Origin of the sequence: Streptomyces sp. NPDC048211 (genome assembly GCF_043202315.1) — a bacterium.
In the GTDB taxonomy this organism is placed as follows: domain Bacteria; phylum Actinomycetota; class Actinomycetes; order Streptomycetales; family Streptomycetaceae; genus Streptomyces.
Window position 1 is genome coordinate 511,833 of sequence record NZ_JBIDAD010000004.1, and the last position, 56,966, is coordinate 568,798.

General features: G+C 71.4%; 50 protein-coding genes (2 of these 50 cut by a window edge). 30 read left to right on the plus strand and 20 right to left on the minus strand.

The annotated features are described in order from the left end of the window. The 3 genes from ACGFZA_RS18605 to ACGFZA_RS18615 form a co-directional block, all read left to right on the plus strand. Positions 1-76 carry the end of an HtaA domain-containing protein gene (locus ACGFZA_RS18605; RefSeq protein WP_393680272.1) on the plus strand. It extends 1,334 nt beyond the left edge of the window, so 76 of the gene's 1,410 nt are visible here — the last part of the coding sequence; its start codon lies off the left edge, out of view; the stop codon is at positions 74-76. Positions 77-137: 61 nt separating this feature from the next. Next, the gene (locus ACGFZA_RS18610; RefSeq protein ID WP_393680274.1) at positions 138-1,706 is read left to right on the plus strand and encodes an HtaA domain-containing protein; all 1,569 of its coding nucleotides are present in this window, start codon (positions 138-140) and stop codon (positions 1,704-1,706) included. Between the two features lie 70 nt (positions 1,707-1,776). Then, positions 1,777-2,460 carry a PhzF family phenazine biosynthesis protein gene (locus ACGFZA_RS18615; protein ID WP_393680276.1) on the plus strand — a complete coding sequence of 228 codons (684 nt, stop codon included), beginning with the start codon at positions 1,777-1,779 and terminating at the stop codon, positions 2,458-2,460. Between the two features lie 68 nt (positions 2,461-2,528). Here the strand turns inward: ACGFZA_RS18615 and ACGFZA_RS18620 are convergent, their stop codons facing one another. Together ACGFZA_RS18620 and map are read right to left on the minus strand one after the other, a co-directional pair. After that, positions 2,529-3,194, minus strand: a complete 666-nt coding sequence (locus ACGFZA_RS18620; protein WP_385280511.1) for a heme oxygenase (biliverdin-producing) — start codon at positions 3,192-3,194, stop codon at positions 2,529-2,531. A gap of 227 nt (positions 3,195-3,421) precedes the next feature. Beyond that, complete coding sequence (gene map / locus ACGFZA_RS18625; protein WP_385280508.1) at positions 3,422-4,279, minus strand: type I methionyl aminopeptidase; 858 nt, start codon at positions 4,277-4,279, stop codon at positions 3,422-3,424. 57 nt (positions 4,280-4,336) lie between these two features. On the opposite strand from map, the gene ACGFZA_RS18630 reads away from it, so the two are divergent. Then, positions 4,337-4,570: a hypothetical protein gene (locus ACGFZA_RS18630; protein WP_385280506.1), complete on the plus strand. Its 234-nt coding sequence runs from the start codon at positions 4,337-4,339 to the stop codon at positions 4,568-4,570. 45 nt (positions 4,571-4,615) lie between these two features. Here ACGFZA_RS18630 and ACGFZA_RS18635 read toward each other — a convergent pair whose 3' ends face one another. Together ACGFZA_RS18635 and ACGFZA_RS18640 are read right to left on the minus strand one after the other, a co-directional pair. Continuing rightward, complete coding sequence (locus ACGFZA_RS18635) at positions 4,616-5,929, minus strand: MFS transporter (protein WP_393680279.1); 1,314 nt, start codon at positions 5,927-5,929, stop codon at positions 4,616-4,618. 79 nt (positions 5,930-6,008) lie between these two features. After that, positions 6,009-6,611, minus strand: coding sequence for a hypothetical protein (locus ACGFZA_RS18640; RefSeq protein ID WP_393680281.1), 603 nt, complete (start codon positions 6,609-6,611; stop codon positions 6,009-6,011). A gap of 140 nt (positions 6,612-6,751) precedes the next feature. Between ACGFZA_RS18640 and npdG the strand changes: the two genes are divergently transcribed. Both npdG and ACGFZA_RS18650 read left to right on the plus strand, forming a co-directional pair. After that, entirely contained in the window at positions 6,752-7,462 is a 711-nt protein-coding gene (gene npdG, locus ACGFZA_RS18645; protein ID WP_385280497.1) for an NADPH-dependent F420 reductase, read from the plus strand. Between the two features lie 87 nt (positions 7,463-7,549). Next, positions 7,550-7,735 (plus strand): hypothetical protein, encoded by a 186-nt coding sequence (locus ACGFZA_RS18650; protein ID WP_385280494.1) that lies wholly within the window; start codon positions 7,550-7,552, stop codon positions 7,733-7,735. Here the strand turns inward: ACGFZA_RS18650 and ACGFZA_RS18655 are convergent. Next, positions 7,732-8,529 carry a site-2 protease family protein gene (locus ACGFZA_RS18655; protein WP_393680284.1) on the minus strand — a complete coding sequence of 266 codons (798 nt, stop codon included), beginning with the start codon at positions 8,527-8,529 and terminating at the stop codon, positions 7,732-7,734. The genes ACGFZA_RS18650 and ACGFZA_RS18655 overlap by 4 nt on opposite strands. A gap of 178 nt (positions 8,530-8,707) precedes the next feature. Here ACGFZA_RS18655 and ACGFZA_RS18660 point away from each other — a divergent pair, with 178 nt between their 5' ends. Next, a complete protein-coding gene (locus ACGFZA_RS18660; RefSeq protein ID WP_393680520.1) occupies positions 8,708-12,028 on the plus strand; it encodes an ATP-binding protein in 3,321 nt (1,106 codons plus the stop codon). Positions 12,029-12,047: 19 nt separating this feature from the next. Here ACGFZA_RS18660 and ACGFZA_RS18665 read toward each other — a convergent pair whose 3' ends face one another. The 3 genes from ACGFZA_RS18665 to panB form a co-directional block, all read right to left on the minus strand. Beyond that, on the minus strand, positions 12,048-12,905 hold the full coding sequence (locus tag ACGFZA_RS18665) for an ABC transporter permease (RefSeq protein WP_385280487.1): 858 nt from the start codon (positions 12,903-12,905) through the stop codon (positions 12,048-12,050). Beyond that, positions 12,902-13,921 (minus strand): ATP-binding cassette domain-containing protein, encoded by a 1,020-nt coding sequence (locus ACGFZA_RS18670; RefSeq protein WP_393680522.1) that lies wholly within the window; start codon positions 13,919-13,921, stop codon positions 12,902-12,904. The genes ACGFZA_RS18665 and ACGFZA_RS18670 overlap by 4 nt, the downstream gene beginning before the upstream one ends. A gap of 173 nt (positions 13,922-14,094) precedes the next feature. Beyond that, positions 14,095-14,982: a 3-methyl-2-oxobutanoate hydroxymethyltransferase gene (gene panB / locus ACGFZA_RS18675; protein ID WP_385280484.1), complete on the minus strand. Its 888-nt coding sequence runs from the start codon at positions 14,980-14,982 to the stop codon at positions 14,095-14,097. A 185-nt stretch (positions 14,983-15,167) separates the two neighbouring features. On the opposite strand from panB, the gene ACGFZA_RS18680 reads away from it, so the two are divergent. The 4 genes from ACGFZA_RS18680 to ACGFZA_RS18695 all read left to right on the plus strand — a co-directional run bounded on the left by ACGFZA_RS18680 (position 15,168) and on the right by ACGFZA_RS18695 (position 20,305). After that, positions 15,168-16,772: an MFS transporter gene (locus ACGFZA_RS18680; protein WP_393680287.1), complete on the plus strand. Its 1,605-nt coding sequence runs from the start codon at positions 15,168-15,170 to the stop codon at positions 16,770-16,772. An 83-nt stretch (positions 16,773-16,855) separates the two neighbouring features. Then, a complete protein-coding gene (locus ACGFZA_RS18685) occupies positions 16,856-17,653 on the plus strand; it encodes a TetR/AcrR family transcriptional regulator (protein WP_393680289.1) in 798 nt (265 codons plus the stop codon). A gap of 193 nt (positions 17,654-17,846) precedes the next feature. After that, positions 17,847-18,869, plus strand: coding sequence for an endonuclease/exonuclease/phosphatase family protein (locus ACGFZA_RS18690; RefSeq protein WP_393680291.1), 1,023 nt, complete (start codon positions 17,847-17,849; stop codon positions 18,867-18,869). Positions 18,870-19,093: 224 nt separating this feature from the next. Continuing rightward, on the plus strand, positions 19,094-20,305 hold the full coding sequence (locus ACGFZA_RS18695) for an MFS transporter (RefSeq protein ID WP_393680293.1): 1,212 nt from the start codon (positions 19,094-19,096) through the stop codon (positions 20,303-20,305). A gap of 210 nt (positions 20,306-20,515) precedes the next feature. Here the strand turns inward: ACGFZA_RS18695 and ACGFZA_RS18700 are convergent, their stop codons facing one another. From ACGFZA_RS18700 to ACGFZA_RS18720, 5 genes are all read right to left on the minus strand, one after another. Further along, positions 20,516-22,270: an NAD+ synthase gene (locus ACGFZA_RS18700; protein ID WP_385280470.1), complete on the minus strand. Its 1,755-nt coding sequence runs from the start codon at positions 22,268-22,270 to the stop codon at positions 20,516-20,518. 79 nt (positions 22,271-22,349) lie between these two features. After that, on the minus strand, positions 22,350-23,906 hold the full coding sequence (locus ACGFZA_RS18705) for a multicopper oxidase family protein (RefSeq protein ID WP_393680296.1): 1,557 nt from the start codon (positions 23,904-23,906) through the stop codon (positions 22,350-22,352). A 145-nt stretch (positions 23,907-24,051) separates the two neighbouring features. Continuing rightward, positions 24,052-24,477 carry a CBS domain-containing protein gene (locus ACGFZA_RS18710; protein WP_385280464.1) on the minus strand — a complete coding sequence of 142 codons (426 nt, stop codon included), beginning with the start codon at positions 24,475-24,477 and terminating at the stop codon, positions 24,052-24,054. A 160-nt stretch (positions 24,478-24,637) separates the two neighbouring features. After that, complete coding sequence (locus ACGFZA_RS18715) at positions 24,638-25,393, minus strand: DUF305 domain-containing protein (protein WP_393680524.1); 756 nt, start codon at positions 25,391-25,393, stop codon at positions 24,638-24,640. Between the two features lie 47 nt (positions 25,394-25,440). Beyond that, positions 25,441-26,118, minus strand: a complete 678-nt coding sequence (locus ACGFZA_RS18720) for a DUF3105 domain-containing protein (RefSeq protein WP_393680298.1) — start codon at positions 26,116-26,118, stop codon at positions 25,441-25,443. A gap of 243 nt (positions 26,119-26,361) precedes the next feature. Here ACGFZA_RS18720 and glnA point away from each other — a divergent pair, with 243 nt between their 5' ends. After that, positions 26,362-27,723 carry a type I glutamate--ammonia ligase gene (gene glnA, locus ACGFZA_RS18725; RefSeq protein WP_136324925.1) on the plus strand — a complete coding sequence of 454 codons (1,362 nt, stop codon included), beginning with the start codon at positions 26,362-26,364 and terminating at the stop codon, positions 27,721-27,723. Between the two features lie 315 nt (positions 27,724-28,038). After that, positions 28,039-28,749 carry a hypothetical protein gene (locus tag ACGFZA_RS18730; RefSeq protein ID WP_393680301.1) on the plus strand — a complete coding sequence of 237 codons (711 nt, stop codon included), beginning with the start codon at positions 28,039-28,041 and terminating at the stop codon, positions 28,747-28,749. 110 nt (positions 28,750-28,859) lie between these two features. On the opposite strand, the gene ACGFZA_RS18735 is transcribed toward ACGFZA_RS18730, so the two are convergent. The 3 genes from ACGFZA_RS18735 to ACGFZA_RS18745 are packed head-to-tail and all read right to left on the minus strand — an operon-like array spanning position 28,860 to position 31,753. Then, on the minus strand, positions 28,860-29,624 hold the full coding sequence (locus tag ACGFZA_RS18735; RefSeq protein WP_393680303.1) for a DUF4097 family beta strand repeat-containing protein: 765 nt from the start codon (positions 29,622-29,624) through the stop codon (positions 28,860-28,862). Positions 29,625-29,684: 60 nt separating this feature from the next. Beyond that, positions 29,685-31,028, minus strand: a complete 1,344-nt coding sequence (locus ACGFZA_RS18740; RefSeq protein WP_393680305.1) for an FtsX-like permease family protein — start codon at positions 31,026-31,028, stop codon at positions 29,685-29,687. After that, positions 31,028-31,753: an ABC transporter ATP-binding protein gene (locus ACGFZA_RS18745; protein WP_393680307.1), complete on the minus strand. Its 726-nt coding sequence runs from the start codon at positions 31,751-31,753 to the stop codon at positions 31,028-31,030. The genes ACGFZA_RS18740 and ACGFZA_RS18745 overlap by 1 nt, the downstream gene beginning before the upstream one ends. A 161-nt stretch (positions 31,754-31,914) precedes the next feature. Between ACGFZA_RS18745 and ACGFZA_RS18750 the strand changes: the two genes are divergently transcribed. The 6 genes from ACGFZA_RS18750 to ACGFZA_RS18775 all read left to right on the plus strand — a co-directional run bounded on the left by ACGFZA_RS18750 (position 31,915) and on the right by ACGFZA_RS18775 (position 38,613). Next, positions 31,915-33,093 (plus strand): sensor histidine kinase, encoded by a 1,179-nt coding sequence (locus ACGFZA_RS18750; RefSeq protein WP_393680309.1) that lies wholly within the window; start codon positions 31,915-31,917, stop codon positions 33,091-33,093. A gap of 35 nt (positions 33,094-33,128) precedes the next feature. Further along, positions 33,129-33,794: a LuxR C-terminal-related transcriptional regulator gene (locus tag ACGFZA_RS18755; protein ID WP_385280445.1), complete on the plus strand. Its 666-nt coding sequence runs from the start codon at positions 33,129-33,131 to the stop codon at positions 33,792-33,794. Between the two features lie 188 nt (positions 33,795-33,982). After that, positions 33,983-35,206 (plus strand): NADH:flavin oxidoreductase, encoded by a 1,224-nt coding sequence (locus ACGFZA_RS18760; RefSeq protein ID WP_393680312.1) that lies wholly within the window; start codon positions 33,983-33,985, stop codon positions 35,204-35,206. 143 nt (positions 35,207-35,349) lie between these two features. Beyond that, complete coding sequence (locus tag ACGFZA_RS18765) at positions 35,350-36,570, plus strand: saccharopine dehydrogenase family protein (RefSeq protein ID WP_393680314.1); 1,221 nt, start codon at positions 35,350-35,352, stop codon at positions 36,568-36,570. Between the two features lie 125 nt (positions 36,571-36,695). Beyond that, on the plus strand, positions 36,696-38,189 hold the full coding sequence (locus ACGFZA_RS18770) for an APC family permease (RefSeq protein WP_385280436.1): 1,494 nt from the start codon (positions 36,696-36,698) through the stop codon (positions 38,187-38,189). 1 nt (position 38,190) lies between these two features. Further along, complete coding sequence (locus ACGFZA_RS18775) at positions 38,191-38,613, plus strand: universal stress protein (protein ID WP_393680316.1); 423 nt, start codon at positions 38,191-38,193, stop codon at positions 38,611-38,613. Between the two features lie 18 nt (positions 38,614-38,631). Here the strand turns inward: ACGFZA_RS18775 and ACGFZA_RS18780 are convergent, their stop codons facing one another. After that, positions 38,632-39,210 (minus strand): TetR family transcriptional regulator, encoded by a 579-nt coding sequence (locus ACGFZA_RS18780; protein WP_385280431.1) that lies wholly within the window; start codon positions 39,208-39,210, stop codon positions 38,632-38,634. Between the two features lie 142 nt (positions 39,211-39,352). Here ACGFZA_RS18780 and ACGFZA_RS18785 point away from each other — a divergent pair, with 142 nt between their 5' ends. Continuing rightward, complete coding sequence (locus ACGFZA_RS18785) at positions 39,353-39,580, plus strand: hypothetical protein (RefSeq protein WP_385280429.1); 228 nt, start codon at positions 39,353-39,355, stop codon at positions 39,578-39,580. 188 nt (positions 39,581-39,768) lie between these two features. Next, positions 39,769-40,560, plus strand: coding sequence for a putative protein N(5)-glutamine methyltransferase (locus ACGFZA_RS18790; protein ID WP_385280427.1), 792 nt, complete (start codon positions 39,769-39,771; stop codon positions 40,558-40,560). Positions 40,561-40,606: 46 nt separating this feature from the next. Here the strand turns inward: ACGFZA_RS18790 and ACGFZA_RS18795 are convergent, their stop codons facing one another. Next, complete coding sequence (locus tag ACGFZA_RS18795) at positions 40,607-41,122, minus strand: pyridoxamine 5'-phosphate oxidase family protein (RefSeq protein WP_393680319.1); 516 nt, start codon at positions 41,120-41,122, stop codon at positions 40,607-40,609. A 163-nt stretch (positions 41,123-41,285) separates the two neighbouring features. Here ACGFZA_RS18795 and ACGFZA_RS18800 point away from each other — a divergent pair, with 163 nt between their 5' ends. Further along, a complete protein-coding gene (locus ACGFZA_RS18800; RefSeq protein WP_393680321.1) occupies positions 41,286-44,285 on the plus strand; it encodes a bifunctional [glutamine synthetase] adenylyltransferase/[glutamine synthetase]-adenylyl-L-tyrosine phosphorylase in 3,000 nt (999 codons plus the stop codon). A gap of 91 nt (positions 44,286-44,376) precedes the next feature. Here the strand turns inward: ACGFZA_RS18800 and ACGFZA_RS18805 are convergent, their stop codons facing one another. Both ACGFZA_RS18805 and ACGFZA_RS18810 read right to left on the minus strand, forming a co-directional pair. Further along, on the minus strand, positions 44,377-45,297 hold the full coding sequence (locus tag ACGFZA_RS18805) for a phosphatase PAP2 family protein (RefSeq protein WP_393680526.1): 921 nt from the start codon (positions 45,295-45,297) through the stop codon (positions 44,377-44,379). Positions 45,298-45,432: 135 nt separating this feature from the next. Continuing rightward, the gene (locus tag ACGFZA_RS18810; protein ID WP_385280418.1) at positions 45,433-46,500 is read right to left on the minus strand and encodes a LacI family DNA-binding transcriptional regulator; all 1,068 of its coding nucleotides are present in this window, start codon (positions 46,498-46,500) and stop codon (positions 45,433-45,435) included. Positions 46,501-46,882: 382 nt separating this feature from the next. On the opposite strand from ACGFZA_RS18810, the gene ACGFZA_RS18815 reads away from it, so the two are divergent. From ACGFZA_RS18815 to ACGFZA_RS18850, 8 genes are all read left to right on the plus strand, one after another. After that, positions 46,883-48,160 (plus strand): extracellular solute-binding protein, encoded by a 1,278-nt coding sequence (locus ACGFZA_RS18815; RefSeq protein WP_393680324.1) that lies wholly within the window; start codon positions 46,883-46,885, stop codon positions 48,158-48,160. A gap of 21 nt (positions 48,161-48,181) precedes the next feature. Beyond that, entirely contained in the window at positions 48,182-49,198 is a 1,017-nt protein-coding gene (locus tag ACGFZA_RS18820) for a carbohydrate ABC transporter permease (protein WP_393680326.1), read from the plus strand. Beyond that, positions 49,195-50,076 carry a sugar ABC transporter permease gene (locus tag ACGFZA_RS18825; RefSeq protein WP_385280412.1) on the plus strand — a complete coding sequence of 294 codons (882 nt, stop codon included), beginning with the start codon at positions 49,195-49,197 and terminating at the stop codon, positions 50,074-50,076. Before ACGFZA_RS18820 ends, ACGFZA_RS18825 begins: the two co-directional genes overlap by 4 nt. Before the next feature lie 103 nt (positions 50,077-50,179). After that, positions 50,180-51,904, plus strand: coding sequence for a glycoside hydrolase family 13 protein (locus ACGFZA_RS18830; protein WP_385280409.1), 1,725 nt, complete (start codon positions 50,180-50,182; stop codon positions 51,902-51,904). Then, the gene (locus ACGFZA_RS18835) at positions 51,889-52,956 is read left to right on the plus strand and encodes a LacI family DNA-binding transcriptional regulator (protein WP_385280406.1); all 1,068 of its coding nucleotides are present in this window, start codon (positions 51,889-51,891) and stop codon (positions 52,954-52,956) included. Before ACGFZA_RS18830 ends, ACGFZA_RS18835 begins: the two co-directional genes overlap by 16 nt. Positions 52,957-53,162: 206 nt before the next feature. Next, entirely contained in the window at positions 53,163-53,678 is a 516-nt protein-coding gene (grpE, locus tag ACGFZA_RS18840; protein WP_385280403.1) for a nucleotide exchange factor GrpE, read from the plus strand. A gap of 50 nt (positions 53,679-53,728) precedes the next feature. Continuing rightward, the gene (locus ACGFZA_RS18845) at positions 53,729-55,303 is read left to right on the plus strand and encodes an Hsp70 family protein (RefSeq protein ID WP_393680330.1); all 1,575 of its coding nucleotides are present in this window, start codon (positions 53,729-53,731) and stop codon (positions 55,301-55,303) included. A gap of 23 nt (positions 55,304-55,326) precedes the next feature. Then, on the plus strand, positions 55,327-56,966 hold the 5' portion of the coding sequence (locus ACGFZA_RS18850; RefSeq protein WP_393680332.1) for a hypothetical protein. The gene runs 1,042 nt beyond the window's last position; the window shows 1,640 of its 2,682 coding nt (coding positions 1-1,640); its start codon is at positions 55,327-55,329; the stop codon falls past the right edge of the window.

The window sequence follows — 56,966 nt, forward strand, 5'->3', positions numbered from 1 at the left end:
CGTACTCGCCGCGGCCGCGGTCGGCGCACTCGTTCTCGTACGCCGCAAGCGCTCCACGACGGACGCCTCTTCCTGACCCCCCGCACCACCCCGCACCCCCCGCAGATCACTGAACATCCCTGAGGAGACCCCCGACCATGGCAGCCACCCGCCGTCCCATAGCCCTTGCCGCAGCCGTCGCCACCGCTGCCGCCCTCGGCGCCGCCTTCGCCCTTCCGGCGCTCGCGGCCGAACAGTCCGAGCAGAACGCCACCGCGGCCGCCCCGGCCATGGAGCTCAAGGACGGCACGCTGGACTGGGGCTTCAAGGAGTCCTTCCGCAAGTACATCGGCGCCGCCGGAAAGATCACCGTCAAGGACGGTGCCACCCAGGCCGAGGGCAACGGTGTGTTCACCTTTGTCAACGGCAAGGGCTCGTACGACATGACCACGCACGGCACCGACACCGCCTTCGAGGGCGGCGTCAACTTCTCGGCGCACGGCGGCGTCCTGGACATCACGCTCTCGGACGTCAAGCTCTCCACGGCCGGCGCGGGCGGCGCGATCACCGCCGACGTGGCGACCCCGGCCGGTACGGCGAACGACGTGGCGGTCGCCGACCTCGACCTGTCGGCCGTCCGGCCGGGGCAGGGCGCGGGCGGGGCGATGGTCTTCAAGGACATCCCCGCCAAGCTGACGAAGGCCGGCTCGGAGGCCTTCAACGGCCAGTACAAGGAAGGCGAGGTGCTCGACCCCGCCACTCTCACGGTGAAGGCGGTCACGGCCCCGACGGACCCGGCCGAGCCGACCAAGAAGCCGACCGACCCCGCCGAGCCGACCAAGAAGCCGACGGACCCGGCCGAGCCGACCGGGAAGCCCACGGCGAAGCCCACCACGCAGCCGACGGGGTCCACCCCCGAGCCCTCCCCGACCACCACGGTCACCGACAAGCCGGCCGCCGACCCGGGCGCCATCGTCGACGGCACCCTGGACTGGGGCGTCAAGGCCTCCTTCCGTTCGTACGTCACGGGCCCCATCGCCCACGGCAAGGTCGAGACGACCGCCGGTGCGACCGCGACGGGCGACGGCTACCGCTTCCCCGACGCCACCGGCCGCTTCGACGCCGACAAGCAGACCCTGAGTGCCGCGTTCGACGGCAAGGTCCGCTTCCTGGGCCACGAGGAGAACGGCGCCTACACGCTCGACCTGTCGCTGACCAACCTGGAGATCCAGGCGGACGGGACCCGGGGCAAGCTCATCGCCGACGTGTCCACCAAGGACCGTGAGACGAAGAAGACCGCCACCTACACGGGTCTGGCCGTCGCCGACCTCGAACTGCCCGTCGGCGGACTCACCGCCAAGAACGGCGTGGTGACCCTCTCGGCCGTACCGGCCGCCCTCACCGCCGACGGCACCAAGGCCTTCGGCGGGATGTACAGGGCGGGCGACCGGCTCGACGCGCTGACCCTCTCGGTCGCCCTCGACAAGGACGCCGAACTCCCCTCCACCGGCGGCTCGACGGCCGGCTCGTCCACGGGCGGCTCGTCCACCACCGGCGGTACGTCCACCGGCGGCACCGTGGGCGGCGCCGGCACGGTCGGCGGCTCGGGCGCCCTCGCCTCCACCGGCTCCGACCTCCCGGCGGGCACCCTGTTCGCCGCCTCGGGCGTCATCGTGGCAGCCGGCGCCGGAGCGGTCGTCGTGGCCAGGCGTCGCCGTACGGTCTGATCATCGGCGCACACCGCCCGGGTAACGGCCTCTCGCGGGGCGGGTACCCGGGCGGTGCTTGAATGCGCATGTGAATGACTACGACGTACCGGCCGGCATCGACGTCCTGCGCGTGTTCTGCGGCCCCGACGGCCGGCACGGCAACGCGCTCGGGGTCGTACGCGACGGAAGCGACCACCCCGACGAGGCCTCCCGGCAGGCGCTCGCCGGGAAACTCGGCTTCAGCGAGACCGTGTTCGTGGACGACCCCGAGCGCGGCCGTCTGGACATCTACACACCCGGCCTCCGGCTGCCGTTCGCCGGACACCCGTTGGTCGGCGCCGCCTGGCTGCTCGACCTGGAGTTCCTGGAGCTGGAGGTGGGGGAGGTCTTCGCCCGCCAGGACGGGGAGTTCAGCTGGATCACCGCCCGCCCCGAGTGGGCGCCGCCGCGCACGCTGCAGCAGTACGGCTCCGTCGCCGAGGTCGACGCGCTGCCCGCCCCGCCGCCGGGCGAGGGCTGGCTCTACGCCTGGGCGTGGGAGGACGAGGCCGCCGGCCGGGTGCGGGCGCGGGCGTTTCCCCGGCGGGACGACGGGATCGCGGAGGACGAGGCGACGGGGGCGGCGGCGCTGCTGCTCAGCGACCGGCTGGGCCGCGCCCTGAACATCAGGCAGGGCCGCGGCTCCCAGATCCTCACCGCACCCGCGCCGGACGGCTCGGTGGAGATCGGCGGCCGGGTCGTGCTGGTGCAGCAGAGCCCGGCCGGCGGCTGAGGACGGACACGGCGAAGCGGCGGGGCGATCCGGACCACCCGGACCACCCCGCCGCCTGCCGCCAGGGCCTACGCGCTGAGCGGGAACACCTCGCCCAGCTCCCGGAACACCGCGGTGTTCAGCGCGAACGCGCGCTTGCACTCGTCCACGATGCGCTGCTTCTCCAGATCGTCCGCGTTCACCGCGTCCAGCAGCTCCCGGTAACCCCGCTTGAAGGAGGCGGGGTTGGATATCTCCTCGAAGACGTAGAACCGCACGCCGTCACCCTTGTGCGCGAGGCCCCACGTCTTCTCCGCCTTGTCGCGGATGATCTGGCCGCCCGAGAGGTCGCCCAGGTAGCGCGTGTAGTGGTGCGCGATGTAACCGGCGGGCCAGGTGCGGGCGCATTCGGTGACCCGGTCGGCGTACGCGGCCGTGGCCGGGAGCGGCTCCAGGCCCTCGCGCCAGTCCGTACCGCGCAGATGTGCCAGATCCCGCTCCAGCTGGGCGGTGCGCATCAGTTCGGGCTGGATGAACGGCCCGGCGACCGGGTCCGCGGCCAGTGCCAGGGCCCCGTCCTCCAGCGCCCGGTACACGAACCACAGCTGCTCGGTGTAGCGCGTGTACGCGTCCACCCCGAGGCGACCGCCGAGCAGATCGCTCATGAAGGTCGAGGTCTCGGCCTCGGTGTGCTGCTCGTGCGACGCGGTGCGGATCAGCGTCGAGAAGGGCGTGGCGGTGACGGTTGCGTCCAAGGCGGGCCTCCGGGGACCGAGGGGGACGGGAAGTCCAGAAAGAGACGGAAATATCAGCCCGTCGAGGCTGCTCGCCCCGGCGGACGCCGATGCGTCGATCTTCCTACTTAGGCATACCTAAGTCAACTGTTTCCCGACGTCCTGTCGGTAAAAGTGGACGAGGGGACGGGAACGGGAAACGGCCGCCCACGAGGGGCGGCCGTTCGGAGGGGGAGGCGGTCGCGGGGCTACGGGAGCGTCAGGATCTCGGCGCCCGTCTCCGTCACCACCAGCGTGTGCTCGAACTGCGCGGTGCGCTTGCGGTCCTTCGTGACCACGGTCCAGCCGTCGTCCCACATGTCGTAGTCGTGGGACCCGAGCGTCAGCATCGGCTCGATGGTGAACGTCATGCCGGGCTGCATCACGGTGGTGGCGTGCGGGCTGTCGTAGTGCGGGATGATCAGCCCGGAGTGGAACGAGGAATTGATCCCGTGCCCCGTGAAGTCCCGTACCACCCCGTACCCGAAGCGCTTCGCGTACGACTCGATGACCCGGCCGATCACGTTGACCTGGCGGCCCGGCCGCACCGCCTTGATCGCCCGCCTCAGCGACTCCTCGGTGCGCTCCACGAGCAGCCGCGACTCCTCGTCCACGTCGCCGCAGAGGTAGGTGGCGTTGTTGTCGCCGTGCACCCCGTTGATGTACGCCGTCACGTCGAGGTTCACGATGTCGCCGTCACGCAGCACCGTCGAGTCCGGGATGCCGTGGCAGATCACCTCGTTGAGCGAGGTGCAGAGCGACTTGGGGAAGCCCCGGTAGCCCAGCGTCGACGGATACGCGCCGTGGTCGCACATGAACTCGTGCGCGACCCGGTCGAGTTCGTCCGTGGTGACGCCCGGGGCGATGTGCTTCGCGGCCTCGGCCATGGCCCGGGCGGCGATGCGGCCCGCGACGCGCATGCGCTCGACGGTATCGGCGTCCTGGACCTCCGGGCCGCTGTACGGCGTCGGGGCGGGCTTGCCCACATACTCGGGACGCCGGATGTTTCCGGGCACGGAACGGACGGGAGTGAGCTCCCCTGGTACAAGCAGCGACTGGCCAGACATGCCAGCGAGTCTAGAGCCTGTGTCTGGGGCAGCATGGCACCGAGGAAAGGAGCCGTGATGGCCCTGTTCAAGAAGCGCACGGTCGGCAAGCCGGGCGAGTGGTTCTACTGCCTGGAGCACAAGAAGGTCGAGGAGGGCCCCGAGTGCCCGGCCAAGGACCGCTTCGGCCCGTACACCTCCCGTCAGGAGGCGCAGCACGCGATGGAGACCGCGAAGGAGCGCAACCTGGAGTGGGAGACCGACCCCAAGTGGCACGACCGCCCGGACCCGGACGAGAACGCGGGCGGCTGAGGGCGCGACCCGCCGGGGCGGGGGCCTCGGGCCCCCGCCCCGGGCTCAGCCGGCCGGCGCCGCCGCCCGCAGGGCCTCCTCGCTCCGTGCGCGCCGGCGCAGCGCGTCCTCGTCCGTCTCCGCGTCGTAGGTGAGGAGCTTCGGCAGGGCCGCGGCCAGCAGCGCCACCGAGGCCACACAGGCCACGCCCCCGGACCAGACCGCGGTCCTGGTCCCCGTCCATCCGGCCATACCGCCGGCCCGGACCTGGCCCAGCTGCGGGCCGACGCTGTACGAGAGCACCTCGATGCCCGCGAGCCTGCCCCGCAGCTCCTCCGGGATCGTCTGGTTCCAGATGGTCGAACGGCCCAGGCCGCTGAGCATGTCGCCCGCGCCGGCGACCGTCAGGCAGGCCAGCACCAGCCAGACGTCGCCGAACAGGCCGGCCGCCGCGATGGCCAGCCCCCAGACGGCCGCACCGGCCACCACGAACAGTCCGTGCCGCCGCACCCGTGAGGTCCAGCCGCTGGTCAGGCCCAGCACGAGCGAGCCGACCGAGCCCGCCGCGTACATCATTCCCAGCGACCAGTCCGCGTCCAGCTCGTCGGCGAGGAACGGGAAGATCGTGTTCGGGAAGGCGAAGAACATCGCCGCCATGTCGATCGCGTACGTGCCGAGCAGCACCGGCCGGCTCCAGGCGTAGCGCGCACCCTCCGCGATGCCGCGCAGCGACGGCTTCGCCCCCTGCTCCGCGGGCGGCGCGGGCGCGAGCCCGCGGCACAGCACCACAGACACGGCGAACGTGACCACGGTGATCGCGTACGCCGTGGCGTGCCCGGCATAGGCCACCACCAGGCCCGCCAGCGCCGGGCCCAGGATCGCGCCGGCCTGCCAGCGCAGCGAGTTCAGCGCGGCGGCGGCGCCCAGCTGGTCGTGCGGCACGATGCGGGCCATCAGCGAGTCCAGCGCCGGCCGCTGGAGCCCGGCCAGTGCGGAGACACCGCCGGCCACCACGTAGAGCGGCCACAGCATCGGGTCGGGCAGCGCCGCGGTCACCAGCAGGATCAGCGCGAGCAGCCCCAGACCCGCCTCGGTGGCCAGGATGACCTTGCGGCGGTCGGCCGCGTCGGCCAGCGCACCGCCGTAGAGCCCGAACACGACCAGGGGAACCAGCTCGACCGCGCCCATCGCGGCGACCGCGAGCGGGGACCCGGTGAGGTCCTTGATCTGGAGCGGCAGCGCGATCAGGGCCATGAAGCTGCCGAAGTAGGTGACGATCCCCTGCACCCACAGCAGGCGGAAGTCCGCCGAGGAACGCCAGGGGGAGAGGTCGGGAAGCAGTGCTGCCAGCCTGGCGGCGAGGGAGGTGCGAGAGGTCACGAGGAGACATGGTCCGTCCCGGTGCGTGCCCGGTGCAAACAGATATCGGGCAGGGGACGCGTGCGGTGGGTATGCCGGATCACCACCGCGCCGGCGGCGGCGCGGTCAGCTGGTCGGCGAGCCGGGACAGCCGGTCCCGGAACCGCCGCCGGCCGCGCTGCACGGGCGCCCCGTTCTCCCCGGCCGCCGCGCTGACCAGGTGCTGGACCGTGTCCAGGTCCACATCGTCGCCGCCCGTCACGGAGAGCGCCTCGTGGGCGAGCCCCCGCACCTCCGGATCACCGTTGTCCAGCGACAGGACCGTCGCCCCGGCCCGGCGGGCATCGTGCACCCGCTCCAGCAGCCCCTCACCCGGCCGCTCCGGCACCACCACGAGCAGGGTCTCGCCCCGCCCCGCCGCCTCGATCCGGCCGAGCCCCACCGCCAGGTGGGCGGGGTCGCCCGGTTCCACCCGGTGGCGTACCAGGGTGGGCACCAGCTCGGGCAGCCCCGACCAGGTGGACTCATCGACCAGATGGGCCGCCAGGTGCCACGGCTCGTACTCCTCGGTCCCCACCAGCAGCAGCCCGCCGCCGTGCGGCACGACGGACGAACGGAGCGTCCCGGCGAACCGCCGGGACGCCGCCGGCCACTGTGTCTTCGCCAGCACCTCGCGCAGCAGCGCCACCCGTACGGCATCCATGGCCGGGCATCATGCACGAGACCGGGGCTCCGCACCGGAGAACGGCGGCCGAACCATCCGTACGAGTCCGGCGCGACGGTCCGTCCCGCTGGCCGGGGACACCGGGTCCGGCCCCCGTACCTGGCAGTAGTGTCGGGGCCATGACTACGAATGACAGCGGCAGCGCCCCCAAGCCCCCCGCCAAGGACCCCTGGGACCTCCCCGATGTGTCGGGCCTGACCATCGGCGTCCTCGGCGGCACCGGGCCGCAGGGCCGCGGACTCGCGTACCGGTTCGCCCGCGCCGGACACGGCGTGATCATCGGCTCCCGTGCGGCGGACCGCGCGCAGGCCGCAGCCGATGAGCTGGGCCACGGCGTGCGGGGCGCCGACAACGCCGCCTGCGCGCGCGACAGCGACGTCGTGATCGTCGCCGTGCCGTGGGACGGCCACGCCAAGACCCTGGAGTCCCTGCGCGACGAGCTCGTCGGCAAGCTCGTCATCGACTGCGTCAACCCGCTCGGCTTCGACAAGAAGGGCGCCTACGCCCTGAAGCCCGAGGAGGGCAGCGCAGCCGAGCAGGCGGCCGCCCTGCTCCCGGAGTCCCGCGTCACCGCCGCCTTCCACCACCTCTCGGCGGTCCTGCTCCAGGACGAGGCGATCGAGGAGATCGACACCGACGTGCTGGTGCTGGGCGAGGCCCGCGCCGACACCGACACCGTCCAGGCCCTGGCCGGCCGGATCCCGGGCATGCGCGGCATCTTCGCGGGCCGGCTCCGCAACGCCCACCAGGTCGAATCGCTCGTCGCCAACCTGATCTCCGTCAACCGCCGCTACAAGGCACACGCCGGGCTGCGCGCCACCGACGTCTGAGCCGGCGCCGCACCCTGCTCCCGGCGCCCCGGGGCATGGGGGACACTGGAGGGGACCGCGCACCATCCCCCGACAGGAGCCACCCCCATGCCCCGCCTCGCTCTCTACGCCATGGCCGTCTGCGTCCTCGCGGTCGCGGCCGCCGTGATCTCCTTCGTGCAGGGCAGCTGGCTCCTCGGGATCGTCTGGGTGCTGCTGGTCGGGCTCTCGTCCAACATGGCCTGGTACTACGTGCGCCGGCAGCGCGTCGCCCCGCCTGCGCAGGGTGCCTAGCCGTTGATCGCGCACACCGGGTTCGCCGTCTGCCAGAAGCGGTAGGCGTCGAGGCCGCAGTACGTCTCGAACTCGCTGACGCCCAGCGACCGCAGCAGCGCGTCGATCATGTCGAAGAACGCCCCGTTCACCTCGGGGACCCACAGCAGGGCGAACACCGCGATCAGCCCGAACGGCGCGATCGGTTCCACCGCGCGCCGGACCGAGTGCGAGAGCCACGGTTCGATCACCCCGTAGCCGTCCAGCCCCGGCACCGGCACGGAGTTCAGGATCGCCGCCGTCACCTGGAGCAGCGCCAGAAAGGCCAGCGCGTTCCGGAAGGGGCCCGGGACCCCGTCCAGCGCGTCCAGCCAGAACGGCGCGGTGCACACCAGCGCGAACAGGACGTTCGTCAGCGGACCCGCCGCCGAGATCAGGCTGTGCTTCCAGCGGCCCCGGATCCGGCCCCGCTCGATGAAGACCGCGCCACCCGGCAGCCCGATCCCGCCCATGATCACGAACAGCACGGGCAGCACGATGCTCAGCAGCGCGTGCGTGTACTTCAAGGGGTTGAGGGTCAGATAGCCCTTGGCGCCGATGGAGATGTCGCCGCTGTGCAGTGCCGTCCTGGCATGGGCGTACTCGTGCAGACAGAGTGAGACGACCCAGGCCGCGGTCACGAACAGGAACGTGGCGAAGCCCGGCTGCTCGGCGAAGTCCGTCCACACCGCCCAGCCCGAGACGGCCATGACGGCGACGATCCCGAGGAAGACCGGACTGATCCGCCGGTCGCTGCGAGCTGGTGCGGTGGTCATCGGCGGGCTCCTGGTGACTGCGGGCAGGCGGCGAGCCCCGACCGTACAGGCGACACGCGGAAAACGTCTCGCGTCGGGCCGGGGTTCCGTGAAGGGTGGTGACATGACGGTCGGGAACGCGGGCGGGGGCGGCCGGGCGGGTGTGGATGACCCGGTCCCCGTCACGGACAATGGGCGCGTGCGCTACGGCATCCTCGGTACCACCCAGGCACTCCGCGACGACGGCACGGCCGTCTCCATCGGCGGGGCGCGGCTGCGTGCCCTGCTCGCCGTGCTCGCGCTGCGGCCCGGCCGGACGGTGCCCGTCGCGGTGCTCGTCGACGAGGTGTGGGACGGCGATCCGCCCGCCGACGCGCCGGGCGCGCTCCAGGCTCTCGTCGGCCGGCTGCGCCGGATACTCGGCCATGCGTCGGTCGCCTCGGCGGAGAACGGCTACCGGCTGGCGGCCGAACCGGACAGTGTCGATCTCTACCGCTTCGAACGCCTCGCGGGGGAGGGCGCGCGAGCCCTGTCGGCGGGCGATCCGGCGAAGGCCCTGAGCGTCCTCGACGACGCCCTCGGCCTCTGGCGCGGACCGGCGCTGGCCGACCTGCCCGACCGGCACGCCGTCGCGGCCCGCTGGACCGCCCGCCGGCTCGACGCCCGGCGGACCCGGCTCGGCGCGGCGCTCGCGCTCGGCCGGGCCGACGAGGTGCTCCCGGAGCTGGCCGCGCTCTGCGACGAGCACCCCCTCGACGAACCGCTCCAGGCACTGCGGCTGCGGGCCCTGCGCGATGCGGGGCGCACGGCCCAGGCGCTGGCCGCGTACGACGGGGTGCGCACCGTGCTCGCCGACCGGCTCGGCACCGATCCGGGACCCGAGCTGAGCGCGCTGCACGCCGAACTGCTCCGTCAGGAACCCGCCCGCCCCGCCCCGCGGCCGGCCGGCCCCCGCGCCCCCGTGGCGGCGGTACGGCAGGGCAACCTCCGGGCCCGCCTCACCAGCTTCGTCGGGCGCGAGCGCGATATCGGCGACCTGCGCGACGACCTCTCCCGGGCCCGGCTGGTCACCCTGCTCGGGCCCGGCGGAGCGGGCAAGACCCGGCTCTCCCAGGAGACCGCCGAATCCTTCGGTCCCGCGGCCTGGCCGGACGGCGTCTGGCTGGCCGAACTCGCGCCCGTCGACGATCCCGAAGCGGTACCGGAGGCGGTCCTCGGCGCACTGGGTGCCCGCGAGACCGTGCTGCGCGGGGCCGGTGCCGAGGAGCTCCGGGCCGCCGAACGGGGCGCCGGTGAACCCCTCTCCCGCTTGACCGAGCACTGCTCCCGGCGCCGCATGCTGCTGCTCCTGGACAACTGCGAGCATGTGATCGAGGCCGCCGCGGCCCTCGCCGACCACCTGCTGGCCCGCTGCCCGGAGCTCACCGTCCTCGCCACCAGCCGCGAACCCCTCGGCGTACCCGGCGAGTTCGTCCGGCCCGTCGAGCCGCTGCCCGGTCCGACGGCAGTGCGGCTGCTGGCCGAGCGCGGCGCCGCCGCGCTGCCCGGCTTCCGCGTCGACGCAGACGACGCGACCGCGGCGGCCGCCGCCGAGATCTGCCGCCGCCTGGACGGTCTGCCGCTGGCCATCGAACTCGCCGCCGCCCGGCTGCGGATGCTCACCCCGCAGCAGATCGCCGGCCGGCTCGACGACCGGTTCCAGCTGCTGACGAGCGGCAGCCGCACCGTGCTCCCGCGCCAGCAGACCCTGCGGGCCGTCGTCGACTGGTCCTGGGACCTTCTCGCCGAGGACGAACGCAGCACCCTGCGACGGCTGTCCGTCTTCGCCGGCGGCTGCACCCTCGAAGCGGCCGAGGCGGTCTGCGCGGACGGGCCGCGGCAGGCGCGGGAGGTCGCCGGGCTGCTCGGCTCACTCGTCGACAAGTCCCTGGTCGTCGCCGTGCCCGCGGCGGACGGCCGGATGCGCTACCGCCTCCTGGAGACCGTCGGCGAGTACGCGGCGGAGCGCCTCGACGGGACGGGGGAGCGGGAAGCCGTGGAACGCCGGCACCTCGTGTACTTCCGGGAGCTGGCCCGTACCACCGACCCCCTGCTCCGCGGCGCCGGACAGCGTGCCGCGATCGAGGTATTCCAGCGCGAGTACGAGAACCTGCGCACCGCGCTCCGGCACGCCGTCGCCGCGCGCGACGAGCAGGAGTCGCTGTGCCTGGTGATCTCGCTCTCCTGGTACTGGCAGATCCGCAACCTGCGCAGCGACGCCCTGCACTGGGCCGACGCCACCGCGGGGCTCGGTCCCGACCCCTTCGCCCCGCCGGTGCGACCCGCGCCCTCGATCCACGAACGCTGCACCGACGCGCCCCCGCCCATGGGACCCGAACTGCTCCAGGAGGCGCGGCGCCAGGTGGGGCTGATCCAGCTGGTCAGCATGGACCACGCGATGGACGAGTGGACGAACGAGGCCAGCATGGAGCGGCTGCGGACGATCGCCGGCACCTACCGGGCCGGCCAGCCGCAGACCTGCCGGAGCCCCGCATCGCTCTGGTTCTTCGCCGTCATGCTCACCGGAGGCGTCGCGGACCTGCGGCACCTGCTGGACGAAACGGTCCGCGCCGCGCGGGAGTTCGGCTACGAGTGGGAGCTCGCCGCAGCGCTCCAGATGCGCGCCAACGTGCTCGCCAACCGGCCCGACTGGGCGGGCGAGGCCCATGTGGACGCCGACGAGAGCCTGGAGATCTTCAGCCGGCTCGGTGACGACTGGGGGATGGCCGAGGCGCTCTCCTCGCGTGGCGAGGCGTACGAGAAGACCGGCGACTTCACCCGGGCGGCCGAGGACTACCTGGCCGCGGTCGGCTACGCGGCGAAGCTCGGCGCCCTGGCCCAGGTGTCGGTGCTCCGCACCCGCTACGCCTCCGCGCTCACCGAGCTCGACCGCGGTGCGGAGGGCGAGGCGATCCTGCGTGAGATCCTCGCCGACGAACGGCACACGGGGCACGAGGCGAGGCCGGCGGGCCGGCTCTTCCTGGCCCTGTGGCTGGGCCGTTCCGGCCGTACGGACGAGGCCCGTGAGCAGTTCGCCATCCTGCTCGAAGATTTCAAGTCCCAGACCATGGCGATCTTCGAGGGGTTCGTCCTGGGCGGCCTGGCCTGGCTGGACAACCTGGACGGGAACCACGCCGCTGCCCTGGACCACGCCCGGCGGGCGCTGGTGCACCTGGGCGACCCGCTGACGCAGATGGTGGCACCCCAGATGGCGGTGATCCACCTGGTCACCACGGCGTGGGCGCTGGGCGGGCTGGGCGAGGAGCGCGGGGCGCGGACCGGTGCGCGGCTGCTGGCCGCAGGCCGGGAGCTGCTGCCGGAAGGGCACTTCCTGACGTCGATGGAGCGGGAGAACTTCGTCCGGGCCGAGGAGCTGGTCCGCGCCGTGCTCGGGGACGACGCCTACGCGAGCGCGTACGCCGAGGGCGGTGGCCTCTCCCTGGAGGAGGCCACCGCCCTCGTCGACGCGTACCGGGACTGAAGCGGTCCGAACCCTGCGGTCAGGACTTCTTGCGGAACTTGGACACCGCGAGCGGGGCCGTTGCCGCGGTGATGACCACGGTCCAGCCGAGCGTCAGCCAGACCGAGTGGCCGACCGGGGTGCCCATCATCAGGGCGCGGGCCGCGTCGGCCAGGTTGGACAGCGGGTTGTAGTCGGTGAACGACTGGAGCCAGCCGGGCATCGTCGTGGGCGGGGCGAAGATGGAGGAGCCGAACTGGAGCGGCATCATGACGAGCATCCCCATTCCCTGGACGGCCTGAGCCGTCTTCATGGACAGTCCGAGCAGGATGAAGATCCACATGATGGCGGCGCCGAACGCGGCCGCCAGCCCGATCGCCCCGATCAGCCCGAGCACCGAGCCGTGGAGCTCCATGCCGAGCGCGAATCCCATGCCCAGCAGGATCAGCGTGGCGACCATCATCCGGGCGAGCTCGACCACGATCTTGGCGATGAGCACCGAGGAGCGGGCGATCGGCATGGTGCGGAACCGGTCCATGACCCCCTTGCGGAAGTCGTCGTTGACACCGCTGCCGACGGCCATGGCGATGTTCATGCCCATCATCGCCATCAGGCCGGGGATCAGGTAGTTCAGGTACTCCTGCCGGCCGCCGCCCATGCTGCTGCCGACGGAGCCGCCGAAGACGTACACGAACAGCAGCACGAAGATGACCGGCATCAGGAGCGCGTCGAACATCGACTCCGGATCCTTCTTGATCTGGAGCAGATTGCGCCGCACCAGCGCCCCGATGTGGCGCAGGTTGTTCCGCAACCCGATCCGGCCCTCGTCGTGGAGCTTCGCGGCCGGGGCGGCCGCGGCCGTGCCGGTGGGGGTGGGCGTCAAAGTCGTCGTGCTCATGCCGCGACCTCCTCGGGGATCGTGTCGGTGACGGTGGCCTTGCCGCCGGTGACGGCGAGGAAGACCTCGTCGAGGCTGGGCAGCGCGGTGGCGACGTGCGCCAGCGAGAAGCCCCGGGTGCCGAGCAGGCCGATGACGGCGGTGAGCTGCTCGTCGCTGAGGATCGGTACGTACAGCAGCCCCTCGTCCGGAACCGCCTGGGCGCCCGCCACGCCGTCGAGGCCGGCCTCCCTGATGGCCTGCGCCATCGCGGCCAGTTCGGCCGGGTCCGAGGGCTGGATCTGCAGCGTGCGGCCGCCGACCTTGGCCTTCAGCTCGGCGACACCGCCGCGGGCGATGATCCGTCCCTTGTCGATGACGGTGAGCTCGTTGGCGAGCTGTTCCGCCTCTTCCATGTACTGGGTGGTGAGCAGCACGGTCGCCCCCTCCGCGACCATGCGCTGCACCTCGTCCCAGACCTCGTTACGGGTACGGGGGTCGAGCCCCGTCGTCGGCTCGTCCAGATAGAGGACGGCCGGGCTGCCGATCATGGAGGCGGCGAGGTCGAGCCGGCGGCGCATTCCGCCGGAGTACTCCATCGCGGCCTTCTTCGCCGCGTCCGTGAGCGAGAATCGCTCCAGCAGATCGTCGGCGCGCGAACGGGCCTTCTTGCGCGGGAGGTCGAGCAGCCGCCCGATCATGTAGAGGTTCTCCCAGCCGGAGAGCTTCTCGTCGACCGAGGCGTACTGCCCGGTCAGACCGATGGTGCGGCGCAGCGCGCGGGGCTGCTTCACCACGTCGTAGCCCGCCACGACCGCGTGTCCGGCGTCGGGCTGGATCAGGGTGGACAGGACTCGTACGAGGGTGGTCTTGCCGGCGCCGTTGGGGCCGAGCACGCCGAGGACGGTGCCCTCGCGCACATCGAGGTCCACGCCGTCCAGAGCCTTGGTCGAGCCGTAGTGCTTGACCAGCCCCCGCACCTCGACGGCGTTGTTGCCGTTCCTGGGGTTCTTGTCGATTCGCGTCATGTCCACCATCAGACCAGTCGCCACCGACAACCCACCGACAGTCCGCCTACAGCAGGGCGACAGCCCGCCGATGGGGGATGTCGGCGGGCTGTCGGTGGTGCGGCAGTGGTCGTTCGGTCCCAAGGGCTCTCGTCCGGATCAGGCCGGACTCGCGGGGTCCGGGCTGATCCAGACGAAAGACGCTAGTGGAACGTGTGCTCCGGCGCCGGGAAGGTGCCGCCGACGACCTCGTCCGCGTACGCCTTCGCGGCGTCGCCCAGGATCTGGCGCAGGTCGGCGTACTGCTTGGTGAAGCGCGGCACCTTGCCGCCGGTCAGGCCGACCATGTCGGTGTAGACCAGCACCTGCGCGTCGGTGTCGGGACCGGCCCCGATGCCCACGGTCGGGATGTGCAGGGTGCGGGTGACCTCGGCGGCCAGCTCGGACGGTACGAGCTCCAGGACGACGGCGAACGCGCCCGCGTCCTGCACGGCCTTGGCGTCGCGCAGCATCTGCTGGGCGGCCTCCTCGCCGCGGCCCTGCACGCGGTAGCCCATCGCGTTGACGGACTGCGGGGTCAGGCCGATGTGGGCCATGACCGGGATGCCGGCGTCGACCAGGAGCTTGATCTGCTCGTGGCTGCGCTCGCCGCCCTCCAGCTTGACCGCGCCGACGCCCGACTCCTTGATCAGCCGGGTGGCGTTGCGCAGGGCCTGGACGGGGCTCTCCTGGTACGACCCGAAGGGCAGGTCGGCGACGATCAGGGCGCGCCTGGTGCCCCGGACGACGGCGGCGGACAGGATGGCGATCTCGTCCATCGTGACGGGCACGGTGGTCTCGTAGCCGAGGTGACAGTTGCCCATCGAGTCGCCGACGAGCATGACCGGGATGCCGGCCTCGTCGAAGACGGACGCGGTCATCGCGTCGTAGGCGGTGAGCATGGGCCACTTCTCGCCGCGCTCGGTGGCGGCGGCGATGTCGTGGACGGTGACCCGGCGGTTGCTCTTTCCTCCGTACAGCGCCTTGCTGCTGTCGGACGGGGCTCCCGCGGGGGGTGTGGCGGACTGGTGGTGCGCAGCCTGAAGCGACATTGCCAACGGCTCCTTCGTCATCTCGAGGCGCCCTGACGGCGTCCCCGGATCTCTTCCATGGTGGCATCCCGGAGCGGTTCACGGGAAGTGGGCCCGCGCACCTGCCTGGCACCGGGTGCCAGGCAGGTGGTAAAGACTTTCCAATACGAGACGGTCTCGTATCGAAATGGCGTTAAGCTCTGGCCATGTCCATACCGTCCGGCGCTCCCGCCGCCGTGCCCCAGGTCCCCGAGGCGGTCCACCGCCGCCGCTGGGCGATCCTCGCCGTCCTGATGTTCAGCCTGCTCATCGTGGTGCTGGACAACTCGATCCTGAACGTCGCCGTCAAGACGATCGCCTCTCCCTCACCCACCGGTCTGGGCGCCACCCAGAGCGAGCTGGAGTGGGCCATCAACTCCTACACGCTGGTCTTCGCGGGCCTCCTGTTCACCGCGGGCCTGCTCGGCGACCGCATCGGGCGCAAGAAGGTGCTGCTCTTCGGCATCATCCTGTTCGGGGTGGGCTCCGCCTTCGCCGCCATGTCGGGATCGCCCGGCGAACTCGTCACCTGGCGTGCCGTGATGGGCTTCGGCGCCGCCTTCGTCATGCCGGCCACCCTCGCCGTCCTGATGAACGTCTTCGAGCGCGACGAGCAGCCCAAGGCCATCGGCCTCTGGGCCGGCAGCGTCGGCCTCGGCATCGCCATCGGCCCGATCACGGGCGGACTGCTCCTCGAACACTTCTGGTGGGGCTCGGTCTTCCTGGTCAACGTGCCCGTCGTGGTCGTCGCGGTGATCGCCATGGCCGTGCTCGTACCGGACTCCAGGGACCCGAAGCCGGGACGGCTGGACCCGCTCGGCGTGGCGCTCTCCGTCGTCGGCTTGGTGCTGCTGGTGTACGGCATCATCCGGGGCGGCGAGCTCGCCGACTTCACCGACGCCTCCGCGCTCCTGCCGATCATCGGCGGTCTGGCCGTCCTGGTCGTGTTCGTCCTCCACGAGAAGCGCAGCAGCAGCCCGGCCATCGACATCTCGTACTTCAGGAAGCCGGCCTTCTCCGCCGCCGTCGCCGCCATCGCGCTGGTCTTCTTCGCGCTGATGGGCGTGACGTTCTTCTCCGCCTTCTACATGCAGAGCGTGCGCGGCTGGAGCGCCCTGCAGTCCGGGCTGCTGATCCTGCCGCTGGCCGTCGCGCAGATGGTCTTCGCCCCGCGGGCCCGGCTCGTGGTCGACCGCTTCGGCGCCCGTGCCGTCTGCACCGCGGGCATGCTGCTGGTCGCCATCGGGCTGGCGGCGTTCGCCCTGTTCGACGCCACGACCCCGGTCTGGGTCATGTGTCTGGTCTTCTTCGTCCAGGGCACGGGCATGGCCCATGTGATGCCCCCGGTCACCGTCGCCGTGATGCAGGCGCTGCCCCGGGAGAAGGCCGGATCGGGCTCGGCCGTCAACAACGTGTTCCGGCAGGTCGGCGGCGCCCTCGGGATCGCCGTCCTCGGCTCGGTGCTGTCCACGGTCTACCGCGGCGACATCGAGGGGCACCTCGACGCCGTACCGGCCGCGGCCAGGGAGGTGGCGGGCGAGTCGATCGAGGCGACGCTCGGCGTCGCGGAGAAGATGGGCCCGGCGGGCACCCCGCTGGTGTCCGCCGCGCACGACGCGTTCATGGGCGCCATGCACGTCACGGCCATCGGCTCGGCGGCCGTCGCCCTGATCGGGACGATCGTGGTCGCCCTGTTCCTGCCGGGCCGGCGGCGTCCCGAGCCGGCGGTCGCACGGGACGAGCGGACGGTGCCCGCGGACGCCGGGCGCTGAGGCGGTGCGGACGCGCCCGGCCCCGAAGAGGCCGGGCGCCTCCCGCGTCGGCGAGAATCGGGGGCGGTGAAAGGTGGTTCCACGTGCAGGCTCAGGCAGCGGACCGGGACGCCCGGGTCCCCGGGGAGCGCGACCGGCAGGCCCCCGACGACGACCGGGGCCCCGAGCCGCAGGTCCACGACGGCCGAGACCCGGAGCCGGAGGCCCACGGCGGCCAGGACCGGGAGCCCCACCCCGGGGACGATTCCGAGCCCCGCCGCGGCCGCCCCCGCAGCGCCGCCGCCGAGCGGTCCATCCTGGACGCCGTCGTCGAGCTCCTGGAGGCCGGCGAGCCCCTCGCCGGCCTGTCCATCGAACGGATCGCCCGCACGGCCGGCGTGGGCAAGGCCACCATCTACCGGCGCTGGGCCGGCAAGGAAGAACTCTTCGTCGACGTCCTGCGCGACATCGAGCCGCCGGAACCCGACGTCTCCGGCACCGGCGGCCTCGCCGACCTGCGCGTGCTGCTGGAGTCCATGCGCACCAGGGGACTCGCCCAGCGCTCCTCGGTACTGCTGCACAACGTCTTCGCGCAGATGAAGAGCCATCCCAAGCTGTGGACCGAGTACCAGGGCACCGTGATCGCACCCCGCCGGGCCGCGATGCTCGCCGCCGTCGGCCGTGCCGTCGCGGCGGGCGAGCTGCGGGGCGACACGGACGTGGAACTGATGGACGACCTGTTCCTCGGCCCCATGCTCGTACGCACCATCCACCGGCCCGATGCGCCGCTCCCCGAGGACCTCGCCGACCGCATCATCGGCCTGCTGATCGAGGGCCTCGGGCCGCGGGCCGCCGCCGCGGCATCCGGTGAAGACGCAGGTCACAAGCTGACGCACGGCTGACGCGCCCGGGCTCCGGGCCGAGTGTGATCGTTCTGTCACAAGGCACCACGGACGCCCCGCGACCGGAACCTGCCGCACCGCCCGCGGCGTCCTCCCGGCAGTGCGGCCGTCGCCGACGGCCGTAAAGACATCGCGCATCGCCTAGGGTCGTGGGGCGCGGCGATGTGTACGGCAAGGCAGTGAGGACAGCGCAATGGTGCAGGCGTACAGGGCGGACACCGGGAACGGCAGCGCGGAACCGCAGCGCACCGGATCCCGCTTCCGGGACCTGCGCGACAGACTGACCCGGGACCGCGGCATCTGGCGGCGGGGGATCGTCCTGGCCGGCTGCTCCGTCCTGCTGACTCTCGTGATGCTCCTGCACGCCCAGATCCCGAACACCATCGGCAACCTGGGCAGCCTCACCGAGACGTTCCTCCCGTGGTGCGCCGTCTTCGTCCCGCTGCTGCTGATCCTGGGCCTGGTGCGCCGCTCGGCGACCGCGCTGGTCGCCCTGCTGCTGCCGGTCGTGGTCTGGTTCAACCTCTTCGGGGGGCTGCTCACCGACAAGTCGGGCAGCGGCGGCGATCTCACCGTCGCCACCCACAACGTCAACGCGGACAACCCCGACCCCAAGGGCACCGCCCAGCAGGTCGCCGGCTCGGGCGCCGACGTCGTCGCCCTCCAGGAACTCCCCAGCGGCAAGGTCGCGGCGTACGAGTCGGCGCTGGCCGGCCGCTTCCCGTACCACTCGGTGCAGGGGACCGTCGGGCTGTGGAGCAAGTACCCCCTGAGCGACACCCGCCCGGTGGACATCAAGATGGGCTGGGTCCGCGCCATGCGGACCACCGTCACCACCCCCCGGGGCCCGATGGCGTTCTACGTCGCGCACCTTCCCTCGGTACGGGTCAAGCTGCACGCCGGATTCACCGCCAGCCAGCGGGACCAGAGCGCGGACGCCCTCGGCGAGGCCATCTCCCACGAACCGCTGGAACGGGTCGCCCTGCTCGGCGACCTCAACGGGACGATGAACGACCGCTCGCTCCACGCGGTCACCGCCCAGATGCGCTCCACCCAGGGCGCGGCCGGTGACGGGTTCGGATTCAGCTGGCCCGCCTCGTTCCCGATGGCCCGGATCGACCAGATCATGGTGAAGGGCGTCGAGCCGATGTCGTCGTGGACGCTCCCGGCCACGGACAGTGACCATCTTCCGATCGCCGCCCGCGTCAAACTCTGACGAAACGGTCCGTTTACCTCCCGGCACCAAACGTCTGAGAGACTTTGTTCCGAACGGGAACAAGGCCGCCGGCGAGGAAGCCGGTCCGTCACCGTGCGATCCGGCCCCGGCCGGCCCGCGCCGGCGCACGTACGGCCGCGTTCCCTCCTGCCCCCTTCCGCTCCCCGAGGCCCCACCGGGCCCGGCCGGAGCGTACGGGGCCCACTTCGGAAAGGTCTCTCTTCATGCCACTGGCACTGCTCGCACTCGCGGTGAGCGCCTTCGGCATCGGTACTACGGAGTTCGTGATGATGGGCCTGCTGCCCAACGTCGCGGACGATCTGGGCACCTCCGTCCCCACCGCGGGCTACCTCGTGTCGGCGTACGCGATCGGCGTGGTGCTCGGCGCCCCGCTGCTCACCGCCGTCGGCTCGCGCATCCCGCGCAAACGGATGCTCCTGCTCCTGATGGCCCTGTTCACCGTCGGCAACCTCGCCTCCGCGCTGGCTCCGGGCTTCGGCTGGCTGCTCGCCGGGCGGGTGCTGGCCGGGCTGCCGCACGGCGCCTTCTTCGGCGTCGGTGCGGTCGTCGCCGCCCGGCTGGTGGCCGACGGGCGCCAGGCACGGGCCGTGGCGACCATGTTCCTCGGCCTGACCGTCGCCAACATCGTCGGAGTCCCGGCGGCCACCCTGCTGGGCCAGCACCTCGGCTGGCGGGCCACGTTCCTGGTGGTCGCGGTGATCGGGCTGTGCGCGATGGCCGCGCTCGCCCGCCTCGTCCCGCAGATCCCGGTCGAGGCGCACCAGAACGTACGCCACGAGCTGCGCGCCCTGGGCAACCGTCAGGTCCTGCTCGGGCTGCTCACCGCCGTCTTCGGCTTCGCCGGGGTCTTCGCCGTGTACTCCTACCTCTCGGCGATGACGACCGAGGCGATGGGCTTCGGCGAGTCCTCGGTGACCCTGGTGCTCGCGCTCTTCGGCATCGGCATGACCCTGGGCGCACTGGCCGCGGGCCCGCTCACGGACCGGGCGCTGCGACCCACGCTGTACGGCTCGCTGGGCGCGCTCGCCGTCGTCCTGGTCGTCTTCCCCTTCGCCGCCCATGTGCAGTGGGCCGCGCTGGTGATGGTCGTGCTGCTGGGCGGGGTCGGCTTCATGACGACGACGCCGTTGCAGATGCTCGTCATGAACAAGGCCAAGGACGCCCCGACCCTGGCGTCCGCCTCCAACCACTCCGCCTTCAACCTGGCCAACGCGGGCGGCGCGTGGCTGGGCGGCGTGGCCATCGCGGCGGGCTGGGGCTGGACCTCCCCGGCCCTGGTCGGCGCGGTGCTGGCCGTCGCGGGCCTCGCGGTGGCGGTCACGGCGGGCGTTCTGGACCGCGACCGGACCCCGTCGAGGGTGGTGGCCCGCGCGACGACGGCCGCCCCGCGGAAGTCCGACGCGGACGTCCACTGATCCCATGCGGGACTGCCGGGCCATGCGGGGCTCCCGGGCGATGTCGGGCTGCCGGGCCCGGGCAATCAAGCCCGTCCGGCGATTGAGGACAGAACCCTCGGCCGGGCGGGCCGGAAACACTCCCACCCGGACGGGCGGGCGGGACCGCCCACCCGTCCGGGCCGGTCACCTCGACCCGCACGGGACGGCCCCGTAACCCCAACCCAGGCGTCAGCCGGACTCGCGCCACCGGTTCGTGATCGGCAGCCGCCGGTCCTTGCCGAAGCCCTTGGGCGAGATCTTCGTGCCCGGCGGATACTGCCGCCGCTTGTACTCCGCGGTGTCCACCATCCGCAGCGTCTTCGCCACCAGCTCCGCGTCGAACCCGGCCGCGACGATCGCGTCGAGGCCCTGGTCCCGGTCGACGTACATCTCCAGGATCCGGTCCAGCACGTCGTAGTCGGGCAGCGAGTCCGTGTCGACCTGGCCGGGACGCAGCTCCGCGCTGGGCGGCTTGGTGATGGACGCCTCCGGGATCGGCGGCGTCTGCCCGCGCTCCTCGGCGGCCCGGTTGCGCCACTTCGCCAGCCGGAAGACCGACGTCTTGTAGACGTCCTTGATCGGCCCGTACGCACCGACGGAGTCGCCGTACAGCGTCGAGTAACCGACCGCCAGCTCCGACTTGTTGCCCGGCGCCAGGACGATCTGGCCCTCCTGGTTGGACACGGCCATCAGCATCGTGCCGCGCAGCCGCGACTGCAGGTTCTCCTCGGCGAGGCCCGTGAGCCCCAGCGAGCCCATGTACGCGTCGAACATCGGCTCGATCGGTACGGTCCGGAAGTTCAGACCGGTACGCCGCGCCAGCTCGGCCGCGTCGCCCTTGGAGTGGTCCGAGGAGTACTTCGACGGCATCGAGATGCCGTACACGTGCTGCGCGCCCAGCGCGTCGCAGGCGATCGCCGCGACCAGCGCCGAGTCGATCCCGCCGGAGAGCCCGACCAGCACACTGCTGAAGCCGTTCTTCGCCGCGTACGCCCGCAGGCCCACGACGAGCGCCGAGTACAGCTCCTCGTCGTCGTCGAGCCGCTCCGCGTACCCACCGGTCAGCTCCGCCCCGTACGCGGGCAGCGGCTCCTCGGAGAGGACCACATGGTCGATCCGCAGGCCGTCGTTCACCACACCGGACGGCGCCTCGGGCGAGGCGGCCGGCAGGTCGAGGTCGAGGATCACGCTGCCCTCGGAGAACTGCGGGGCGCGGGCGATCACTTCGCCGTTCCTGTCGACGACGATCGAGTCGCCGTCGAAGACCAGCTCGTCCTGGCCGCCGATCATCGCGAGGTACGCGGTCGTGCAGCCGGCCTCCTGGGCCCGCTTGCGGACCAGTTCCAGGCGGGTGTCGTCCTTGTCCCGCTCGTACGGCGAGGCGTTGATCGACAGCAGCAGCCCGGCCCCGGCGGCGCGCGCGGCCGGTACGCGGCCGCCGTCCTGCCAGAGGTCCTCGCAGATCGCGAGTGCCACGTCGATGCCGTGCACCCGGACGACGGGCATCGAGTCGCCCGGTACGAAGTACCGGAACTCGTCGAAGACGCCGTAGTTGGGCAGGTGGTGCTTGGCGAAGTTCAGCGCGATCCGCCCGCGGTGCAGGACCGCGGCGGCGTTGCGCGGCGACCCGGCGGGCTGGCCGTAGCGGGGCGCGGCGTGCTCGGAACGGTCGAGGTAGCCGACGACGACCGGGAGTTCCCCGAAGCCCTCCGCGTCCAGGCGCGCGGCGAGCGCACGCAGCGCGTCCCGCGACGCCTCGACGAAGGACGACCGCAGGGCCAGGTCCTCGACGGGGTAACCGGTCAGCACCATCTCGGGGAACGCCACCAGGTGGGCGCCCTGTTCGGCGGAGTGCCGGGTCCAGTGGAGGATCGACTCGGTGTTGCCGGCGAGGTCGCCGACGGTCGAGTCGATCTGATTCAGAGCGAGGCGTAGTTGAGGCACGCCGCCCAGTGTAATCGTCTGACTGACGCAATGTCCTGGCGGGCCGGGAGAAAGGCGCCACGGCCCGCCGGCGAGGCCGTCAGCGGAGGTAGCCGAGGACCGTCATCATGCCCGCCTCCGCGTGGTAGAGGTTGTGGCAGTGGAGCATCCACAGGCCCGGGTTGTCCGCGTCGAAGTCGACGGTCAGCGTCTGCCGGGGAAGCACGATCGCGGTGTCCTTGCGGGCCCCGGACGCATCCCCGGCCAGCGCGAAGGTGTGTCCGTGCAGATGGATCGGGTGCCACATCGCCGTCGGATTGCGGAACTCCATCCGGACCCGCTCCCCGGCCTTCACCGGGTGGCGCTGGTCGGGGGTGTACGGCTTCCTGTCGAAAGCCCAGTCGTACGCCTCCATGGACCCCGTCAGCCTCATCAGCACCGTCCGGTCGGGTGCGCGGGCGGGCAGGGCCACGGAGGCGTCCGGGGAGAGCCGGTCGGCCGTCACCAGCTCGCCGTCCAGCTCCTTCGGCCGCACGGCCGCGCCGGGCGCCGCGCCGCTCCCGGTCCGCAGCAGGGCCATCGCGGAGGCCTTCTTGCCCTCGGCCAGGGCGGTCAGCGGGAACACCCCGTCCCCGGCGGTGACCAGCACGTCGTACCGCTCACCCATCCCGATCAGCAGGGCGTCCGTCGCGGTGTGCCGGACCGGGAAGCCGTCGGTGTGCGTCACCGTCATGCGGTGGCCGCCGAGCGCGACCCGGAAGGCGGTGTCGCCGCCCGCGTTGATGATCCGCAGCCGGATCCGGTCGCCCGGCCGTGCGGTGAAGGCGGACGGATCCTCGGGTACGCGGCCGTTGACCAGGTAGTACGGGTAGGCCACGTCGCCGGCGTCGCCGCCCAGCAGCTCGCTGGTGGCGCCCCTCAGCATCCGTGAGGGCCCGCCGCTCGCGGGCGGGGCGGGGGCCGGCATGGCGTGCCCGCTGTGGCCGCTGCCCCCGGTGAGTTCCTGGAGCACGGCGTCGGGGGTGGAGCCGTCGACGCCGTCGACCCAGTCGTCCAGGACGACGACCCACTCCCTGTCGTAGCCGAGGGGCTCCCTCGGGTCCTCCACGATCAGCGGCGCGTACAGCCCGCGGTCCAGCTGGACGCCCGAGTGCGGGTGGAGCCAGTACGTGCCCGGGTCCGGCACCGCGAACCGGTAGGTGAAGTCCGCCCCCGCCTCGACGGCCCGCTGGGTCAGCCCGGGTACGCCGTCCATGTCGTTGCGCAGGGCGAGTCCGTGCCAGTGCAGCGAGGTGGACTGCGGCAGGTGGTTGGCGAGGGTGAGGGCGAGCGTGTCGCCCGCGGTGACCCGGATCTCCTGTCCGGGGAGCCGGTCCCCGTACGCCCACGAGCTGACGGTGCGCCCGCCGCCCAGGTCGAGCCGGGACGGGGTCGCGGTCAGGGTCGCCCCGCGCTCGGGGCCGGCGCCCCGCCGCTTCTCGGCCGCGGCGACTTCCGGCCCGTCGGGGGAGACGTAGCCCTCCGGGGCGGTGGTGGCGGCCGGGGCCGGGTGGCTCGTGGGGGAGTGGGACGCGGCGGCGCGGTCGGCGAGAACTCCCGTACCGGCAAGGGCGATCGACGCGCCGAGCACGGCACGTCGGGTCAACTGAACGGACATGTCGGACAGATTACCCATGTCGGGCAAGCGGGTGGCGATGGCCCGCCTCCCCCGCGCGGCGCGGGGTGGGAAAGGGGCAGACCGTCTCGGTCTCCGCCTCCCCGCGCGGCGCGGGGAGGCGGGTCGTCCGGTCGTACGGGGCGCGTCAGTTGCGGGAGTAGACCTTCTCCGCCCAGCCGGCGATCTGGTCGTCGGAGAGGTGCTGGGCCAGATCGGCCTCGCTGATCATGCCGATCAGCTTCTTGTTCTCCACGACGGGCAGCCTGCGGATCCGGTGGGTCTGCATCTCCTCCAGCACCGCCTCCACCTGGGCTCCCGCGTCGATCCAGCGCGGCGTGCCCTGGGCGAGCTCGCCGGCGGTCACCTTCGACGGGTCCCGGCCCATCGCCACACAGGCGACCACGATGTCGCGGTCCGTGAGGATGCCGACCATCCGGTCCTGGTCGCCGTTCTCCGAGATGGGCAGCGCGCCGACGTTGTGGTCGCGCATCATCTGGGCGGCCCGGTCGAGGGTCTCGTGCGCGGGGATCCAGGTGGCGCCGGTGTGCATGATGTCCTTGGCGGTGGTCATGGGGGATTCCTCCTGCGTGCCGACGGGCACTTCCGTACGACCCCGAGCGAACCCATCGTCATGGGCACGCCCGGGGCTCGCGACCGCTCTCACCCATTCGGGTGCAGCCGCGAGGGACGGCCCCGGCTGCCGGCCCCCTCAGGACACCTGTCCGGCCCCCTCAGGACGTCTTCCCGGACGTCTTCCCGGGCCGGGGTGCGGCGCCCCGTTCCGCCAGCATCCCGGCCATGGCCTCCAGCTCGGACTGCTGGCCCGCGACCATGCCCCGGGCCAGTCGCTTCTCCGCCTTCACGCTGCACAGGTCCGCGCAGCCGCGGGCCATGTCGATCCCGCCCTTGTGGTGGTCGGTCATCAGCTGGAGGTACAGGATCTCGGCCTGCCTGCCACTGGCCCCGCGGAGCCGGTCGAGCTCGGTACGGGTCGCCATGCCGGGCATCAGGGATCCGTCGTGGGCCTTGTAGCCGCCGTCCGTTTGCGCCATCCCAGGCATCGCAGTCATCCCGGGCATCCCCGCCATGTCGTGGCCCGCGTGCCCTCCGGCCGTCATCCAGGCCATCGGCTCCTGCCCGGCGGCGGCCTTCGGCAGCTCCCACAGGTCCAGCCAGCCGAGCAGCATGCCGCGCTGGTTGGCCTGCGTGTTGGCGATGTCGTACGCCAGACGGCGCACGTCCTCGTCCTGGGTGCGGTCGCGCACGATGAAGGACATCTCCACGGCCTGCTGGTGGTGGACGGCCATGTCGCGGGCGAACCCGGCGTCCGCCGAATCGGTCGCCGGGCTCTGCGTGGCAGGGGCCGCCGTGTGGTGGTCCGCCCCCTCGTCCCGAGCGGCCGCGACGCTCGCCGCCCCCGCGAACAGCAGCGCGATCACGACGGCGGAACCCGCCGCCCACCAGGTGCGCCGGGTGCGCTCCGGCACCGTTGCCGCGTCCGCGTCCGCCTCTTCCGCGGCCTCTGTCGTCTCCGTCACGGAGTCGCCCGCCCGCCGGTGCACGCGGCCCCCGGCTCGGGCGTCTGCGGGCCCTGCACGTACTTGGCGAAGAACTGCGCCACCCGGCGGTCATCGGCACTGTCCACTGTGACCTGCTTGCCCCAGGCGCTCAGCATGATGGCGCCGGCCTGGTCCTTGTACGGGCTCATCAGCGAGTACGGCGTCGTCGAGACCCGCTCGGCGAGCTTGTCCACATCGGCGGCCGAGGCCTTGTCCGTGTAGGTCACCCACACCGATCCGTGCTCCAGCGCGTGCACGGCGTTCATGTCGGGGATCGCCTTTTCGTATACCTCGCCGTCGCAGTTCATCCAGACGGGGCTGTGGTCACCGCCGACCGGCGGCTTCATCGGGTACGTGACGGTCTCGGTGACGTGGTTGCGGGTCAGCTTCTTCGCGTCCCATGTCTTCTCGCCCGAGATCGTCCCCTTGGCCAGCTCCTCCTTCTCCGCCGCGGACTGTTCGGCGTTCTTGGCGTCCGAGGCCTTCCGGTCCGCCGAGGAGTCGGCCCTGTCGACGAGCGTGTAGGCACCGAAGCCGACGAGACCTGCGACGACGACGGCGCTGAGGCTGATGACGAGTACACGGGTGCGGCGGTCACGCGCGCGGTCGGCCTTGCGCATCTGCTCTATGCGGGTCCTGCGGTCGAAGCTCATGTCGTGGATCCTTCTGCGAAGGGGCGATGAGGGGGCGGAACGGGTCGGGAGAGCGGTGCGCGCAGGGCAGTTGCGAGGCCGCCGCACCCCATGCACACCGTGGCCGACGATCGTAGTGGGTGGCCGAGTGCTCCATCTCACGTCGGGTGCGTAATCTGGGTGAAATCCGGGGTCGTGATACTGGACTTTCCCCCTTACCCCGGGCGGTGGTGCACGGACCGTCTGAACTGCAAGGATGTGGCTATGGACAAGCAGCAGGAATTCGTCCTCAGGACACTTGAGGAACGCGACATCCGGTTCGTACGGCTGTGGTTCACCGACGTGCTCGGTTACCTCAAGTCCGTGGCCGTGGCCCCTGCCGAGCTGGAACAGGCGTTTGACGAGGGGATCGGCTTCGACGGCTCGGCCATCGAGGGCTTCGCCCGGGTGTACGAGTCGGACATGATCGCCAAGCCGGACCCGGGCACGTTCCAGATCCTGCCCTGGCGCGCGGAGGCCCCCGGCACGGCCCGGATGTTCTGCGACATCCTGATGCCGGACGGCTCGCCCTCCTTCGCCGACCCGCGGTACGTGCTCAAGCGCATCCTGGCCAAGACCTCCGACCTGGGCTTCACCTTCTACACCCACCCGGAGATCGAGTTCTTCCTGCTGAAGAACAAGCCGGTCGACGGCACCCGCCCCACCCCGGCGGACAGCTCCGGCTACTTCGACCACACGCCGCAGAACGTCGGCATGGACTTCCGCCGCCAGGCGATCACCATGCTCGAATCGATGGGCATCTCGGTCGAGTTCAGCCACCACGAGGGCGCCCCCGGCCAGCAGGAGATCGACCTGCGGTACGCGGACGCGCTCTCCACGGCCGACAACATCATGACCTTCCGCCTGGTCATGAAGCAGGTCGCGCTGGAGCAGGGCGTGCAGGCGACCTTCATGCCGAAGCCGTTCTCGGAGTACCCCGGCTCGGGCATGCACACCCACCTCTCCCTCTTCGAGGGCGACCGCAACGCGTTCTACGAGTCCGGCGCCGAGTACCAGCTTTCGAAGGTGGGCCGCTCCTTCATCGCGGGCCTGCTCAAGCACGCCGCGGAGATCTCCGCCGTCACCAACCAGTGGGTCAACTCCTACAAGCGCATCTGGGGCGGCTCCTCCCGCGCCGCGGGCGCCGGCGGCGAGGCCCCCTCGTACATCTGCTGGGGCCACAACAACCGCTCCGCCCTGATCCGCGTCCCCATGTACAAGCCCGGCAAGACCGGCTCGGCCCGCGTCGAGGTCCGCTCCATCGACTCCGGCGCCAACCCCTACCTGACGTACGCGGTGCTGCTGGCCGCGGGCCTCAAGGGCATCGAGGAGGGCTACGAACTCCCGGCCGGCGCCGACGACGACGTCTGGGCCCTGTCCGACGCCGAGCGCCGCGCGATGGGCATCGAGCCGCTGCCGCAGAACCTGGGCGAGGCGATCGCGCTGATGGAGAAGAGCGAACTGGTCGCCGAGACGCTCGGCGAGCACGTCTTCGACTTCTTCCTGCGCAACAAGAAGCAGGAGTGGGAGGAGTACCGCAGCGAGGTCACCGCCTTCGAGCTGAAGGCCCTGCTGCCGGTGCTGTAGCCGCAGGCCAGCGCCGTTGGAGCGCGAGTACGTGGCTTCGGGCCGACGGTGACGCACCGTCGGCCCGAAGCTGTTCCGGGCGCCGCGGGCCGTCCGCCGTCCCGGGCCCGCGGGAAAAGCACGCGGTGGCGGGAACCCGGACCCCTGTGCCGCCCGTCGGTACCGGAGACACCGTCGTGTACGTCACCGGTGTCGCGGCGCGAGCGGGAGGACTCCTGCCCAAGCGCATCGGTGCAGGCGGAGTTCGCCGCGATCAGCAACCCGCGGTGCCGGGGCCCCTGTGCCGGATGCCGGTCCCCGTCCTAGGGTGACCGGATGCCGGAAACAGAGATGCGGGAGACGCGGGTCGCGCTGCCCGCCCATGCCATCGAGGTCGGGACCGCTCCGCTGGACGGGCCGGCGCGGAACTCCCTCGGCGGCCACCCCTTCCTCGACGCCGGACAGGACTGGCCTACCTGCTTCTGCGGCGAGCGGCTGGCCCTGTTCTTCCAGCTCGATGTGCCCCCCGACATCGCGCACTTCGGCGGGGACCACCTTCTGGTCTTCCACTGCCGCGCGCACAACGAGGCCACCGACGCCACGTACGAGGGCGGAGCCCTCGTACCCCGTTACTGGGAGGCCCCCCAGGATCCGTACCCGGGCCCCTTCTGGCGTGTCCTGCTCCAGCGCGGCGCGGACCGGCCCACCGAGGAGTGCGAGCCCTCCGTACGGGCGAAGCGACTCATGCTCCGCCCGTACGCGGAGACCCCGAGCGCCCGCGGCCTGGGGCGGCAGGACTTCAAGGTCGGCGGCACCCCTTCCTGGGCCCAGGACCCCGAGGGGCACACCTGCGCCTGCGGGGCCGAGCTGGAGTACCTGTGCCAGGTCCCCGAAGACATGGAGTTCGAGGTCCACCCCGGCCTGCCCGAGCAGCCGTACAGCGTCGGGGCCGACACGTACAACATGTTCCTCGGCAACGAGGTCTATCTGCTGGCCTGCCCCGGCCACTGCGACCCGGCGGCGGTCTGGCCGGTGAACCAGAACTGAGACCCGCCGGCATGCGACGGCCCTTCATGCCGCCCGCATGAGGCATGGCGATCCTGGCCGGGGGCCGCCCCGTGACGCCTGTGCGCTCGCCCGGGCCTGCGGGACAGCCCTCAGGACGTCCTGCCGACAACGACGTCGCCGTTGCGCGTGTGGACGTTCACCGCATGATCGCTCGTGTCGTCCTTGGTGACGTCCACGGTGATGTCGCCCTTCTTGGCGGTCGTGTCGACCGCGTACGCCGCATCCGGCAGGTGGAGCGCGATGTCGCCGTCCCGGCTCCGTATGTCGGCGAGGTCGGGTACGGACGCGAGTCCCAGATCGGTGTCGCCGTTCCTCGAGGTGACCGTGACCGACTTCGCGGAGATCCCGTCGCCCTTGATGTCTCCGTCGTGGCTCTCCAGGTCCAGGCGGGCCCCGCTGAGTTCCGACAACCGCACGTCGCTGTCACCGGATCTGGCGGCGAAGTCGGCGGTGAAGCCCGTGGCCTTGATGAGGCCCTTGTCGTTCTCGGCCGTGATCGCGACGTCGCGCGGAACCTTCACCGTGTACGCCGCCTTGCAGTTGACGGAGATTCCCGTGCAGTCCAGCGAGAGGGTGAGCGTGCTCCCTTCGAGCCGCCACTCGGGTGTGATGTCCCCGCCCACCTTCGTGCCGCTGACCTTGCGTTCCACCTGAAGGCCCTGGACGTCGGCGGCCCGGAGTTCGAGGTCGGCGGAATCCGCCTTCACGGTCAGGCTGTCGCCGCTGAAGCCGAACGACTTCGACTCCGTGGTCGTACTGCCCGTGCCGGCATCGGTGGTGCATGCCGTGGCCGCGGCGGCGACGAGTGCGATTCCGCCGAGGGTGAGCAGGGGGGTGCGTGGCCTTTTGTTCATGGTGTTCCTCGATGCTTCGGGCATGCGGCTGCCGCACGCCGTTCGGGGGGATGGTCAGGTTCAGGGGTGCGAGTGCAGGGCTCGGGCGGGGGCCGTACGCGCCACGCGGACAGCCTGGAAGGCCAGAGCGAGGCATGTGGTCACGAGGGTCACGGCGGCGAGTGCGCCGAGGGTCGCCCAGGGGAGGCCGGTCAGGAGGCCGACGGCGCCGGTCCTGGCCCCCGTGGCGATGGCGGCGCTCGTCACCGCGATCGAGAGTGCACCGAAGACGATCGCCGTCCCCGCGTAGATCACTCCCTCATAGATCGTCGACCGTGTGAGCACACCGGGCCGCGCCCCCGCGACCGTCACGACGGCGGCGTCCCGTGAGCGTTCCCGCCCGACCAGGGCGATCACGGCGAGGCCGCCGACCCAGGACACGACGAAGACCCAGCCCAGCACGACCAGGACGTCGTCCAGTCCGGCGGTGCTTTCGGGCATGGCGTTCCCCATCACCATGAAGAGCCCGACGAACGACAGGGAGAGCGCGAACGGCAGGATCGTGGTGACGCTCCGTGCCGCGCGGGCCCGGCACGCATGCACGGCGAGGTGCCAGGCGACGCCGCGCGACGGCACGAGTGCGGTCCAGCACTTCATCAGGGGCGTGAGTACCCACGGACCCATCAGCAGCAGCAGGCAGATGAGGAAGAGACTGCCGGCGAAGGCGAAGGCCGTCCGCTGCTCGACGCCGCCGTCGAGTTCGAGCCCCAGCCCGGGGATCCACATCCCGACCACACCGGCCAGGAGACAGAAGGCCAGGACGGAGCGGGCGGCACCGGGGCGCTCCGGCGCGTCGGAGAGGTCCCGGAAGGCGCGCATCTCCGGTTCCCTGGCGGCACGGCGGGTGACTCCCCAGCCGCCGAGCAGACACGGGGCCACTCCGGCCAGCACGCTCGCGCCGACGTGCCAGAGCCGGAATCCGGCCGTCGCTCCGTGCAGGTCCAGCCCCGTCGCCGTCCACTGCCGGAGGGCGACGCCCGCCACCAGAGGGGCCAGCGGTACCGCCAACGCGCCGGCCAGCGCGCCCAGCACGAACAGTTCCGTACGCAGCACGAGCCTGACCCGGTCGCGCGGGATCCCGAGAATCACCCACAGGGCGTGCTCGCGCCGCTGGGTCACCAGCGTCAGTCCGACCGTGGAGGCGACGATGCCCACGGCGGCCAGCACGGTGAAGAAGACGATGTTGCCGCCGAGCGCCACCGAAGCGGAGACCATCCGCGCGTCACCGGCCGCCCGGGCCGCCGAGACGGCGGCGAACAGGGCGATGACCGAGCCCGCCGAGCACGCTGCGCCGATCGCCGCGCACAGGAGCGTCCACCACCACATGGATGCCCGCGCGCGTACGTCCGCGAGAACGAGTCGCATCACGACGCCTGCTCACCCGCTTCGTCCTCGGCCCGCGCCGTCAGGACGGCGTCGCCCACCGCGTGCGGGTCGCCGCCGGGAAGCACGGCGTGCACCCGCCCGGACCCCATCACCACGACCCGGTCGGCACGGGCGGCCGCATGGGGGTCGTGCGTGACCATGAGGACCGTGGTTCCCTGCGCGGGAAGTGCCTGCAGCCAATCGAGCACCACATGACCCGACTTGAGGTCGAGCGCACCGGTCGGCTCGTCGGCGAAGACGACCCGCGGCTGATTCGCGACGACGCGGGCCACCGCGACGCGCTGGCGTTCTCCGCCGGAGAGCCGGTCGGGCCGCTGCCGCGCGTGCTGGGCGATGCCGAGCCTCGCCATGGCTTCACCGACCCGCGCCTTCGGCACCCGGTGGCCGGCGAGCCGTGCGGGCAGCGCGATGTTGTCCTCGACCGTCAGCGAACTGACGAGGTTGTACTCCTGGAAGATGAAGCCGACGTTCTCGCTGCGGAACGAGGCCCGCTTGCGCGGGCTGAGCGACAGGACGTCCGTTCCGAGGATCTCGATGGAACCCGCCGTCGCCTGCTCCAGACCGGCCGTGCACAGCAGGAGGAGCGACTTTCCCGACCCGGAGGGCCCGACGACGGCGGTCAGCCGCGCTTCGGGAACGTCCAGGTCGATATCGTGCAGGACACGCGTCGTCTCGCGTCGGCGGCCGGGGACCGGGAAGTCCATCCGAAGACCGCGCAAACGAATACTCGGTGCGGAAGAGGTGGCGGGAAAAGGCATGCTTCCAGCTAAACAGTGCGGGACCGGAGCCACACGGGTTCCCGCACTACAGGAAGGTAGACCCAGGTCTACCTTCGGGTGATCCGGCACATGCGAGAATGCCGTCCATGGCACAGCTTCATATGGTCCGGAGGGTGTTGACGGAATCCATCGCAGCCATGGCTTTCCCGGTTCTGCTGATCTCCGTTTTCCTTGCACCGGTCTCGGCCCCGGTGGTGGCGGAGGCGGACCGTTCGAGAGCCCGGTGGTGCGGCGTCGGAACGATGCCCCTGAGGCCGGCCGCTCTCAGCCGGGCACAATGGGCGGCACGCCGGGTCCGCTCGCGGTCACTGTGGCGGACCGACCTTCCGGTCTTGATCTCCGCCGTGATTCTTTCCGCGCTGTCGCTGATCGTGTCCTTCTTCGGATTCATCGGCGCCGCCGCGCTGCTCTTCTCTCCCGTTTTCTGGTTGTTCGACGTTGCCGCGCAGGTCGGGCCGTTCACACCGAAATCCGTGCGGGAATCCCTGCTGGCGATGCCTGCGGGAGTTGCTCTCGGCGTGGTCACCGCAGGTGTGCTGACCGGCGTATCGCTGATTCGGGATTTCGCCCTGCGTGCCTTTTCCGGAAGCCGGAATCCGGATCTGCTCGCGAAACTGGAAGAGCTCCGCAGCAGCCGGGCTTCGCTGACGGCGGCTTTCGAATTCGAACGGCAGCGGATCGAGCGCGATCTGCACGATGGTGCCCAGCAGGAGCTCGTCGCCCTCGTCATGCGTCTGGGCATGCTGGAGGCCGCGGCCACCCCCGGGACGGCGGCCGCCGACCCGGACCGCATCGTGCGGCTGGCGCGTCAGGCCCAGGAGCACGCGGAGCGCGCGCTTGAGCGGCTGCGGGAAACGGTGCGCGAGATCCACCCCCGTGAACTGAGCGACCTCGGCCTCATCGTCGCCGTCCGGGAGCTGGCCGCGCGGTCTGCGCTCCGGGTCGAGCTGACCGGCACCGGTGATGACACGCATCTTTCGCCACCGACCGCGACGGCCGTGTACTTCACGGTGTCCGAGGCCCTGACGAACATCGCGAAGCACGCGGGTGCGGACAGCGCCCGGATCGAGCTGCGATGCGCCGAAGCAGGTGTACGTGTGAGCGTGCGCGACGACGGCGCGGGAGGTGCGCGCTTCGACGCGGGTTCCGGCCTTGCCGGACTGCGTGAACGGATGCGAAGTGTCGGCGGCGATCTGGAAATTCTCAGCCCCGTGGGCGGCGGGACAGAGGTCGTGGCGACCGCCCCCAGTCACCCCGCATGGTGAGAGGGGCGATGGGTACGAGCCGGTAGGCTGAGTCCATGAGAATGGTTCTGGCGGACGACAGCGTGCTGATACGTGCCGGAATCCGGGAAATCCTCACCTCGCACGATCACGAGGTGATCCGCGAGTGCGAAGACGCCAATGAACTGGTCGCCGCCGTCGATGATCTGGTGCGTACAGGCGCCGCCCCGGACATGGTGATCACGGATGTTCGCATGCCCCCCAAGAACACGGACGACGGACTCCGTGCCGCTATCGATCTGCGGTCGCGTCATCGGGATCTGCCCGTTCTGGTGCTTTCCGCCTATGTCACGGGCCCTTATGTGCGGGAACTTCTGAACGGTCCGGGTGCCGACGGAGCCGTCGGATATCTGCTCAAGGAAAAGGTGGGCAGAGTCGCCGACTTCCTGCGTGCTGTCGAGACGGTCTCCGGAGGCGGTGTCGTGATCGACCCCGAGGTGGTGCGCCACGTCACCCGCGCGGAGTCGCCGCAGGGGCCGCTGGCCCGGCTCACCGCTCGGGAACGGGAAGTGCTCGCCCTGATGGCCGAGGGGCGTTCCAACGCGGAAATCGCGGCGGCACTCTTTCTTTCGGGCGCTTCCGTGAGCAAACATGTGGCGAATGTCTTCGTCAAGCTCGGCATGCCCCCGCACGAGGACAATCGGCGCGTGAAGGCCATTCTGACCTGGTTCGAATACAGTTGAGGGCTGTCCCGTAATTCCTTGGTGGGCGCCCTTGTGCCGGGCTCCGTGAGAACGCGTACTGAGGCGTCGTCGCTCCGGTCTTCCGCTGTCACGCCGGAGGCGGGTACGGGCGGATGCCGGACGGGCCGACGGCCGCAGCGTGCGCATGCGTACTGACTATTCGTCATGTCTCTGTCATGCTCCGCGCCATGGTGGACGGACCGGGAAGATCTGGCTCGACGGGACAGGGGCCCCAGGGCGCCCCGGATGTACTGGCACCGGCCCGGCTCGGGCCGCTCAGGCTGCGCAACAGGGTCATCAAGGCCGCGACCTTCGAGGGGGCGACCCCCGACGCACTGGTCACCCAGGAGCTCATCGACTACCACCTGCGCCCTGCCGCGGGCGGGGTCGCCATGACCACCGTCGCCTACTGCGCCGTGGCACCGGAGGGGCGTACCGAGCGGCGGCAGCTGTGGATGCGGCCCGAGGCGCTGCCGGGGCTGCGGAGGCTGACGGAGGCCGTGCACGACACCGGCGCCGCCGTCAGCGCACAGCTGGGCCACGCGGGCCCGGTGGCCGACGGCCGGTCCAACGGGCTGGCCTCCCTCGCCCCGATGGCGGGGTTCAACGCGCTGAGCATGCGGCGCAACAGGGCGGCCACCGCCGAGGACATCGACCGGGTCATCAAGGCCCACGCCGAGGCGGCCCTGCTGGCGGCCGAGGCCGGGTTCGACGCCGTGGAGATCCACCTCGGCCACAACTACCTGGCCAGCGCCTTCCTCAGCCCCCGGCTGAACCGCCGCACCGACGCCTTCGGCGGCTCGCTGCGCGCCCGTGCCGCCGTGGCGCTGGGTGTCACGCGTGCGGTGCGCGAGGCGCTGGGCGACCGGATCGCCATCACCGCCAAGCTCAACATGAAGGACGGTGCGCCCGGCGGACTCACCGTCGACGACAGCCTCCAGGTCGCGCGCTGGCTGGAGGCGGACGGCAGCGTCGACGCGCTCGAACTGACCGCCGGAAGTTCGCTGTTGAACCCGATGTACCTGTTCCGCGGCGACGCCCCCGTCGCGGAGTTCGCGGCGAACTTCCCGCTTCCGCAGCGCCTCGCCATCAGGGCGGTGGGCAGCGCCTTCTTCCGTACGTACCCGTACCAGCCGCTGTATCTGCTGGAGACCGCCCGGCAGTTCCGCGCCGCGCTGGAGCTGCCACTGATCCTGCTCGGCGGGATCACCGACCGGCAGGGCATGGACCGCGCCATGGCGGAGGGCTTCGAGTTCGTCGCGATGGCCCGTGCCCTGCTGCGCGAGCCCGACCTGCTGCACCGCGTCGGGCGCGACACCGCCACCCGCTCGGAGTGCATCCACTGCAATCGCTGCATGCCCACCATCTACACGCGGACCCGCTGCCCGCTGATCGAGGAGGAGGCGCGCTGAGCGGCTCCAGCGGTGCGGTGTTCCGGACACCGCCCGGCCGGTCGCGCGTCCCCGGGCCCTTCGGCTGTTAGCGTCCGCCCTCCACCGGATCGGACGGCCGACCCGGTGATGCCCCGGTGTCACGGAGAAGGAGTGGTGTCCCCATGCGTGTCCTCCTGGTCGGAGCGGGAGGTGTGGGCACGGCGATCACGCGGATCGCGGCCCGCCGGCCGTTCTTCGCGCACATGACGGTCGCCGACTACGACCTCGGACGGGCCGAGAGCGCCGTCGCGGCCCTGGGGGAGCGGCGGGACCGGTTCAGCGCCGTCCGGCTGGACGCCTCGGACCGGGCAGCGGTACGGGAAGCGCTCGGTGAGCACCGCTGCGACGTCCTGCTCAACGCCACCGACCCCCGTTTCGTGCTGCCGCTGTTCGAGGCGGCCCTCGCCCACGGCGCCCACTACCTCGACATGGCCATGTCCCTGTCCCGGCCCCATCCGACCCGTCCGTACGAGGAGTGCGGGGTCAAGCTCGGGGACGCGCAGTTCGAACGCGCCGCGGACTGGGAGGCCGCCGGGCTGCTCGCTCTCGTGGGCATGGGCGTGGAGCCCGGTCTGTCCGATGTGTTCGCCCGGTACGCCTCCGACGAGCTCTTCGACGAGATCGACGAGATCGGGATCCGTGACGGAGCGAACCTGACCGTGGACGGGTATGACTTCGCGCCGTCCTTCAGTATCTGGACGACCATCGAGGAATGCCTGAACCCACCGGTCGTGTACGAGCAGGAGCGGGGCTGGTACACCACGGCCCCCTTCAGCGAGCCGGAGGTCTTCGACTTCCCCGAAGGCATCGGGCCCGTGGAGTGCGTCAACGTGGAGCACGAGGAGGTGCTGCTCGTCCCGCGGTGGCTGAAGGCCCGGAAGGTCACCTTCAAGTACGGGCTCGGCGACGAGTTCATCGGGGTGCTCCGGACGCTCCACATGCTCGGACTCGACCGGACCGAACCCGTGTCCGTGAAGAGCGGCTCGGGGCAGGCCGCGGTCTCGCCCCGCGACGTGGTCGCCGCCTGTCTGCCCGACCCCGCCGGACTCGGCGACCGGATGCACGGCAAGACGTGCGCGGGAACCTGGGTGAAGGGCGTCAAGGACGGCCGGCCCCGGGAGGTGTACCTCTACCACGTCGTCGACAACCAGTGGTCGATGCGGGAGTACGGCTCCCAGGCCGTCGTCTGGCAGACCGCGATCAATCCCGTGGCCGCCCTCGAACTCCTCGCGGGCGGTGTATGGGGCGGCACCGGGGTGCTGGGGCCCGAGGCCCTGCCCCCGCGGCCGTTCCTCGACCTGCTGACCGAGTACGGCGCCCCGTGGGGCATCCGCGAGCAGTGACCCGTGGTGCGTACATCCGCTGGGCCATGTGCGCGCGGCGGATGTGCGTCACCCGAATCGTCTCAATAGCATGCAAAACGGCCCATTTCGCTTCCTTCCCGGGCCCGTGACCGTAGCGAGGGCACATGGCAGAGGACCTTGCCGGACCGGAGCGGCCGGCGACACTGAAGGCCAACGCGATCGGCTTCGTCGACGCGCTCGTCATCGGACTGAACGCCACGTCGCCGGCCTACTCCGTGGCGGCCGTCATCGGGCCCATCGTCGCGCTCGTCGGCATCTACGCACCCGGAGTGCTCTTCGCCTCCTTCGTGCCGATGCTCTTCATCGCCTCGGCCTTCTACTACCTGAACAAGGTCGATCAGGACTGCGGGACGACGTTCTCCTGGGTGACCCGGGCCATGGGGCCGTGGACCGGGTGGCTGGGGGGATGGGCCATCACGATGACCGGCGTGCTCGTCGTGGGCTCCCTCGCCGACGTCGCCGTCAGCTTCGGCCTGATGGCGGTCGGACTCGACAGCTGGGCCGACAACACCTTCGTCCGCCAGCTGCTCACCGTGATCCTGATCCTGGTGATGACGGGCTTGTGCGTCATCGGCACCGAGCTGTCGGCCAAGGTGCAGAACGTGCTGATCCTGGCGCAGGTGGCCTTCCTCATCGTCTTCGTGATCGTCGCGCTGTACCGCGTCTACGCGGGCACGACATCGTTCGACTCCATCCATCCCTCGGCCGCGTGGCTCAACCCCTTCGGGGCGGGCGGCGCGGCCCTCACCAGCGGCCTGCTGCTGGGCGTGTTCATCTACTGGGGCTGGGAATCGGCCGTCAACCTCACCGAGGAGGTCGAGGACTCCGCGACCGCCCCCGGCAAGGCGGGCGTGTGGTCGACCGTCATCCTTCTGGTGACGTACCTGTCCGTCGGCTTCGCCGTCGTCGCGTTCGCCGGAACGGCGTACCTGGCCGAGAACGCCGACGAGGAGGAGTTCATCTTCGCCCTGCTCGCCCGCGAGGTCATGGGCGGCTGGGACTGGGTCGTGCTGCTCGCGGTCTCGACGTCCGCGCTCGCCTCGACCCAGACCACCATCATCCCCGCCTCCCGCACCGCGCTGTCGATGGCTCGCAGGCATGCGCTGCCGGCGCACTTCGCCCGGATCAGTCCGCGGTTCCGGACGCCCGACGTGAGCACGTGGTGGGTGGCCGCCATCGCCATCGCCTGGTACCTCGTCGTCAACCAGATCAGCGAGAACGCCCTGTTCGACTCACTGACGGCGCTTTCCCTGCTCATCGCCTTCTACTACGCGCTGACCGGGGTCGCCTGCGCGGTCTACTACCGCCACCACCTCACCGTGAGCGTACGGAGCTTCCTGCTCATCGGCCTCGGCCCGGTGGTCGGGGCCGGCCTGCTGACCTGGCTGCTCGTACGGTCCGTCATCGACATGTCGGACCCGGCGAACTCCTACAGCGGCACGTCGTGGTTCGGTCTCGGTCCGCCCCTCGTCATCGGCATCTGCATCAGCCTGATCGGTGTGGTGCTCATGGTGGTGTGGCGGTTCCGGTCACCCCGCTTCTGGGCCGAGCGCCGCGGTGTGGTCGACCCCGGCCTCGTGCACGGCAAGGAGTCCTGAGATGTCCGTGGTCCTCGGCTACGACGAGTCACCCGGGGCCGCGCGCGCCCTCCACATCGCCGTCGAGGTGGCCGCCGCGTACGGCGAGCCGCTGGTCCTGGTCTACGGGGCGGCGCCGCCCGGCCCCGTCGGCGAGGAGTACCGGGCCCATTACGAGGCGGTCCGCCAGGCCGGCCGCTCGGGCCTGGAGCGGGCGCTCGCCTCGGCCGAGGAAGCGGGGGTGCCGGCCACCGTCGAGGTGATCGACCGCAGTCCGGCACAGGCCCTGATCGAGGCCGCAGCACGGCACGCGGCCCGGGTCATCGTGGTGGGCAGCTGGGGCGAGAGCCCCATCCGCGGGGCGCTGCTCGGCTCCACCCCGCACAAGCTCCTCCACCTGTCGACCGTGCCGGTGCTCTGCGTGCCGACGGAGGTGGAGGACTGAGGCGGGTGGCCACCCGTCTCAGCCGAAGCCCCGCCCCATCTCGTCCAGGATCTCGTCGATCACCTCGACGGGCTCCCGGGCCAGGTCCTCCTCGATCCACATCCGCATCGCGATCCGCAGCGCGGAGAGGAACGCCGCCGCGAGGACCAGGGGGCGGACCGGGGACCGGCGGGCCGCCACCGCGTCCGCCAAATCCCGCTCCATCGCGGCATGGTTGGCCAACTGGCGCGCCAGGAGGGAGGGATGGCCCATCGCGAGCCGGGTGCGCACCGCCCATTCGCGCTCCGGAGGGGAGACGCGCTCCGCGAACCGGGTCACCGCCGCGCGCAGCGCCGTCCAGGCGCCCTCCTCGGCGGGCCGCTCGCGCACCGCCCGTACCAACTCCCTGATCTGCTGCTCCTCGCCGTGCAGCAGAGCGTCCTCCTTGCCCGCGAAGTAGTTGGAGAACGTTCTGCGGGAGATCCCGGCCGCGTCGGCCACCGCCTCCACCGTCAGCTGGTCGAAGCCGTGCTCGACGGTCAGCCGCAAGGCCGCTTCGTGCACGGCCTGCCGGGTGGCTTCCTTCTTGCGTTCCCGCAGTCCCACAGCGCGCTCCATGCGATCCATTATCCGCGGCCGGAACGCCCGGACGGGGCAGGACCGGCCTGTGCGAGCGCGGTGGATGTTTCCTGACCGGCCGCCGATAATGACCGCACGGCTGCTGGACAGGCAGGCGCCGGCCATTGACGGGGGATGGACGATGACCGAGGTTCTCGTGCTGCTCGGACTGCTGCTCTTCACGATCGTCTTCCTGATCGCGAAGCTGATGCTCAAGGAACGGCGACACCGCACGGAGAACTTCGACGGCCAGCAGATCGAGCGCCACCACAGCGCGGAGATCCGCAACATCCGGGCGGCCAACACCTCGATCGCCGTCCACAACCGCTTCCTGGACGGCGGCAACGACCACCTGCCCCGAAAGCGCTGAGCCCGGGCGGGGCGGGTGCGCAGCCGGGCTGAGGTAGTATTTCGCATCCCCGCACGGGGACGTACCGAAGGAGGTGGGACCCATTACCGCTGTTTCAGGCTGGGTGCTCGCCTCACTTGATCGCGTGGCCGACCGGACGTAACCGGCCGCGGAGCACCCATCGGCGTTTCTCCGAAAGGCTCCGCTCCATGCCGGTCCCACTGTCACCGCTCGCTCTCTCCTCCCTCGTCACCACCCTCCGCTCCGCCGGCTGCGTATTCGCCGAGGACGAGGCGGACCTGATCGCCGCCACCGCGGCCGGGCCCGCCGAACTCACCGCCATGGTGGAACGCCGTGTCACCGGTCACCCGCTGGAACACGTCCTCGGCTGGGCCGAGTTCAGCGGTCTGCGCATCGCCGTGGACCCCGGGGTCTTCGTCCCCCGCCGCCGCACCGAGTTCCTGATCCGCCAGGCCGCGGAACTGGCGCCGGGCCGGGCCGTCGTGGTCGACCTCTGCTGCGGCTCGGGGGCGCTCGGCGCCGCACTCGCCGCCCTGCTGGACGACGTCGAGCTCCACGCCGCCGATGTGGAGCCCGCGGCGGTGCGCTGCGCCCGGCGCAACGTCGGCGGCCTGGGCCGGGTCTACGAGGGCGACCTCTTCGCCCCCCTGCCCGGCTCCCTGCGCGGACGCGTCGACGTACTCCTCGCCAACGTGCCGTACGTACCGACGGGCGATATCGCCCTGCTCCCCGCCGAGGCGCGCGTCCACGAACCGCTCGTCGCCCTCGACGGAGGCGGCGACGGCCTCGATGTGATGCGCCGGGTGGCCACCGAGGCGCCACGGTGGCTCGCCCCGGGCGGCAGCCTGCTGGTCGAGACCAGCGAGCGCCAGGCGGCACGGGCCGAGGAGGCCGTGGGCGGCAGCGGGCTCGTCCCACGGGTCGTCACCTCCGAGGAGCTGTACGCCACCGTCGTCATCGGGACCCTGCCCGCACCCTGAGCATCCCGAACGGGCCCGCGCGCCGGGCCCGTTCGGGGGCGGGCGCTCAGGCGAAGCGCCACCGGGTCTGGGTGAACGGGTCGCCCTTGCCGAAGCCGAAGACCGTCCGCGGGGGCACCGCGAAGACCTCGGCCCGGTTGCCCTGGGCGCCGACGAACGCGCCGTCCGCCACGTCGAAGCGCCAGTCCGTGCCGTACTTCTCCTCCCACGCCTTCGCGAGGCCGGCCAGCCTGTCCGCGTCGGTCACCCGCTCGGCCCGGCCCTCGACCACCACATCGAGCCCCTCGGACCAGGCATTGCTTCCGGTCGTCAGGACCACCTCGTCGTTGGCCGCCAGATTGCGGGCCTTGCGCTCCTCGGAGCCCGTACAGAAGTGCAGCGCGCCCTGCCACCAGACACCGATCAGGGGGGTGACGTGCGGGCGGCCGTCCGGGCGGACGGTGCTCAGCCAGTACAGCTCGGCCTCGGACAGCAGCCGCTGCGCGCCGGCCCAGGGGCTCGGCCCCGCGCCGGGGCTGCTGTAACGCGGGTCCAGCTCGGCGACGGGTTCGGACGGGGACATGGCCGGGCCTTTCGGTCGGGTCTGGAAACGATCCTGCCTACGGAGTACGGACTGCGCACCCGCTCCGAACTCATCGGTGCGGGACCGGAACCGACCGGCACCCGAGGGGCGGACTAAGCTCGTAGAACCGGTGGTGATCGGGCGGCGGGCAGGAGAGCGCGGAATGACGACGTTGCCAGGGCGCAGGAGCAGTACGTTCACCCGGCTGCTGCGGCACGGATTCACCGATCCGTCGGCCGCCGAGCGGCTCCTGGACCTGCCGGAACTGTCCTCCGTACGCACCGACCCCGTCCTCCTCGACGCACTGGGGGCCACCGCCGACCCCGATCTGGCGCTGCGCGGGGTCGTCCGGCTCGTCGAGGCCGAGGAGGCCGACGAACGGCAGATCCTGCTGGACACGCTCGTCACCGCCAAACCCCTGCGGGACCGGCTCCTCGGGGTGCTCGGGGCATCGGAGGCGCTCGGCGACCACCTGGCCCGGCATCCGCGCGACTGGCAGGCCCTCGTCACGTACGAAGCGGCCGACCTGCACCCCGGGGTGCCCGAGTTCGAGAGCGAACTGGCCGGCGCCGCCGATCCTGACTCCCTGCGCGTCGCCTACCGCAGGTGCCTGTTGTCGATAGCGGCACGCGACGTGTGCGGGACGACGGACGTCGCCGAGACCGCCGCCGAGCTGGCCGACCTGGCCACCGCGACGCTCCGGGCCGCGCTCGCCATCGCGCGGACGGCCACGCCCGCCGACGCCGCGCAGTGCCGGCTCGCCGTCGTCGCGATGGGCAAGTGCGGCGGACACGAGCTGAACTACGTCTCCGACGTCGACGTCATCTTCGTGGCGGAGCCCGCCGACCACACCGACGGCGCCGGGGAGAGCGAGGCCATGCGGGCCGCCACCCGGCTGGCCGCGCACATGATGCGGATCTGCTCCGACACGACCGTCGAGGGCACCATCTGGCCCGTCGACGCCAATCTCCGGCCGGAAGGCCGCAACGGGCCCCTCGTGCGCACACTCAGCTCGCACCTCGCCTACTACCAGCGCTGGGCCAAGACCTGGGAGTTCCAGGCACTCCTCAAGGCCCGGCCGGTGGCCGGTGACCCCGAGCTGGGCGCCGAGTACGTGGAGGCCGTCTCGCCGCTCGTCTGGCAGGCCGCCGACCGCGAGAACTTCGTGCCCGACGTGCAGAAGATGCGGCGCCGCGTCGTCGACACCATCCCCGCCGACCGGGTCGACCGCGAGATCAAGCTCGGTCCCGGCGGACTGCGGGACGTCGAGTTCGCCGTCCAGCTGCTCCAGCTCGTCCACGGCCGCAACGACCCCTCCCTGCGCAGCGGATCCACGCTGGAGGCCCTGGGCGCGCTCGCCCGGGGCGGATACGTGGGGCGGGTGGACGCCGCCCAGCTGGACGACGCCTACCGCTTCCTGCGCACCATGGAGCACCGCATCCAGCTCTACCGGCTGCGCCGTACCCACCTGGTCCCGGTGGACGAGCCGGACCTGCGGCGGCTCGGACGCTCCCTCGGCCTGCGTACCGACCCCATCGCCGAGCTGAACCAGGCGTGGAAGCGGCATGCGTCCGTGGTGCGGCGGCTGCACGAGAAGCTGTTCTACCGGCCGCTGCTCGATGCCGTCGCCCAGCTCGCACCCGGCGAGTCCCGCCTCAGCGCCAAGGCCGCCGCGCACCGCCTCGAAGCCCTCGGATACGAGGACCCGGCCGCCGCCCTGCGGCATCTGGAGGCGCTGTCCTCCGGGGTGTCGCGCAAGGCCGCCATCCAGCGCACGCTGCTGCCGGTGCTGCTCGGCTGGTTCGCGGACTCGGCCGACCCGGACGCCGGACTGCTCGGCTTCCGCAAGGTGTCCGACGCGCTCGGCAAGACCCCCTGGTACCTGCGGCTCCTGCGGGACGAGGGCGCGGCGGCCGAGAACCTCGCCCGGGTGCTGTCCGCCGGCCGGCTCGCCCCCGACCTGCTGCTGCGCGCCCCCGAGGCGGTGGCGATCCTCGGTGACCCGCAGGGGCTGAACCCGCGCAGCCGGGACGCTCTGGAGCAGGAGGTGCTGGCTGCGGTGGGGCGGGCCGAGGACGCCGAATCGGCGGTGGCGGTGGTCCGCGGAGTGCGCCGGCGGGAACTGTTCCGTACGACGGCCGCGGACCTCATCGGCTCCTACGGCACCGAGGACAGCCCGGCCGAACCCGACCCCGGGGCGCTCGTCGACCGGGTCGGCAGCGCCGTCACCGATCTGAACGCCGTCACGATCGCCGGCGCGCTGCGCGCCGCCGTCCGCGCGGAGTGGGGCGACACCCTGCCCACCCGGTTCGCGGTGATCGGCATGGGCCGCTTCGGCGGCCACGAGCTCGGCTACGGCTCCGACGCGGACGTCCTGTTCGTGCACGCGCCCCGGGAGGGCGTCGACGAGCAGGAGGCCGGCCGGGCCGCGAACCGGGTCGTCGCCGAGATGCGCAGGCTGCTCCAGCTGCCCACCGCCGATCCGCCCCTGCTCATCGACGCGGACCTGCGCCCCGAGGGCAAGAGCGGCCCGTTGGTGCGCACGCTGAAGTCGTACGAGGCGTACTACCGGCGCTGGTCGCTCGTCTGGGAGAGCCAGGCACTGCTGCGCGCCCAGCCGATGGCGGGCGACAGCGATCTGGGCCGCGACTTCATCGAACTCATCGACCCGCTGAGGTACCCCGTGGAGGGGCTCGGGGAGGACGCGGTCCGGGAGATCCGGCGGCTGAAGGCCCGGATGGAGTCCGAGCGGATGCCGCGCGGCGCGGACGCGACCCTCCACACCAAGCTGGGCCGCGGCGGACTGAGCGATGTGGAGTGGACGGTCCAGCTGATGCAGATGCAGCACGGCTGGGCGGAGCCGGGGCTGCGGACCACCCGTACGAGGGAGGCGCTGGCGGCGGCGTGTGCGGCGGAGCTGATCTCCGGGGAGGACGCGCAGACGCTGGACGAGGCGTGGGTGCTGGCGACACGGGTCCGCAACGCGGTGATGCTGGTGCGCGGCCGGCCGGCCGACACGTTCCCCTCCGGGCCGCGGGAGCTGACCGCGGTGGGACGGTACCTGGGGTACGAGCCGGGGCACGTCGGGGACATGCTCGACGACTATCGGCGGATCACGCGGCGGGCCCGGGCGGTGGTGGAGGAGCGGTTCTACGGGGCGTGAGGGGCCCTGGTGGGGCGTTTCGGGGCGGCCGCCCCGGGCCCCGCTACTCAGTCCGCTCGGTCGCCGGAAGGGCTTGAATCCGGCCCGTACCTCAGTCGCCGGAAGGGCTGGAAGCGGCCGGGTGGCTCTTGAGCCGGCCCGTGCGGCGCCTCGTCACCGCGGCCAGGCGCGGCCGGCGGGTGCGTTTCGGGGGAATCAGCTTCGGCAGGTGGTGCGGCAGCGCCCCGTACCAGGCGTACGACACCGCGTAACCGAAGGCCAGGCACGCCATACCGCCCACCGCGTCCAGCCAGAAGTGGTTCGCGGTCGACACGATCACCATCAGGGTCACCGTCGGGTAGAGCAGGCCCAGGATGCGCGCCCACGGGGCGGAGGCCAGCGCGAAGACGGTCAGGCCGCACCAGAGCGACCAGCCGATGTGCATCGACGGCATCGCCGCGTACTGGTTCGACATCTGTTTGAAGTTGCCCGAAGCCATCGAGCCCCACGTCTGGTGGACCATGACGGTGTCGATGAAGTTGCCGCCGTTCATCAGCCGGGGCGGGGCCAACGGGTACAGGTAGTAGCCGAGCAGGGCCACCGCCGTGGTCGCGAACAGCGCCAGGCGGGCCGGTGCGTAGCGGCCGGGATGGCGGCGGAACAGCCATACGAGCACACCGATGGTGACGACGAAGTGCAAGGTCGCGTAGTAGTAGTTCATCGACACGATCAGCCATGTCACCGAGTTGACCGCGTGATTGACCGACTGCTCCACGGCGATGCCCATGAACCGCTCGACCGACCAGAGCCAGTCGGCGTTGGACAGGGCCGCCGCCTTCTGCTCGGGGACGGCGTTGCGCACCAGGGAGTACAGCCAGTAACTGACCGCGATCAGCAGGATTTCGAACCAGAGGCGTGGTCGCCGGGGCGACCGTGGGGCACGCAGGCCCGCCAGGCCCCGGTCGAGCAGTCTGCCGATCCGGTTCGCTCCGCCGTTCTGCTTCGCATTCGCCTCAGGAGCCGCCTCGTTCACGATGGGTGACGGGGTGGCCGCCGTACGGCCTTCCTGTGGTTTCACGCTCAATTCACCCATAGGCACAGAGTCTGCCAGATTCGCCCCCTCCGCCCGATGATCCTCCGGTGGGGAGCGGGTTGCACGTCCTGCGGCTTACGAACGTGCGTGGGATCCTGGAACAGCCGGGGCGGCGGAGGCCGCGCCGGGACCGGGTCCCGCCGCTGTCGAGCCGCGTACGACCAGTTCCGGCATGAAGACGAACTCGCTGTGCGGGGCGGGGGTGCCGCCGATCTCCTCCAGGAGCGTGCGCACCGCGGCCTGGCCCATCGCCGTCACCGGCTGACGGATCGTGGTCAGCGGCGGGTCGGTGAACGCTATGAGCGGGGAGTCGTCGTAGCCGACCACCGAGAGGTCGCGCGGCACGTCCCGGGAGAGCCGGCGGGCGGCGCGGATCGCGCCGAGCGCCATCATGTCGCTCGCGCACACCACCGCCGTGCAGCCCCGCTCCATCAGCGCCGAGGCGGCCGCCTGGCCGCCCTCCAGCGTGTAGAGGGAGTGCTGGATCAGTTCCTCGACCTCGTCCGCGGTGAGGTTCAACTGCTCCTGCATCGTGGCGTGGAAGCCCTCGATCTTGCGGAGCACGGGGACGAAGCGCTTCGGGCCGACCGCCAGGCCGATCCTGGTGTGGCCCAGCGACACCAGGTGCGTCACGGCGAGCCGCATCGCGGCCCGGTCGTCCGGTGAGATGAACGGCGCCTGCACCTTGGGGGAGAAGCCGTTGACCAGGACGAAGGGGACGCCCTGGGCGCGCAGTTGTTCGTAGCGCTGCATGTCGGCCGAGGTGTCGGCGTGCAGTCCGGAGACGAAGATGATGCCGGAGACGCCCCGGTCGACCAGCATCTCCGTGAGCTCGTCCTCGGTGGAACCGCCGGGTGTCTGGGTCGCCAGCACCGGGGTGTACCCCTGTCGCGTCAGCGCCTGGCCGATGACCTGGGCGAGCGCCGGGAAGATGGGGTTCTCCAGCTCGGGCGTGATCAGACCGACCAGACCCGCGCTGCGGCGGCGCAGTCGTACGGGCCGTTCGTAGCCGAGGACGTCGAGCGCGGCAAGGACGGATTCGCGGGTGGTCGCGGCAACACCGGGCTTGCCGTTCAGTACACGGCTGACCGTCGCTTCGCTGACCCCCGCCTGAGTTGCGATATCGGCAAGCCGTGCGGTCATGGGACTGGACTGTACCGGGCGTGGGTCGGATTGCCCACCATGGCCGGGAATCGGGCGAGAGCGTCCGCGCGGGCCCCTGCGCGCAGGGCTGACGGCCGACGGCTCCCACCCCTCGTAGCAACGTCTTGCAAGGTCTTGCGAGGCCGGATTGCGGGCTGCGGTCAGATCGTCGCACTGCGGAATCGGCCGTGGTGGCCCGCTACTGCCAGGGATCGGGTCCTCCCGTCAAGAGGCTTGACGGCAACCGTGAGGACACGCGAATGTAACGATCGCCGGAGCTTGCAGAAATCTTCCGCAAACTCTTTCGGCCTTCTTTCATCCTTGTTACGTTCACGTCGACCCGGCGCCGCGACGGAGCGGTACGGCAGTTGAAGGAGTTCAGATGCGACGTGGCATAACGGCCACCGCCCTGGTCGCGGCCCTGGCGCTCGCGGCGACCGCCTGCGGCAGCGATGACGACAGTTCCAACGGCACGTCCAAGAGCTCGGGCGAGCTCTCCGGCACCGTGACGTGGTGGGACACCTCCACCGCGGGCAGCGAGGACAAGGTCTTCAGGAAGATCGCCGAGGGCTTCGAGAAGGAGCACCCGAAGGTCGACGTCAAGTACGTCAACGTGCCCTTCGGTGATGCCCAGAACAAGTTCAAGAACGCCGCCCAGTCCGGCTCCGGCGCCCCCGACGTGATCCGCTCCGAGGTCGCCTGGACCCCCGAGTTCGCGGACCTCGGCTACCTCGCCCCGCTGGACGGCACCGCCGCCCTCGTGAAGCAGGACGACTTCCTCAAGCAGGCCGCCGCGTCCACCAAGTACGACGGCAAGACGTACGCGGTGCCGCAGGTCATCGACTCCATGGGCATCTTCTACAACAAGAAGATGTTCAAGGAGGCCGGCGTCGAGGTTCCGAAGTCGATCGACGAGCTGAAGACCGTCTCGAAGAAGATCAAGGAAAAGACCGGCAAGACCGGCTTCTACCTGCGCGGCGACGACGCGTACTGGTTCCTGTCCTTCCTCTACGGCGAGGGCGGCGACATGGTCAACGCCGCCGACAAGTCCGTCACCATCGACGACGCGGCCGGCGTCAAGGCCATGAAGGTCGTCAAGGACCTGGTCGACTCCGGCGCCGCGAAGACCGACGCGACGGACGGCTGGGAGAACATGCAGTCGTCCTTCAAGGACGGCGACGTCGCGATGATGATCAACGGCCCGTGGGCCGTCGCCGACACGTACGCCGGCAAGGAGTTCAAGGACAAGGCGAACCTGGGCGTCGCCCCGGTCCCGGCCGGCTCCGCCGCGCAGGGCGCCCCGCAGGGCGGCCACAACCTGGCTGTCTACGCCGGTTCCAAGAACCTCGACGCCTCCTACGCCTTCGTCGACTACATGACCTCCGTCAAGACGCAGGCCCAGGTCACCAAGGAGCTCAACCTCCTGCCGACCCGCACCTCGGCCTACGCCGAGGAGGCCGTCGTCGACAACGAGATCGTCGGCTTCTTCAAGCCGGTCGTCGAGAGCGCCGTCGAGCGCCCCTGGATCCCCGAGACCGGCAGCCTCTTCGCGCCGCTCGTCACCGAGTACACCAAGGTCCTCACCGGCCAGACCTCCCCGGAGAAGGCCGTCAAGACGACGGGCGACTCCTACCGCAAGCTCCTCAAGGGCTGGAAGTAACTCAGGAAGGCAGGCCGACTGATGGCTGTCCACACCAGCCAGTCGGTGGCGAAGGCCGCGGGCGACGACGTCGCCCGCGGCCGGAGCCGCGGTACTGGTAACCCCCCGCCGCCGAGCAGGCTCCGGCGGGCTCTGTCGACGCACTGGTACGCCTGGACGATGGTGGCCCCGGTCGTCGTCGTGATCGGCGTGATCATCGGGTATCCGCTGGTCCGCGGCATCTACCTGTCGCTGACCGACGCCAACGAGCGCAACGTCGCGCGGTCCATCGGTGTCAACCACATGCCCGCCACGTACGAGTTCGTGGGCCTGGACAACTACGCGGACGCGCTCACCGGCGACCAGTTCCTCGGCACGCTCGGGTGGACCCTGGTGTGGACGGTCTCCTGTGTGGCCATCACCTTCGCCCTCGGTATGGCGCTCGCCAACATCCTCAACCGCAGGATCGCCGGGCGCTCCGCCTACCGGATGGCCCTCATCCTGCCCTGGGCCATCCCCGGCTTCGTCTCCGTCTTCGCCTGGCGCTTCCTCTACAACGAGGACCGCGGCCTGCTCAACAAGATCCTCTCCGGCGGCGGCTTCGACGGCATCGCCTGGCTCGACGACCCCACCTGGGCGAAGGTCTCCGTGATCGCCGTCAACGTGTGGCTCGGCGTGCCGTTCATGATGGTCGCCCTCCTCGGCGGACTGCAGTCCATCCCCACCGAGCACTACGAGGCCGCCGAGATGGACGGCGCCACCGCCTGGCAGCGCTTCCGCCACATCACGCTGCCCGGACTGCGGCCGGTCTCCACGACCGTGATCCTGCTGTCCACCATCTGGACCTTCAACATGTTCCCGGTGATCTTCCTGCTGACCCGCGGCGGACCTGGTGACGCCACCCAGATCCTGGTCACCCAGGCGTACAAGTTCTCCTTCGAGATCAGCCCGCGCGACTTCGCGCAGTCCTCGACGTGGGGCGTGCTGATCCTCGTACTCCTGCTGCTCTTCGCCGCCGTGTACCGGCGAGTCCTCCGCACCCAGGGAGACGACTGGTGACCACCACCGCACCCACCCCCAGCGCGCGGCACTCCGCGCCCAAGGTCCGGCTGCGCGGCGAGCGTTCTCCGCTGGCCTCCACCGCACTGCACCTGACGCTCATCGTCGCGTCCGTGATCGCGGTCTTCCCCGTGCTCTGGGTCCTGCTCACCTCGCTGAAGCCCGCCGAGTTCGCGACCACCACGGACTTCTTCAAAGAGACGACCTTCGAGAACTACACGAACCTGCTCCAGAACACGAAGTTCCTGACCTGGTTCGGCAACTCCGTGGTCGTCGCGGGGCTCACCACGCTCCTCGGAGTGATCGTCTCCGCCTCCACCGGCTACGCGGTCAGCCGCTTCCGCTTCCCCGGCAAGCGCGGACTGATGTGGACGCTGCTGATCACCCAGATGTTCCCGGTCGCCGTCCTCATCGTGCCGATCTACAACATCATGGCCGGGATGGGGCTGCTCAATAAGCCGGCCGGTCTGGTCATCACCTACCTCACCATCTCGGTGCCGTTCTGTGCCTGGATGATGAAGGGCTTCTTCGACACCATCCCGCGCGAGATCGACGAGTCGGGCCAGGTCGACGGCCTCACCCCGTTCGGCACGTTCTGGCGGCTCATCCTGCCGCTGGCCAAGCCGGGCCTCGCCGTCACCGCGTTCTACTCCTTCATCACCGCCTGGGGCGAGGTGGCGTACGCCTCCGCCTTCATGGTCGGCGAGGACAACCTCACGCTCGCGGGCGGACTCCAGCTGTTCGTCAACCAGTACGGGGCCCAGTGGGGTCCGATGACCGCCGCGTCCGTGCTCATCGCGATACCCGCGGCCCTGGTCTTCCTGTTCGCGCAGAAGCACCTCGTCACCGGCATGTCCGCCGGAGCCGTCAAGGGCTGAGGGCCCGTCGCGGCAGCACGACCCGCACGCACCAAGTCACGGTGGCGCCGGCATCCCGACCCGGTCCCGGCGCCGCCCCCCACCCAGACACCCCAGGGACGACATGACCCAGCACCTCGCTGCCCCCTCCACCGGCACGTCCGACGACGCCCCGGGCCACCGCACCGGCTGGTGGCAGGACGCGGTGATCTACCAGGTCTATCCGCGCAGTTTCGCCGACGGCAACGGCGACGGCATGGGCGATCTCGCAGGCGTCACCGCCCGGCTCCCGTACCTCAAGGACCTCGGTGTCGACGCGGTGTGGCTCAGCCCCTTCTACGCCTCCCCGCAGGCCGACGCGGGCTACGACGTCGCCGACTACCGGGCCATCGACCCCATGTTCGGCACGCTGCTGGACGCCGACGCCCTGATCCGGGACGCCCACGACCTGGGCCTGCGGATCATCGTCGACCTGGTGCCCAACCACTCCTCCGACCAGCACGAGTGGTTCAAGCGCGCGCTGGCCGAGGGCCCCGGCTCCGCGCTGCGCGAGCGCTACCACTTCCGCCCCGGCAAGGGTGCGGACGGCGAACTCCCGCCCAACGACTGGGAGTCCATCTTCGGCGGCCCCGCCTGGACCCGCACCACCGACGCCGACGGCACGCCCGGCGAGTGGTACCTCCACCTCTTCGCGCCCGAGCAGCCCGACTTCAACTGGGAACACCCGGCCGTCGCCGACGAGTTCCGCTCGATCCTGCGGTTCTGGCTCGACATGGGCGTCGACGGCTTCCGGGTCGACGTCGCGCACGGTCTCGTCAAGGCCGAGGGGCTGCCCGACCTGGGTGCGCACGACCAGCTGAAGCTGCTCGGAAACGATGTCATGCCGTTCTTCGACCAGGACGGTGTGCACGAGATCTACCGCAGCTGGCGCACCATCCTCGACGAGTACCCCGATGCAATGGGGCCCGAAGGGCCTTCGTCGGAGGGGCGGCGGGCGACGGGCGGGCGTATCGCGGTGGCCGAGGCCTGGACCCCCACCGTCGAGCGCACCGCCAACTACGTGCGCCCCGACGAGATGCACCAGGCCTTCAACTTCCAGTACCTGTCGACCGCCTGGGACGCCGCCGAGCTGCGCGCTGTCATCGACACCTCGCTGAACGCCATGCGCCCGGTCGGCGCCCCCACCACCTGGGTGCTCTCCAACCACGACGTCACCCGGCACGCCACCCGGTTCGCCAACCCGGCCGGCCTCGGCACCCAGATCCGCACCGCGGGCGACCGCGGGCTGGGCCTGCGCCGGGCCCGTGCGGCCAGCCTGCTGATGCTGGCGCTGCCCGGCTCCGCCTACGTCTACCAGGGCGAGGAGCTGGGCCTGCCCGACGTCACGGACCTGCCCGACGAGGCCCGCCAGGACCCGTCGTTCTTCCGGGCCGAGGGCCAGGACGGCTTCCGCGACGGCTGCCGGGTCCCGATCCCGTGGACCCGCGAGGGCAGTTCGTACGGCTTCGGCGACGGCGGCAGCTGGCTGCCGCAGCCCGCCGGCTGGGGCGAGCTGAGCATCGAGGCCCAGACCGGCGCGGCCGGCTCCACCCTGGAGCTGTACCGGGCCGCGATCGCCGCCCGCCGGGTCCACCCCGGACTCGGCGCCGGAACCGAGGTGGAGTGGCTGGACGCCCCCGAGGGCCTGCTGGTCTTCGCCCGCCCCGGCTTCGTCTGCACCGTCAACACGACGGGCGCCCCGGTCCGTATCCCCGTACGCGGCACCGTCCTGCTGTCCAGCACGCCGGTCGCCGCCGACGGCGCCGAGATCGAGCTGCCGGCCGACACCACGGTGTGGTGGACGGTGTGAGTGTTCCCCTGCCGCGAGGCCCCGGGACGGGCGGCGCGCTGAGACTGTCGGACATCGCCGGCCAGGCGTCCGTCAGCGAGGCGACCGTCAGCCGGGTGCTCAACGGCAAGCCGGGCGTCGCGGACACCACGCGTCAGCGGGTGCTCGCGGCGCTCGACATCCTGGGCTACGAACGCCCGGTACGGCTGCGGCAGCGCAGCGCCGGGCTGATCGGACTGGTGACGCCCGAGCTCACCAACCCGATCTTCCCGGCGTTCGCGCAGTCCGTGGAGCAGGTCCTGGCAGGCCACGGCTACACACCGGTGCTCTGCACCCAGCTGCCCGGCGGCGCCACCGAGGACGAGCTCGTCGAGCAGCTCGTCGAACGGGGCGTCGGCGGCATCGTGTTCCTCTCGGGACTGCACGCCGACACCTCGGCCGACCCGGCGCGCTATGCCGCGCTGACCGACCGCGGCGTGCCGTTCGTCCTGATCAACGGCTACAACGAGCGGATCAGTGCCCCGTTCGTCTCGCCCGATGACAACGCTGCCGTACGGATGGCCGTCGGGCACCTCGCCGAACTCGGCCACCGCCGGGTCGGTCTGGCCATCGGGCCGCAGCGCTACGTGCCCTCGCGCCGCAAGCGGGACGGCTTCGTCGACGCCGCGGTCTCGTTGCTGGGCCTGGACCGCGCCGACGCCGAAAGCCTGGTCTGCTCCACGCTGTTCAGCGTCGAGGGCGGCCAGGTGGCGGCCGGTGCGCTGCTGGACCAGGGGTGCACCGGCATCGTCTGCGGCAGCGACCTGATGGCGCTGGGCGTGGTGCGAGCCGCCCGGGACCGCGGGCTCGACGTGCCGCGGGACGTGTCCGTGGTCGGCTTCGACGACTCGCAGCTCATCGCGTTCACCGACCCGCCGCTGACGACGGTGCGCCAGCCCGTGCAGGCGATGGCGGCGGCCGCGGTGGGCGCGCTGCTGGAGGAGATCGGCGGAAGTCCCGTCCAGCGCACGGAGTACGTGTTCCAGCCGGAGCTGGTGGTGCGGGGATCGACCGCGGCGGTACGCGGTATCTGAGCGGGGCGTGAGCGGGGCCGGGTCCGGAGGGGGGACCCGGCCCCGACGCGCGTCCGGGGCGGGCCGGCGTGAACGGCGGCACCGCCCACCGCCGTCCGTACTCCGGTACCGACCGGTCCCGCAGGCACCGAATTTGCGGGAAGAGGTGATCCGGCCGGGCTCCGGAAGCTACTGTCGAAAGAGCCTTTCGGTGGGGAGGGGGAACGATGTCCGAGGCGTCAGCCGAAGCGGTTACGGCAGAGGCAGCCGGTGAACTACCTGATCTGGCAGCCGAGTTCGTGGCCGCGCTCACGCGTGAGCAGGATCTGGCCGAACTGCGTGAGGGCGTGATCGAGCGGCTGCACACAGAATTGGAACAGCTGCGCCGCGGAGAGGTCGAGCACGCCCTCGACGTCGTACGCCGCCCGCTGATCCGCCTGCACGACCAGATCCAGCGGCAGGCCGAGCTCGTCGACGGCCCCCTGAGCGTCGAGGATCTGCGCACCCTGCTTCGCGCGCTCGCCGACGAGGCCGCGGACGCACTGGCCGCCACCGGCGTCGACCGGTACGCGGCCCAGGTGGGCGATCCCTACGACGCGGGGCGGCACCGCCCGGTCGGCCGGATCCCCGCCGCGTCGCCGGAGCAGGACCGCGAGGTCGGCCAAGTCGTCTCGGCGGGCTTCGAGCAGGGCGACCGGGTGGTGCGCAAGTCCGAGGTCATCGTCACTCATTGGGCGCCCTGACGGGCCGGCCTCCGACCTTTCCAGCCGTCCATCCCAGTGAGGATCCCCATATGGCCGTCTACGGAATCGATCTCGGCACGACCTACTCCTGCGTCGCCAGCGTCGACGATGTCGGCCGGCCCACCGTGCTACGAAACCTGGAGGGTTCGGACACCACTCCCTCCGTGGTGTATTTCGAGAACGAGGACCAGACCGTGGTCGGCCAGAGCGCCAAGGACGCCGCGGTGCTGGACCCGGAGCACGTCGTCCGGCTGATCAAGCGGGACATGGGAGAGTCCGTGGTCCGCACCTTCCACGGCAGGCCCTTCACGCCCGAGGAGATCTCCGCGCGTATCGTGCGCAAACTCGCCGACGACGCCCGGGTCAGCGGGGGCTCCGAGGTCCGGGACGTGGTCATCACCGTGCCGGCCTATTTCGGGCTCGCGGAGCGGGATGCCACGCGCAAGGCGGGCGAGATCGCCGGTCTGCGGGTGCTGGACATCGTCGCCGAGCCCATCGCCGCCGCGCTCGACTACGGGGCACTCGACGCCGCCACGGGGGGCGACCGGACCGTCCTCGTCTACGACCTGGGCGGCGGCACCTTCGACACCACCGTGCTGACCCTGCGCGGGACGGACCTGAAGGTCCTGTGCACCGACGGCGCCAAGGAACTCGGCGGATCCGACTTCGACGACCGCGTCGTGCTGCACCTGGTGGAATCCTTCCGGGCCAAGTTTCCCGATGCCGAGGACCCGTTGGCGGACCAGCACTCCGAGACCCAGTTGCGCCGGGACGCCGAGGAGGCGAAGAAGGCCCTCTCCTTCCGCTCGCAGTACACCGTCCGCGTCATGCACCAGGGACTGGTGACCGAGGTCGAGCTGACCCGCGAGCTGCTGGAGGAGCTGACCTCCGACCTGCTCGACCGGACGGTCGAGATCACCCGGCGCACCCTCGCCGTCGCCCGCGAACGAGGGGTCACGCACTTCGACGAGGTGCTGCTGGTCGGCGGAGCGTCCAAGATGCCCGCCGTGACACAGCGGCTGCACGAGGCGTTCGGCTTCGATCCCCAGCTGCACAACCCTGATCTGACGGTGGCGCGCGGCGCCGCCCTGTACGCACTCGATCGTGCCCTTTACGCCATCAGCTCCGGCGAGTTGCGTGCCGCCGACGCCCCCGACGTCCCCGACACCGGCCGGATCACACGGCAGGCGTACCAGGTCTCGACCGTGGCCTCGCGCGGTTACGGCATCCGCGTGCTCGACGTCGAGACCGACCGCTCCTACGTCACGCACCTCGTCCACGCGAACGACAGCCTGCCGGCCGCGGTGAACGAGGACTTCTACACCGTCTCGGACAACCAGCGCCGGGTGCACATCCAGGTGATGGAACAGGCGGGCGCCGTCGAGTCCGAGCAGCTCGAGCACAACACCGTGGTAGCCGAGGGAGATCTGGAGATCCCGCCGGGCAAACCCGCCCGGTGGCCGTTCGCCTGCGAGTTCTCACTCAACAGCTCAGGTCTGCTCGAAGTGGTGGCCACGGAACGTGAGACGGGCAAGCGCCTCCATCTGTCCGTACAGATCGGCGGCATGACCCAGAACGACGTGGACGAGGCCCGCACCGCTCTGGCCCAGGAACGGATCGCCTGACGGCGGCAGGGCGAGGCCGGATCATGGCGTTCGACGAAACGAGCTATCGGCGCGACGTACTCGACGCGGGCCTGCCGGTCCAGGAGGACCTGCGGCACCGCTATCAGCTCCCGAAGGACCTGACGGCCCCGGCAGTCGTCGAGACGGTGCAGGAAGTACGGGCGTGCTGGCGTCGCCAGCGCACCCGGCTGACCTACCGGGCGGTCATCGAGGAGCTGGAGGCGGCCCATCTCGTCCACCAGGCGCTGTTCGAGGCGGCGCAGGGAGGTGATCTGGCTCCCCTGCACGCCGCCCTCGCCGAGCAGGGCGTGCGCGCGGCCGCCGCGAAGGGGCAACTGATCTCGACCCTCACCGAGGCCGCGGAGGGACTCGGGCTGATCACCGACGAGACGCGGCGGCAGGCCGGCGCCGTTCACGGGGCGAACGCCTCACGGGTCGACGCCGCCCTCGCCACCCTGTCCGTCGTCGTGGCCGCCCCCGACAGCCTGCCCCGTGACCTGCCGCATCCCGCCTACACGCGCTGTGCACGGCACCTTGCCGTGCTGCGCCTGCGTCACCTCGCCGACTTCCTCTCCGCGAAAGGACCCGGTGGGCGCCTGACCGAGCCGCTGCGGCCCTTCACCGGGCCCGGTCCCGGGGAGGACGAGCTGGAGGCAGCCGCCCTGCGCTGGGGGCGCCTGCCGCACAGCGCCGCCCACACGGCGGCCCAGGCCGTCGCCGCAGCCGCGCGCAAGGTCCTCGCGGACGCGGGTCCCGAGGGCCTGCGGGCCGTTCTGCTTCACGAGCTGGCCGAGCCGCTGCGGGCGCGGCGGGCCGCCCGTGCGGGGGCGCGCAGCCTGCTCGCGTACGCCACTGACGAGCTCTCGGTGGCGCCGCCGGACGCCCGCAGGCTGGTCTTCGCCGTGCTGCACGAGCAAGCCGCCGATCCGGTCACCACCCGGCTGCGCTCACTCGTCGCCGACGGGCTGCTCTCCGAGGCCGCGGCGGTTCTCGACCGGCTACCACCGGAGGCGCTGCCGCAGGCGGCGGCGGCGCTGGCCACGCAGGTGCGCGACACGCTGGCCGAGGCATGGCAGCTGAGCACCCACGCCTCCATCCGCTCGGTCGACGCGCCCGATCTCGCCTGGACGCTGCTGGACCAGGCCGAGGCCCTGGTCAGGGACCTGCACCGGATCGACGAGGTGCGGCGCTCGCTCACCGTGCGGCCCGTGCCGCGGGTGACGGCGACAGCGGACCCCGAGGGCGTACTGGTTGCCTGGGAGCCCACCCCGTCGACCGCCGGTCAGCCGCAGTACGTGGTCGTGCGCAAGGTGGGAGGCGCGCCGCGATCCGCGAGGGACGGGGTGGCGCTGGCGGTCCCCGCCGAGGGCGGGTGCCGACTGGTGGACACCGACGCCCCGGTCAACGCGCCGGTCCACTACGGTGTCGCGGTCCGGCGCGCGGCCGAGACGGACGGCCCGCTGTCGGACCTCGCCGTCTGCGGCCCGCTGCGGTACCGGCCGGAGGTCCGGGCGGCCGTCGTGGAGGCGGAGGACGGTGTGGTGACGGCCCGTTGGCTGCTGCCGGCCGAAGCCCGGTCCGTGCGTGTCGTCGAACGGTCCGGCCCCGGGCGGAACCGGACCGTAGCAGCCCAGCGGGGCGGCTTCACCGACCGGGAGCTGCC

Bases quoted from the DNA above. Each gene is read 5' to 3' on its own strand.
- ACGFZA_RS18610 (WP_393680274.1), top strand. From the start codon at position 138: ATGGCAGCCACCCGCCGTCCCATAGCCCTTGCCGCAGCCGTCGCCACC.
- map (WP_385280508.1), bottom strand. From the start codon at position 4,279: ATGTCTGGCCAGTCGCTGCTTGTACCAGGGGAGCTCACTCCCGTCCGT.
- ACGFZA_RS18630 (WP_385280506.1), top strand. From the start codon at position 4,337: ATGGCCCTGTTCAAGAAGCGCACGGTCGGCAAGCCGGGCGAGTGGTTC.
- ACGFZA_RS18640 (WP_393680281.1), bottom strand. From the start codon at position 6,611: ATGGATGCCGTACGGGTGGCGCTGCTGCGCGAGGTGCTGGCGAAGACA.
- npdG (WP_385280497.1), top strand. From the start codon at position 6,752: ATGACTACGAATGACAGCGGCAGCGCCCCCAAGCCCCCCGCCAAGGAC.
- ACGFZA_RS18650 (WP_385280494.1), top strand. From the start codon at position 7,550: ATGCCCCGCCTCGCTCTCTACGCCATGGCCGTCTGCGTCCTCGCGGTC.
- ACGFZA_RS18655 (WP_393680284.1), bottom strand. From the start codon at position 8,529: ATGACCACCGCACCAGCTCGCAGCGACCGGCGGATCAGTCCGGTCTTC.
- ACGFZA_RS18665 (WP_385280487.1), bottom strand. From the start codon at position 12,905: ATGAGCACGACGACTTTGACGCCCACCCCCACCGGCACGGCCGCGGCC.
- ACGFZA_RS18670 (WP_393680522.1), bottom strand. From the start codon at position 13,921: ATGGTGGACATGACGCGAATCGACAAGAACCCCAGGAACGGCAACAAC.
- panB (WP_385280484.1), bottom strand. From the start codon at position 14,982: ATGTCGCTTCAGGCTGCGCACCACCAGTCCGCCACACCCCCCGCGGGA.
- ACGFZA_RS18680 (WP_393680287.1), top strand. From the start codon at position 15,168: ATGTCCATACCGTCCGGCGCTCCCGCCGCCGTGCCCCAGGTCCCCGAG.
- ACGFZA_RS18690 (WP_393680291.1), top strand. From the start codon at position 17,847: ATGGTGCAGGCGTACAGGGCGGACACCGGGAACGGCAGCGCGGAACCG.
- ACGFZA_RS18695 (WP_393680293.1), top strand. From the start codon at position 19,094: ATGCCACTGGCACTGCTCGCACTCGCGGTGAGCGCCTTCGGCATCGGT.
- ACGFZA_RS18705 (WP_393680296.1), bottom strand. From the start codon at position 23,906: ATGTCCGTTCAGTTGACCCGACGTGCCGTGCTCGGCGCGTCGATCGCC.
- ACGFZA_RS18710 (WP_385280464.1), bottom strand. From the start codon at position 24,477: ATGACCACCGCCAAGGACATCATGCACACCGGCGCCACCTGGATCCCC.
- ACGFZA_RS18720 (WP_393680298.1), bottom strand. From the start codon at position 26,118: ATGAGCTTCGACCGCAGGACCCGCATAGAGCAGATGCGCAAGGCCGAC.
- glnA (WP_136324925.1), top strand. From the start codon at position 26,362: ATGGACAAGCAGCAGGAATTCGTCCTCAGGACACTTGAGGAACGCGAC.
- ACGFZA_RS18730 (WP_393680301.1), top strand. From the start codon at position 28,039: ATGCCGGAAACAGAGATGCGGGAGACGCGGGTCGCGCTGCCCGCCCAT.
- ACGFZA_RS18735 (WP_393680303.1), bottom strand. From the start codon at position 29,624: ATGAACAAAAGGCCACGCACCCCCCTGCTCACCCTCGGCGGAATCGCA.
- ACGFZA_RS18740 (WP_393680305.1), bottom strand. From the start codon at position 31,028: ATGCGACTCGTTCTCGCGGACGTACGCGCGCGGGCATCCATGTGGTGG.
- ACGFZA_RS18745 (WP_393680307.1), bottom strand. From the start codon at position 31,753: ATGGACTTCCCGGTCCCCGGCCGCCGACGCGAGACGACGCGTGTCCTG.
- ACGFZA_RS18750 (WP_393680309.1), top strand. From the start codon at position 31,915: ATGGCACAGCTTCATATGGTCCGGAGGGTGTTGACGGAATCCATCGCA.
- ACGFZA_RS18755 (WP_385280445.1), top strand. From the start codon at position 33,129: ATGAGAATGGTTCTGGCGGACGACAGCGTGCTGATACGTGCCGGAATC.
- ACGFZA_RS18760 (WP_393680312.1), top strand. From the start codon at position 33,983: ATGGTGGACGGACCGGGAAGATCTGGCTCGACGGGACAGGGGCCCCAG.
- ACGFZA_RS18765 (WP_393680314.1), top strand. From the start codon at position 35,350: ATGCGTGTCCTCCTGGTCGGAGCGGGAGGTGTGGGCACGGCGATCACG.
- ACGFZA_RS18770 (WP_385280436.1), top strand. From the start codon at position 36,696: ATGGCAGAGGACCTTGCCGGACCGGAGCGGCCGGCGACACTGAAGGCC.
- ACGFZA_RS18775 (WP_393680316.1), top strand. From the start codon at position 38,191: ATGTCCGTGGTCCTCGGCTACGACGAGTCACCCGGGGCCGCGCGCGCC.
- ACGFZA_RS18780 (WP_385280431.1), bottom strand. From the start codon at position 39,210: ATGGAGCGCGCTGTGGGACTGCGGGAACGCAAGAAGGAAGCCACCCGG.
- ACGFZA_RS18785 (WP_385280429.1), top strand. From the start codon at position 39,353: ATGACCGAGGTTCTCGTGCTGCTCGGACTGCTGCTCTTCACGATCGTC.
- ACGFZA_RS18790 (WP_385280427.1), top strand. From the start codon at position 39,769: ATGCCGGTCCCACTGTCACCGCTCGCTCTCTCCTCCCTCGTCACCACC.
- ACGFZA_RS18795 (WP_393680319.1), bottom strand. From the start codon at position 41,122: ATGTCCCCGTCCGAACCCGTCGCCGAGCTGGACCCGCGTTACAGCAGC.
- ACGFZA_RS18800 (WP_393680321.1), top strand. From the start codon at position 41,286: ATGACGACGTTGCCAGGGCGCAGGAGCAGTACGTTCACCCGGCTGCTG.
- ACGFZA_RS18810 (WP_385280418.1), bottom strand. From the start codon at position 46,500: ATGACCGCACGGCTTGCCGATATCGCAACTCAGGCGGGGGTCAGCGAA.
- ACGFZA_RS18815 (WP_393680324.1), top strand. From the start codon at position 46,883: ATGCGACGTGGCATAACGGCCACCGCCCTGGTCGCGGCCCTGGCGCTC.
- ACGFZA_RS18820 (WP_393680326.1), top strand. From the start codon at position 48,182: ATGGCTGTCCACACCAGCCAGTCGGTGGCGAAGGCCGCGGGCGACGAC.
- ACGFZA_RS18830 (WP_385280409.1), top strand. From the start codon at position 50,180: ATGACCCAGCACCTCGCTGCCCCCTCCACCGGCACGTCCGACGACGCC.
- grpE (WP_385280403.1), top strand. From the start codon at position 53,163: ATGTCCGAGGCGTCAGCCGAAGCGGTTACGGCAGAGGCAGCCGGTGAA.
- ACGFZA_RS18845 (WP_393680330.1), top strand. From the start codon at position 53,729: ATGGCCGTCTACGGAATCGATCTCGGCACGACCTACTCCTGCGTCGCC.